Annotated in this window: 62 protein-coding genes, 1 pseudogene and 1 riboswitch (2 of these 64 cut by a window edge); of the genes and pseudogenes, 43 read left to right on the top strand and 20 right to left on the bottom strand. The window is 71.4% G+C overall.

What is annotated here, in order from left to right; genetic code table 11:
* The 16 genes and pseudogenes from ACZ6TI_RS38330 to ACZ6TI_RS38405 form a co-directional block, all read left to right on the top strand.
* A protein-coding gene (locus ACZ6TI_RS38330; RefSeq protein ID WP_465350153.1) for a quinone-dependent dihydroorotate dehydrogenase crosses the window boundary here: on the top strand, positions 1-478 show its 3' end. Its footprint begins 551 nt before the window's first position; the window shows 478 of its 1,029 coding nt (coding positions 552-1,029); its start codon lies beyond the left edge, outside the window; it ends in the stop codon at positions 476-478.
* Between the two features lie 410 nt (positions 479-888).
* Positions 889-2,127, top strand: a complete 1,239-nt coding sequence (locus ACZ6TI_RS38335) for an adenosylmethionine--8-amino-7-oxononanoate transaminase (RefSeq protein WP_465350273.1) — start codon at positions 889-891, stop codon at positions 2,125-2,127.
* 18 nt (positions 2,128-2,145) lie between these two features.
* Positions 2,146-2,982 (top strand): orotidine-5'-phosphate decarboxylase, encoded by an 837-nt coding sequence (gene pyrF / locus ACZ6TI_RS38340; RefSeq protein WP_465350154.1) that lies wholly within the window; start codon positions 2,146-2,148, stop codon positions 2,980-2,982.
* Between the two features lie 185 nt (positions 2,983-3,167).
* On the top strand, positions 3,168-3,485 hold the full coding sequence (gene mihF / locus ACZ6TI_RS38345; RefSeq protein ID WP_285684834.1) for an integration host factor, actinobacterial type: 318 nt from the start codon (positions 3,168-3,170) through the stop codon (positions 3,483-3,485).
* A 32-nt stretch (positions 3,486-3,517) separates the two neighbouring features.
* Complete coding sequence (gene gmk / locus ACZ6TI_RS38350; protein ID WP_465350155.1) at positions 3,518-4,117, top strand: guanylate kinase; 600 nt, start codon at positions 3,518-3,520, stop codon at positions 4,115-4,117.
* 13 nt (positions 4,118-4,130) lie between these two features.
* Positions 4,131-4,394, top strand: a complete 264-nt coding sequence (gene rpoZ / locus ACZ6TI_RS38355) for a DNA-directed RNA polymerase subunit omega (RefSeq protein WP_015623990.1) — start codon at positions 4,131-4,133, stop codon at positions 4,392-4,394.
* A gap of 70 nt (positions 4,395-4,464) precedes the next feature.
* On the top strand, positions 4,465-5,667 hold the full coding sequence (gene coaBC, locus ACZ6TI_RS38360; RefSeq protein WP_465350156.1) for a bifunctional phosphopantothenoylcysteine decarboxylase/phosphopantothenate--cysteine ligase CoaBC: 1,203 nt from the start codon (positions 4,465-4,467) through the stop codon (positions 5,665-5,667).
* A gap of 65 nt (positions 5,668-5,732) precedes the next feature.
* The gene (gene metK, locus ACZ6TI_RS38365; protein WP_465350157.1) at positions 5,733-6,923 is read left to right on the top strand and encodes a methionine adenosyltransferase; all 1,191 of its coding nucleotides are present in this window, start codon (positions 5,733-5,735) and stop codon (positions 6,921-6,923) included.
* 328 nt (positions 6,924-7,251) lie between these two features.
* Positions 7,252-7,653, top strand: a pseudogene (locus ACZ6TI_RS38370) (primosomal protein N' family DNA-binding protein); the annotation flags it as partial.
* Between the two features lie 504 nt (positions 7,654-8,157).
* Positions 8,158-10,059: a primosome assembly protein PriA gene (locus ACZ6TI_RS38375; RefSeq protein WP_465350274.1), complete on the top strand. Its 1,902-nt coding sequence runs from the start codon at positions 8,158-8,160 to the stop codon at positions 10,057-10,059.
* Between the two features lie 32 nt (positions 10,060-10,091).
* A complete protein-coding gene (locus tag ACZ6TI_RS38380; RefSeq protein ID WP_465350158.1) occupies positions 10,092-11,582 on the top strand; it encodes a cytochrome P450 in 1,491 nt (496 codons plus the stop codon).
* Positions 11,583-11,724: 142 nt separating this feature from the next.
* A complete protein-coding gene (gene def / locus ACZ6TI_RS38385; RefSeq protein ID WP_465350159.1) occupies positions 11,725-12,282 on the top strand; it encodes a peptide deformylase in 558 nt (185 codons plus the stop codon).
* A 2-nt stretch (positions 12,283-12,284) separates the two neighbouring features.
* Positions 12,285-13,211 carry a methionyl-tRNA formyltransferase gene (fmt, locus tag ACZ6TI_RS38390; protein WP_465350160.1) on the top strand — a complete coding sequence of 309 codons (927 nt, stop codon included), beginning with the start codon at positions 12,285-12,287 and terminating at the stop codon, positions 13,209-13,211.
* Complete coding sequence (locus ACZ6TI_RS38395) at positions 13,208-14,695, top strand: RsmB/NOP family class I SAM-dependent RNA methyltransferase (RefSeq protein WP_465350161.1); 1,488 nt, start codon at positions 13,208-13,210, stop codon at positions 14,693-14,695. Before fmt ends, ACZ6TI_RS38395 begins: the two co-directional genes overlap by 4 nt.
* Before the next feature lie 44 nt (positions 14,696-14,739).
* Positions 14,740-15,378 (top strand): sulfotransferase family protein, encoded by a 639-nt coding sequence (locus ACZ6TI_RS38400; protein WP_465350162.1) that lies wholly within the window; start codon positions 14,740-14,742, stop codon positions 15,376-15,378.
* An 89-nt stretch (positions 15,379-15,467) separates the two neighbouring features.
* Entirely contained in the window at positions 15,468-16,526 is a 1,059-nt protein-coding gene (locus ACZ6TI_RS38405; RefSeq protein ID WP_465350163.1) for a hypothetical protein, read from the top strand.
* 3 nt (positions 16,527-16,529) lie between these two features.
* On the opposite strand, the gene ACZ6TI_RS38410 is transcribed toward ACZ6TI_RS38405, so the two are convergent.
* Positions 16,530-17,396, bottom strand: a complete 867-nt coding sequence (locus ACZ6TI_RS38410; protein WP_465350164.1) for a septum formation family protein — start codon at positions 17,394-17,396, stop codon at positions 16,530-16,532.
* A gap of 102 nt (positions 17,397-17,498) precedes the next feature.
* Here ACZ6TI_RS38410 and rpe point away from each other — a divergent pair, with 102 nt between their 5' ends.
* From rpe to ACZ6TI_RS38450, 8 genes are all read left to right on the top strand, one after another.
* Entirely contained in the window at positions 17,499-18,188 is a 690-nt protein-coding gene (gene rpe, locus ACZ6TI_RS38415) for a ribulose-phosphate 3-epimerase (RefSeq protein WP_465350165.1), read from the top strand.
* Entirely contained in the window at positions 18,185-19,195 is a 1,011-nt protein-coding gene (locus ACZ6TI_RS38420) for a GGDEF domain-containing response regulator (RefSeq protein WP_465350166.1), read from the top strand. The genes rpe and ACZ6TI_RS38420 overlap by 4 nt, the downstream gene beginning before the upstream one ends.
* Before the next feature lie 61 nt (positions 19,196-19,256).
* Positions 19,257-19,429: riboswitch (FMN riboswitch) on the top strand.
* A 135-nt stretch (positions 19,430-19,564) separates the two neighbouring features.
* Positions 19,565-20,725, top strand: coding sequence for a bifunctional diaminohydroxyphosphoribosylaminopyrimidine deaminase/5-amino-6-(5-phosphoribosylamino)uracil reductase RibD (gene ribD / locus ACZ6TI_RS38425; RefSeq protein WP_465350167.1), 1,161 nt, complete (start codon positions 19,565-19,567; stop codon positions 20,723-20,725).
* Complete coding sequence (locus ACZ6TI_RS38430; RefSeq protein ID WP_465350168.1) at positions 20,725-21,342, top strand: riboflavin synthase; 618 nt, start codon at positions 20,725-20,727, stop codon at positions 21,340-21,342. The genes ribD and ACZ6TI_RS38430 overlap by 1 nt, the downstream gene beginning before the upstream one ends.
* Positions 21,332-22,537: a bifunctional 3,4-dihydroxy-2-butanone-4-phosphate synthase/GTP cyclohydrolase II gene (locus ACZ6TI_RS38435; protein ID WP_465350169.1), complete on the top strand. Its 1,206-nt coding sequence runs from the start codon at positions 21,332-21,334 to the stop codon at positions 22,535-22,537. Before ACZ6TI_RS38430 ends, ACZ6TI_RS38435 begins: the two co-directional genes overlap by 11 nt.
* 204 nt (positions 22,538-22,741) lie before the next feature.
* Positions 22,742-23,122 carry a MerR family transcriptional regulator gene (locus ACZ6TI_RS38440; RefSeq protein ID WP_465350170.1) on the top strand — a complete coding sequence of 127 codons (381 nt, stop codon included), beginning with the start codon at positions 22,742-22,744 and terminating at the stop codon, positions 23,120-23,122.
* 19 nt (positions 23,123-23,141) lie between these two features.
* A complete protein-coding gene (ribH, locus tag ACZ6TI_RS38445; RefSeq protein ID WP_465350171.1) occupies positions 23,142-23,615 on the top strand; it encodes a 6,7-dimethyl-8-ribityllumazine synthase in 474 nt (157 codons plus the stop codon).
* 4 nt (positions 23,616-23,619) lie between these two features.
* Complete coding sequence (locus ACZ6TI_RS38450) at positions 23,620-24,591, top strand: ketopantoate reductase family protein (RefSeq protein WP_465350172.1); 972 nt, start codon at positions 23,620-23,622, stop codon at positions 24,589-24,591.
* Here the strand turns inward: ACZ6TI_RS38450 and ACZ6TI_RS38455 are convergent.
* Genes ACZ6TI_RS38455 through ACZ6TI_RS38465 form a run of 3 tightly spaced genes read right to left on the bottom strand, consistent with a single transcriptional unit; the run spans position 24,588 to position 27,033 of the window.
* Positions 24,588-25,328, bottom strand: coding sequence for an amino acid ABC transporter ATP-binding protein (locus ACZ6TI_RS38455; RefSeq protein WP_465350173.1), 741 nt, complete (start codon positions 25,326-25,328; stop codon positions 24,588-24,590). The two genes, ACZ6TI_RS38450 and ACZ6TI_RS38455, sit on opposite strands and share 4 nt — an antisense overlap.
* Entirely contained in the window at positions 25,328-26,155 is an 828-nt protein-coding gene (locus ACZ6TI_RS38460; protein WP_465350275.1) for an amino acid ABC transporter permease, read from the bottom strand. Before ACZ6TI_RS38460 ends, ACZ6TI_RS38455 begins: the two co-directional genes overlap by 1 nt.
* A 2-nt stretch (positions 26,156-26,157) precedes the next feature.
* A complete protein-coding gene (locus tag ACZ6TI_RS38465) occupies positions 26,158-27,033 on the bottom strand; it encodes an ABC transporter substrate-binding protein (RefSeq protein WP_465350174.1) in 876 nt (291 codons plus the stop codon).
* Positions 27,034-27,111: 78 nt separating this feature from the next.
* Here ACZ6TI_RS38465 and ACZ6TI_RS38470 point away from each other — a divergent pair, with 78 nt between their 5' ends.
* From ACZ6TI_RS38470 to pheT, 12 genes are all read left to right on the top strand, one after another.
* Positions 27,112-27,375, top strand: coding sequence for a phosphoribosyl-ATP diphosphatase (locus tag ACZ6TI_RS38470; RefSeq protein WP_465350175.1), 264 nt, complete (start codon positions 27,112-27,114; stop codon positions 27,373-27,375).
* Positions 27,376-27,417: 42 nt separating this feature from the next.
* Positions 27,418-28,260: an ATP phosphoribosyltransferase gene (hisG, locus tag ACZ6TI_RS38475; RefSeq protein ID WP_465350176.1), complete on the top strand. Its 843-nt coding sequence runs from the start codon at positions 27,418-27,420 to the stop codon at positions 28,258-28,260.
* Positions 28,257-28,700 (top strand): PH domain-containing protein, encoded by a 444-nt coding sequence (locus ACZ6TI_RS38480; protein ID WP_465350177.1) that lies wholly within the window; start codon positions 28,257-28,259, stop codon positions 28,698-28,700. The genes hisG and ACZ6TI_RS38480 overlap by 4 nt, the downstream gene beginning before the upstream one ends.
* Before the next feature lie 336 nt (positions 28,701-29,036).
* Positions 29,037-29,657: a translation initiation factor IF-3 gene (gene infC / locus ACZ6TI_RS38485; protein ID WP_465350178.1), complete on the top strand. Its 621-nt coding sequence runs from the start codon at positions 29,037-29,039 to the stop codon at positions 29,655-29,657.
* A 43-nt stretch (positions 29,658-29,700) separates the two neighbouring features.
* Complete coding sequence (gene rpmI / locus ACZ6TI_RS38490) at positions 29,701-29,895, top strand: 50S ribosomal protein L35 (RefSeq protein ID WP_465350179.1); 195 nt, start codon at positions 29,701-29,703, stop codon at positions 29,893-29,895.
* A 37-nt stretch (positions 29,896-29,932) separates the two neighbouring features.
* A complete protein-coding gene (rplT, locus tag ACZ6TI_RS38495; RefSeq protein WP_465350180.1) occupies positions 29,933-30,325 on the top strand; it encodes a 50S ribosomal protein L20 in 393 nt (130 codons plus the stop codon).
* A gap of 4 nt (positions 30,326-30,329) precedes the next feature.
* Positions 30,330-31,136, top strand: a complete 807-nt coding sequence (locus tag ACZ6TI_RS38500; RefSeq protein ID WP_465350181.1) for a TrmH family RNA methyltransferase — start codon at positions 30,330-30,332, stop codon at positions 31,134-31,136.
* Positions 31,136-32,533, top strand: a complete 1,398-nt coding sequence (locus tag ACZ6TI_RS38505) for an alcohol dehydrogenase catalytic domain-containing protein (RefSeq protein ID WP_465350182.1) — start codon at positions 31,136-31,138, stop codon at positions 32,531-32,533. Before ACZ6TI_RS38500 ends, ACZ6TI_RS38505 begins: the two co-directional genes overlap by 1 nt.
* A 29-nt stretch (positions 32,534-32,562) precedes the next feature.
* On the top strand, positions 32,563-32,964 hold the full coding sequence (locus ACZ6TI_RS38510; protein WP_465350183.1) for a hypothetical protein: 402 nt from the start codon (positions 32,563-32,565) through the stop codon (positions 32,962-32,964).
* Between the two features lie 21 nt (positions 32,965-32,985).
* A complete protein-coding gene (locus ACZ6TI_RS38515; protein ID WP_465350184.1) occupies positions 32,986-34,098 on the top strand; it encodes a winged helix DNA-binding domain-containing protein in 1,113 nt (370 codons plus the stop codon).
* A gap of 301 nt (positions 34,099-34,399) precedes the next feature.
* Positions 34,400-35,461, top strand: coding sequence for a phenylalanine--tRNA ligase subunit alpha (locus ACZ6TI_RS38520; protein WP_465350185.1), 1,062 nt, complete (start codon positions 34,400-34,402; stop codon positions 35,459-35,461).
* 4 nt (positions 35,462-35,465) lie between these two features.
* Positions 35,466-37,937, top strand: coding sequence for a phenylalanine--tRNA ligase subunit beta (gene pheT, locus ACZ6TI_RS38525; RefSeq protein ID WP_465350186.1), 2,472 nt, complete (start codon positions 35,466-35,468; stop codon positions 37,935-37,937).
* Between the two features lie 264 nt (positions 37,938-38,201).
* Here pheT and ACZ6TI_RS38530 read toward each other — a convergent pair whose 3' ends face one another.
* Positions 38,202-38,855 (bottom strand): Tat pathway signal sequence domain protein, encoded by a 654-nt coding sequence (locus ACZ6TI_RS38530; protein ID WP_465350187.1) that lies wholly within the window; start codon positions 38,853-38,855, stop codon positions 38,202-38,204.
* 193 nt (positions 38,856-39,048) lie between these two features.
* Between ACZ6TI_RS38530 and ACZ6TI_RS38535 the strand changes: the two genes are divergently transcribed.
* Together ACZ6TI_RS38535 and ACZ6TI_RS38540 are read left to right on the top strand one after the other, a co-directional pair.
* Positions 39,049-39,705 (top strand): DUF6230 family protein, encoded by a 657-nt coding sequence (locus ACZ6TI_RS38535; RefSeq protein ID WP_465350188.1) that lies wholly within the window; start codon positions 39,049-39,051, stop codon positions 39,703-39,705.
* Between the two features lie 2 nt (positions 39,706-39,707).
* Entirely contained in the window at positions 39,708-40,154 is a 447-nt protein-coding gene (locus tag ACZ6TI_RS38540) for a DUF6114 domain-containing protein (RefSeq protein WP_465350189.1), read from the top strand.
* Here the strand turns inward: ACZ6TI_RS38540 and ACZ6TI_RS38545 are convergent.
* The 6 genes from ACZ6TI_RS38545 to ACZ6TI_RS38570 are packed head-to-tail and all read right to left on the bottom strand — an operon-like array spanning position 40,042 to position 42,711.
* The gene (locus ACZ6TI_RS38545) at positions 40,042-40,602 is read right to left on the bottom strand and encodes a VanZ family protein (protein ID WP_465350190.1); all 561 of its coding nucleotides are present in this window, start codon (positions 40,600-40,602) and stop codon (positions 40,042-40,044) included. The genes ACZ6TI_RS38540 and ACZ6TI_RS38545 overlap by 113 nt on opposite strands.
* A 29-nt stretch (positions 40,603-40,631) precedes the next feature.
* Positions 40,632-41,243, bottom strand: coding sequence for an AAA family ATPase (locus tag ACZ6TI_RS38550; protein WP_465350191.1), 612 nt, complete (start codon positions 41,241-41,243; stop codon positions 40,632-40,634).
* Positions 41,240-41,545 (bottom strand): ribosomal protein L7/L12, encoded by a 306-nt coding sequence (locus ACZ6TI_RS38555; RefSeq protein WP_465350192.1) that lies wholly within the window; start codon positions 41,543-41,545, stop codon positions 41,240-41,242. The genes ACZ6TI_RS38550 and ACZ6TI_RS38555 overlap by 4 nt, the downstream gene beginning before the upstream one ends.
* 52 nt (positions 41,546-41,597) lie before the next feature.
* Positions 41,598-41,951 (bottom strand): hypothetical protein, encoded by a 354-nt coding sequence (locus ACZ6TI_RS38560; protein ID WP_465350193.1) that lies wholly within the window; start codon positions 41,949-41,951, stop codon positions 41,598-41,600.
* Complete coding sequence (locus ACZ6TI_RS38565; RefSeq protein ID WP_465350194.1) at positions 41,948-42,418, bottom strand: mycothiol transferase; 471 nt, start codon at positions 42,416-42,418, stop codon at positions 41,948-41,950. Before ACZ6TI_RS38565 ends, ACZ6TI_RS38560 begins: the two co-directional genes overlap by 4 nt.
* A complete protein-coding gene (locus ACZ6TI_RS38570) occupies positions 42,415-42,711 on the bottom strand; it encodes a putative quinol monooxygenase (protein ID WP_465350195.1) in 297 nt (98 codons plus the stop codon). The genes ACZ6TI_RS38565 and ACZ6TI_RS38570 overlap by 4 nt, the downstream gene beginning before the upstream one ends.
* Positions 42,712-42,768: 57 nt before the next feature.
* Between ACZ6TI_RS38570 and ACZ6TI_RS38575 the strand changes: the two genes are divergently transcribed.
* Entirely contained in the window at positions 42,769-43,437 is a 669-nt protein-coding gene (locus ACZ6TI_RS38575) for an SDR family oxidoreductase (protein ID WP_465350196.1), read from the top strand.
* A 19-nt stretch (positions 43,438-43,456) separates the two neighbouring features.
* Here the strand turns inward: ACZ6TI_RS38575 and ACZ6TI_RS38580 are convergent, their stop codons facing one another.
* Both ACZ6TI_RS38580 and ACZ6TI_RS38585 read right to left on the bottom strand, forming a co-directional pair.
* Positions 43,457-44,872 (bottom strand): M20/M25/M40 family metallo-hydrolase, encoded by a 1,416-nt coding sequence (locus tag ACZ6TI_RS38580; protein ID WP_465350197.1) that lies wholly within the window; start codon positions 44,870-44,872, stop codon positions 43,457-43,459.
* Between the two features lie 72 nt (positions 44,873-44,944).
* Positions 44,945-45,607, bottom strand: a complete 663-nt coding sequence (locus tag ACZ6TI_RS38585) for a SanA/YdcF family protein (RefSeq protein ID WP_465350198.1) — start codon at positions 45,605-45,607, stop codon at positions 44,945-44,947.
* 78 nt (positions 45,608-45,685) lie between these two features.
* Between ACZ6TI_RS38585 and ACZ6TI_RS38590 the strand changes: the two genes are divergently transcribed.
* Positions 45,686-46,075 (top strand): GNAT family N-acetyltransferase, encoded by a 390-nt coding sequence (locus tag ACZ6TI_RS38590; protein WP_465350199.1) that lies wholly within the window; start codon positions 45,686-45,688, stop codon positions 46,073-46,075.
* Here ACZ6TI_RS38590 and ACZ6TI_RS38595 read toward each other — a convergent pair.
* The 4 genes from ACZ6TI_RS38595 to ACZ6TI_RS38610 all read right to left on the bottom strand — a co-directional run bounded on the left by ACZ6TI_RS38595 (position 46,035) and on the right by ACZ6TI_RS38610 (position 50,961).
* Positions 46,035-47,360 carry an ATP-dependent 6-phosphofructokinase gene (locus ACZ6TI_RS38595; protein ID WP_465350200.1) on the bottom strand — a complete coding sequence of 442 codons (1,326 nt, stop codon included), beginning with the start codon at positions 47,358-47,360 and terminating at the stop codon, positions 46,035-46,037. The two genes, ACZ6TI_RS38590 and ACZ6TI_RS38595, sit on opposite strands and share 41 nt — an antisense overlap.
* Before the next feature lie 24 nt (positions 47,361-47,384).
* A complete protein-coding gene (locus tag ACZ6TI_RS38600) occupies positions 47,385-48,359 on the bottom strand; it encodes a phosphotransferase (RefSeq protein WP_465350201.1) in 975 nt (324 codons plus the stop codon).
* A gap of 42 nt (positions 48,360-48,401) precedes the next feature.
* A complete protein-coding gene (locus ACZ6TI_RS38605) occupies positions 48,402-50,627 on the bottom strand; it encodes an exo-beta-d-1,3/1,6-glucosidase (protein WP_465350202.1) in 2,226 nt (741 codons plus the stop codon).
* 100 nt (positions 50,628-50,727) lie between these two features.
* Positions 50,728-50,961 (bottom strand): hypothetical protein, encoded by a 234-nt coding sequence (locus ACZ6TI_RS38610; protein ID WP_465350203.1) that lies wholly within the window; start codon positions 50,959-50,961, stop codon positions 50,728-50,730.
* 174 nt (positions 50,962-51,135) lie between these two features.
* Between ACZ6TI_RS38610 and ACZ6TI_RS38615 the strand changes: the two genes are divergently transcribed.
* The gene (locus tag ACZ6TI_RS38615; protein ID WP_465350204.1) at positions 51,136-51,858 is read left to right on the top strand and encodes a GAP family protein; all 723 of its coding nucleotides are present in this window, start codon (positions 51,136-51,138) and stop codon (positions 51,856-51,858) included.
* On the opposite strand, the gene ACZ6TI_RS38620 is transcribed toward ACZ6TI_RS38615, so the two are convergent.
* Genes ACZ6TI_RS38620 through ACZ6TI_RS38630 form a run of 3 tightly spaced genes read right to left on the bottom strand, consistent with a single transcriptional unit; the run spans position 51,839 to position 53,569 of the window.
* The gene (locus ACZ6TI_RS38620; protein ID WP_465350276.1) at positions 51,839-52,192 is read right to left on the bottom strand and encodes a pentapeptide repeat-containing protein; all 354 of its coding nucleotides are present in this window, start codon (positions 52,190-52,192) and stop codon (positions 51,839-51,841) included. The genes ACZ6TI_RS38615 and ACZ6TI_RS38620 overlap by 20 nt on opposite strands.
* Positions 52,129-52,809 (bottom strand): hypothetical protein, encoded by a 681-nt coding sequence (locus tag ACZ6TI_RS38625; protein WP_465350279.1) that lies wholly within the window; start codon positions 52,807-52,809, stop codon positions 52,129-52,131. Before ACZ6TI_RS38625 ends, ACZ6TI_RS38620 begins: the two co-directional genes overlap by 64 nt.
* Before the next feature lie 46 nt (positions 52,810-52,855).
* Positions 52,856-53,569: a bleomycin resistance protein gene (locus ACZ6TI_RS38630; protein WP_465350205.1), complete on the bottom strand. Its 714-nt coding sequence runs from the start codon at positions 53,567-53,569 to the stop codon at positions 52,856-52,858.
* 74 nt (positions 53,570-53,643) lie between these two features.
* On the opposite strand from ACZ6TI_RS38630, the gene manD reads away from it, so the two are divergent.
* Both manD and argC read left to right on the top strand, forming a co-directional pair.
* Complete coding sequence (gene manD / locus ACZ6TI_RS38635; RefSeq protein WP_465350206.1) at positions 53,644-54,861, top strand: D-mannonate dehydratase ManD; 1,218 nt, start codon at positions 53,644-53,646, stop codon at positions 54,859-54,861.
* A gap of 42 nt (positions 54,862-54,903) precedes the next feature.
* Positions 54,904-54,929, top strand: the 5' end (the start) of a protein-coding gene (gene argC, locus ACZ6TI_RS38640; protein WP_465350207.1) for an N-acetyl-gamma-glutamyl-phosphate reductase. 976 nt of this gene lie beyond the right edge of the window; 26 of the gene's 1,002 nt are visible here — the first part of the coding sequence; its start codon is at positions 54,904-54,906; its stop codon lies beyond the right edge, outside the window.

Genomic DNA, 54,929 nt, shown 5'->3' on the forward strand with positions numbered 1-54,929 from the left:
GCCGGGCCTGCGCACCCTGCAGGACAAGACCGCGCTCGGCTCGCTGCTGGGTGCGCTGGTCGGCAAGACACCGGTACTGGTCAAGATCGCTCCCGACCTGACCGAACCGGCCATCGCGGAGCTGCTCGAGGTCTGCGTCACCTACGGCGCGGCCGGCGTGATCGCGACGAACACCACGCTGGCGCGCGATGGCCTGGCCGCGGCCGACCAGCCGCGAGCATCCGAGGCCGGCGGCCTGTCCGGGCGCCCGCTCACCGACCGGGCGCGCAAGGTGGTGCACTTCGTGCACGAGGAGACCGGGGGAGCGCTACCGATCATCGGCGTAGGCGGCATCCTGGACGCGGACGACGCGGCCCGCCTGTTCGACGCGGGAGCGTCCCTGGTCCAGCTCTACACCGGCTTCGTCTACCGGGGACCGGCCCTGGTGCGAGAGATCGCCCGCGCACACAGCCCGGCCCCGGCGCAGGAACGCCGATGACCACCCGCCCGACCCCGGCCCCCGGCCCGGTGCCGGGCAGCGAAGCAATCCCGTCATCCCCAACCGCCACCAACGGCACAGCATCCACCCCGGCCTCAGGCCCGACCTCAGCCCCAGGTCCGGCGTCGCCGCCTGGCCCGGCGTCGGCTCCTGGCGCGGCTTCGGTTCCTGGCGCGGCTTCGGTTCCTGGCCCGACCTCAGCCTCAGGTCCGGCGTCGCCTCCTGGCCCGACTTCGGACTCTGGCCGGACTTCGACCTCTGGTCCGACCGCGTCCTTCGGACCGACAGGGGCCTCCGGCCCGGCTGCACCATCTGGTCCGGCCTTGATTCGTGTGCCGGGCTCGGACCCGGCCGCCGGGCAAGCTCGCGGGACGGCCCTCGGGGCCGGCCCGATCCACGATGTCGGGCGGCTGTTGGATCTTGATCGGGCTCATGTCTGGCATCCCTACGGGCCGATGCCGGGGCGCACCGAGCCCTATGTCGTGGAGAGCGCCGAAGGGGTGCGCCTTCGGCTGGCCGATGGCCGGGAGCTGGTCGACGGGATGTCGTCCTGGTGGGCGGCCATCCACGGCTACCGGCATCCGGTGCTCGATGCCGCCCTCGCCGATCAGGCGTCTCGGATGAGTCATGTGATGTTCGGAGGGCTCACCCACGCGCCGGCCGTGGAGCTTGCCGCTCGGCTGGTCGACATCACGCCGGACGGGCTCGAGCACGTCTTTCTCTGTGACTCCGGGTCGGTCGGGGTCGAGGTCGCCATCAAGATGGCGCTGCAGGCGCGGCCCGGGCGGCGGCGGCTCGCCACCTGGCGCGGCGGCTATCACGGCGATACCTTCCATCCGATGAGCGTCTGCGACCCGGTCGGCGGCATGCATTCGCTGTGGACGGGGGTGCTTCCCGTGCAGGTCTTCGCCGGGGCGCCGCCGGCCGACTTTGACGAGGCATATGCCGCGGAGCTGGTCGAAACCATCGAGCGGCATGCCGATGAGCTGGCCGCGGTGATTGTCGAACCGGTCGTTCAGGGGGCCGGCGGGATGCGGTTTCATCATCCGGCATACCTGCGGGTGCTGCGGGACGTCACCCGTGAGCGGGACATTCTGCTGATTTTCGACGAGATCGCGACGGGCTTCGGGCGTACCGGATCGATGTTTGCCTCTGACCTGGCGGGGGTGGCACCGGACATCTTGTGTCTCGGGAAGGCCCTCACCGGCGGCTATCTGTCGCTTGCCGCGACGCTCTGCACCCCGGCGGTGGCCCACGCGATCTCCGCCGGGCCGGGCGGCGGGCTGGCGCACGGCCCGACATTCATGGGCAACCCGCTCGCCTGCGCGGTCGCCAACGCGTCTCTAAGCCTGCTTATCGGTGGCGAATGGGCATCCGCGACACAGCGCATCGAAACGGCACTCCGACGCGGCCTGGAGCCTCTCAGAGGCGCGGCCGGGGTCGCTGACGTCCGGGTCCTCGGCGCGATCGGCGTGGTCCAGCTCGATCACGACGTCGACGTGCCCGGGGCGACCGCCGCGGCGGTGGACGCGGGCGTGTGGCTGCGTCCGTTCCGCGACCTGATCTACACCATGCCGCCCTTCGTCACGGACGACGCCGACGTCGCCCGCATTACCAGGGGCATCGCCGCGGCAGTGTCCGCGACCTGACAGCAAGAGGGAGAAACGATGGCAACGGAGACCTTCGGCGCGCGTCTGCGGGGGGTCGTCGCGGAGCGCGGGCCGCTCTGTGTCGGCATCGATCCGCACAGTTCCCTGCTGGCTTCCTGGGGCCTGCCGGACACCGTCGCCGGCCTGGAGCGCTTTGCTTTCACGGTGGTCGAAGCACTGTCTGATCAGGTCGCCGTGTTCAAGCCGCAGTCCGCGTTTTTCGAGAGATTTGGGTCACGTGGCATCGGCGTTCTTGAGTCAATTATCCGACAGTCACGAGAAGCCGGAGTGATCAACCTCCTCGACGTGAAGCGCGGCGACATCGGTTCGACGATGGCCGCGTACGCAAGCGCTTACCTCGATCCATCGAGCCCGATGAGTGTCGACGCGATTACTCTCAGTCCCTATCTCGGAGTCGGCTCGTTGCGCCCCGCGTTCGACGCCGCGGCCGCGCACGGCGCCGGCGTCTTCGTCCTGGCGCTGACGTCCAACCCGGAGGGACCGGTCGTCCAGCATGCCGTCACAGCGGACGGCCGCACCGTCGCGCAGACCGTGATCGACGAGATTTCCCAGCTCAACGCGGGTGCGGATCCTCTAGGGAGCTTCGGCCTGGTGGTCGGCGCGACCATTGGCGACACCGGTCACGACATGTCCAAGCTGAACGGTCCGCTGCTCGCGCCGGGCCTCGGGGCGCAGGGTGGGACCCCTGATCAGCTCCGGACGATCTTCGGCGAAAGTCTGCAAAACGTGCTGCCCTCGTACTCACGCGAGGTCCTCTCCGCAGGCCCGGACATCACCGCGTTGCGGGCCGCCGCGCAGCGTGCGGCCGATGCCTGTCGCGCCGCGCTCGGGTGAAACGGCCTGCTTACCAGGCCGGGGCCAAGGTGATCGAGGGGTACCCCCACGTTGCCGAAACGGCCATTGACCGCTAGTTTTCCGACTCGCCAGGAACCACATGCCCCTTTGGTTCCCTGGCACACCACGTTTCACAGATGCGCCGGTATTGACTGCCAGCGCGATAGGGACACTGAGGAGAACTGGTGCCGCTCCCGTCACTGACCCCCGAGCAGCGTGCCGCAGCGCTGGAGAAGGCTGCGGAGATTCGCAAGGCCCGGGCCGAGCTGAAGGATCAGCTCAAGTCTGGCAAGACCACCCTCGCCGCCGTTCTGGACCGGGCCGAAGGCGATGACGTCGTCGGCAAGCTGAAGGTCTCGGCCGTGCTGCAGGCGCTGCCGGGCATCGGCAAGATCCGAGCCACGCAGATCATGGAGAAGCTCAAGATCGCGGACAGCCGTCGTCTGCGCGGTCTGGGCGAGCAGCAGCGTAAGGCCCTCCTGGGGGAGTTCGCTGCGAACTGACTCGTCGGCTCGTGTAGGAATGAGCCGTGAGCATGGATGACGACGCGCGCCCGGCAGCACGCCTCACCGTCCTGTCCGGCCCCTCCGGGGTCGGCAAGGACAGCGTGATCGAGCTGATCCGGGCGCGCTCGCCATGGATCAAGCTGTCGGTGTCGGTCACGACGCGAAAGAAACGTGACTACGAAACCGACGGAGAGCATTACCACTTCGTCAGCCGGGCCGAGTTCCAGCGTTTGATCGACGGGGGACAACTGCTCGAGTGGGCGGAATTCGCGGGGAATCTGTACGGCACGCCCCGCGCGCAGGTTGAGGGCTGGCTCGCACAGGGCCGGCCCGTTCTTTTGAAGATCGATTTGCAGGGCGCCCGTCAGGTGCGCGCCACCATGGCCGATGCGCAGCTCGTCTTCCTGGCCCCGCCCAGCGTCGAGGAACTCAAGCGCCGCCTGGTCGGCCGGGGCACCGACGACGAGGAGACCATCCGCCGCCGCCTCGCGCACGCCGACGAGGAATTGGCGGCGGAAAAGGAATTCGATCGGACAGTTGTCAACGACTTCGTCGAACGCGCCGCAGACGAGCTGGTAGGCTTACTCGGTTCGTCTTACCTGACCCCAGCACAGGCGCCGGAACATTAAGGATCTTTGACTCGTGGGAACCATCGCAAACCCCGAAGGAATCACCAACCCGCCGATCGACGAGCTCCTCGACAAGACCTCGTCGAAGTACTCGCTGGTGATCTTCGCGGCCAAGCGCGCCCGTCAGGTCAACGCTTACTACAGCCAGCTCGGTGAGGGCCTGCTGGAGTATGTCGGGCCCCTGGTCGAGACCACCCCGCAGGAAAAGCCGCTGTCGATCGCGATGCGCGAGATCAACGCCGGGCTGCTGACCGCCGAGGCGACCGACAACCCCTGATCTTCGCAAGTAATCTGGTCCCGCGTCCCGCATTGTGGACGCGGGGCCGTTTGTTATGGGGGCGTTAGTTGTGACCGAGGTGATACTGGGCGTTTCCGGTGGCATCGCCGCGTACAAAGCCTGTGAGCTGCTGCGGCTGTTCACCGAGTCGGGCCACGGCGTGCGCGTCGTGCCCACCGCGGCGGCCCTGCACTTCATCGGCGCGCCCACCTGGGCCGCGCTCTCCGGCCGGCCGGTCACCACCGAGGTCTGGGACGACGCCCACGAGGTGCCGCACGTGCGGCTCGGCCGGCACGCCGACCTGGTCGTGGTCGCGCCCGCCACCGCCGACCTGATCGCCAAGGCGGCCCACGGCATCGCCGACGACCTGCTGACGAACACCCTGCTCACGGCCACCTGCCCGATCGTCTGGGCGCCCGCCATGCACACCGAGATGTGGGAGAACGACGCCACCCGCACCAACGTGGCCACCCTGCGCGCCCGCGGCCACCTGGTGATCGAGCCCGCGGTCGGCCGGCTGACCGGCGCGGACACCGGCAAGGGCCGGCTGCCCGATCCGGCCGAGATCTTCGAGATCGCCCGTCGCGCCCTCGCCGGGCGCGGGCCCGACCTGGCCGGACGGCACGTGGTGGTCACCGCGGGCGGCACGCGCGAGCCCCTCGACCCGGTGCGCTTTCTGGGAAACCGATCTTCCGGCAAGCAGGGGTACGCGCTGGCGCGCACCGCCGTGGCCAGAGGGGCGCGCGTCACACTGATCGCGGCGAACGTCACACTGCCCGATCCGGCGGGCGTTGATCTTGTTCGCGTGGGCACCACGGAGGAGCTGCGCAAGGCCACGCTGGAGGCCGCCGCGGGTGCTGACGTGGTGGTGATGGCGGCGGCGCCCGCTGATTTCCGGCCCGCCACGGCAGCCGTACAGAAGATCAAAAAAACGGACGACGGGACCGTGCCGACCCTGGAACTGGTCGTCAACCCGGACATCGCCGCCGAGCTGGGTGCGGGCAAGCGCGCAGGTCAGGTGCTGGTGGCGTTCGCCGCGGAGACGCATGACGCGATCCACAACGCGAAGGGCAAGCTGACCCGGAAACGTGCGGACCTGATCGTCGTTAACGAAGTGGGTGTCGACCGGGTCTTCGGCTCGGACGCGAACACCGTCACCATCCTGGGCGCGGACGGCGCGAGCACGCAGCTCGGTGAGCTGCCGAAGGACGAGGTCGCCGACGCGGTCTGGGACGAGGTCGTGAAACGGCTGGTCGACGGCGGGACGGCATGACACCCGACGCGCGGCGGTGACTACACTTCCGCGGAACAAGTTAGTCGACGAATCTGAGGAGCACCGTGGCACGCCGCCTGTTCACCTCCGAGTCGGTCACGGAAGGCCACCCGGACAAGATCGCTGACCAGATCAGCGACGGCATTCTCGACGCACTGCTGGCGCAGGACCCGCGCAGCCGCGTCGCGGTCGAAACGCTGATCACCACCGGCCAGGTGCACGTCGCCGGCGAGGTGACCACGCAGGCGTATGCGGACATTCCCAGCATCGTGCGCGAAACCATTCTTGGCATCGGCTACGACTCGTCCAAGAAGGGCTTCGACGGCGCGAGCTGCGGCGTCAGCGTCTCGATCGGCGCGCAGTCGCCGGACATCGCGCAGGGCGTGGACAGCGCCGTCGAGCTGCGCGAGGGCAACTCGGAGCACGTGCTCGACGCCCAGGGCGCCGGTGACCAGGGCATGATGTTCGGCTTCGCCTGCTCGGAGACCCCCGAGCTGATGCCGCTGCCGATCGCGCTCGCGCACCGCCTGGCCCGGCGGCTCTCCACGACCCGCAAGGACGGCACCATCCCGTACCTGCGGCCGGACGGCAAGACCCAGGTCACCATCGAGTACGACGGACTGCGTCCCGTGCGGCTCAACACGGTCGTCGTGTCCTCGCAGCACGCCGCGGACATCTCGCTCGAGTCGCTGCTCACGCCCGACGTCCGCGAGCACGTGATCGCCCCCGAGCTGGAGGGCCTCGGCCTCGACACCGACGGCTACCGCCTGCTCGTCAACCCGACCGGACGCTTCGAGATCGGCGGCCCGATGGGCGACGCCGGCCTCACCGGCCGCAAGATCATTGTTGACACCTATGGCGGATACGCCCGGCACGGTGGCGGCGCGTTCTCCGGCAAGGACCCGTCCAAGGTGGACCGGTCGGCCGCCTATGCGATGCGGTGGGTGGCCAAGAACGTGGTCGCGGCCGGGCTCGCCGAGCGGTGCGAGACCCAGGTCGCGTACGCGATCGGCAAGGCCCACCCGGTCAGCCTGTTCGTGGAGACCTTCGGCACCGAGAACGTGCCGGTCGAGCGCATCGAGAAGGCGATCAACGACGTCTTCGACCTGCGTCCCGCGGCGATCATCCGCGACCTCGACCTGATGCGCCCGATCTACCAGCAGACGGCGGCCTACGGGCACTTCGGCCGCGAGCTGCCGGACCTGCTCTGGGAGAGCACGGACCGCGCGCAGGACCTGAAGAACGCCGCTGCCTAGTTCAGCCGACGAGAGGGGCGCTTCCGTGGAGGCGCCCCTTTTCGCTGTCCCCGATGCGGCCGGTCGTGGTTCGGCCGGTCGTGGTTCGGCCGGTTCTGGTTCGGCCGGTTCTGGTTCGGCCGGTTCTGGTTCGGCCGGTTCTGGTTCGGCCGGTTCTGGTTCGGCCGGTTCTGGTTCTGCCCGGTCCGGTTTTGTCAGCGGCGTCACATCGGGGCCGATCGTGGCCGGGCCGGAAACTGTCGTAGCCGGCGCGAAGAATAAGCGCGTGACCAAGGACGGGCGGGCTCAGCGGGCGGCGGCGGCACGGCTGCCGGTGGCGCGGGTCTGCGTGGATGTGCCGCTGGCTCATCTGGATCGTCCGTTCGATTATCTGGTGGCCGAGGCCGACGACGTGGCGGCGCAGCCCGGGGTGCGGGTCAAGGTGCGCTTCGCCGGGCAGTTGGTGGGCGGGTTCCTGCTGGAGCGGGCCGAGTCGTCACCGCACGAGGGAAAGCTGGCGTTCCTCGACAAGGTGGTGTCGGCCGAGCGGGTGCTCGATCCGGAGGTGGCGCGGCTGGCCCGGGCGATTGCCGATCGCTATGCGGGCAATCTCTGCGACGTCCTGCGCCTGGCTGTCCCGCCTCGCCACGCCCGCGTCGAGTCGCAGCGCGGGCCGGAGGCTGGGACCGTTTCGGAGCCGGCCGGCGAGCCCGGCCCACCGCCGGATGAGGGTGGCGGCGCCGAGTCGGACTTGGCGCGGAGCGGGGCCGTGGTGGGCGAGCCCGGCCCACCGCCGGATGAGGGTGGCGGCGCCGAGCCGGACTTGGCGCGGAGCGGGGCCGTGATGGGCGAGCCCGGCCTACCGCCGGATGAGGGTGGCGGCGCCGAGTCGGACTTGGCGCGGAGCGGGGCCGTGATGGGCGAGCCCGGCCCGCGGCCGGCCGCTGCCGTCTCTGGCGAGTCCGGTTCTGCGCAGCTCAGAGGCGATGGCCGTGGGATTCGTTCGGTGCCGGCTGAGGCCGTCGGCTTACGGCCGACGGTCGTGACCCGGGTGGTCGTGACCGGACCAGGCGGGGCCGAGGCAGGCATGGTCGAGGCAGGCATGGTCGAGGCAGGCATGGTCGATGCACCCCGAGCCGAAGTCGGCAATGCCCGGGCGGGCGGGGCTGGGGCAGGCAGGGCCGGGCTTGATCAAGTGCGGGACGGTTCCGGTTCCGCGCAGGGTGACACTGATCCCGCCCAGGTTGGTTCCGCACTGGCGAAGCCTGATGCCGCCCCGGGTGGGTCTGTGCCGGGTGGGTCTGTGCCGGGTGGTTCCGTGCCGGGTGGGTCTGTGCCGGGTGGGTCTGTGCCGGGTGGGTCTGTGCCGGGTGGTTCCGTCCAGGGTGGGACCGTCCAGGTCGAGCCCGTGCAAGGTGGGCCTGATCTCGCTCAGGGTGGGCCTGTGCACGGTGGGTCTGGTGCCGCGCAGGTTGGACCTGGATCGGGTGGGTCTCGGCCCGCTCAGGCTGGTTCTGCGCGGGGTGTGCCGGGCGCCGGGGTCAGCGCGGGACCGTCCGGCGACGGTCGAGCTGGGGAGTCGCCTGCTCTGATCGGGGTGGAGGAGGCCGCTACCAACCCCGAGGGGTGGGGCGCCTATGCGGCCGGGGGGTCGTTCTTGCGGGCGCTTGCCGATGGGCGGGCGGCTCGCGGGGTGTGGTCGGCGTTGCCGGGAGAGAACTGGCCGGCTCGGATCGCGGAGGCCTGTGCGGCTGTCGTGCGGGCCGGGCGCGGTGCCGTCGTGCTGGTCGCGGACGCGCGGGACCTCGAACGGGTGGATCGGGCGCTCGAAGTCACCCTTGGGCCGGGGCGGCATGTCGCGCTGAACGCCGCGGCCGGGCCGTCCGAACGCTACCGGCGCTTTCTCGCCGCCAGCCGGCATCAGGTGTCCGTGGTCGTGGGGACGCGGGCGGCGATGTTCGCGCCGGTGCCCGAGCTCGGGCTCGTGGTGATCTGGGACGACGGGGACGATCTTTATGCCGAGCAGCGGGCGCCCTATCCGCATGCCCGCGAGGTGCTGCTCACCCGGGCTCAGCTCGCCGGGTGCGCGGCGCTGCTGGGCGGGTTCGCCCGCACGGGTGAGGCTCAGCTCCTGCTCGAGACCGGGTGGGCGCGGGAGATCGTCGCCGACCGTGACGTGGTGCGGCGGCGGATGCCGCGGATCCAGCCGACCGGGGACGACCCGCAGCTGGCCCGCGACCCGGGTGCGGCCACCGCGCGGCTGCCCAGCCTCGCGTGGCAGGCGGCCCGATCAGCGCTGCAGGCCGGGGCGCCGGTGCTGGTGCAGGTGCCGCGCCGGGGTTATGTGCCGTCCACCGCTTGCGCCGACTGCCGCACGCCGGCCCGGTGCCCGCACTGCTCCGGGCCGTTGGAGCTGGCCGGCGCCCGGGACGTGCCGGCCTGCCGGTGGTGCGGGAGGGCGTCGGCGGGATATGCCTGCCCGGCGTGTGGCGGGCGGCGGTTGCGGGCCTCGGTGACCGGGGCGCGGCGCACCGCCGAGGAGCTGGGGCGGGCGTTCCCGGGTGCGACCGTGCGAACCTCCGGCCGCGACGAGGTGCTCGGTCTGGTGCCGGACGAGGCGACGGTCGTGGTGTCGACGCCGGGCGCCGAGCCGGTGGCCGAGGGTGGCTATGGCGCGGTGCTGCTGCTCGACACCTGGGCGCTGCTGACCCGGTCCGATCTGCGGGCCGGCGAGGAGGCGATGCGGCGGTGGTACAACGCCGCGGCGCTGGCGCGGCCGGACGGATCGGTGATCGTGGTGGCGGACGGTTCGCTGGTGTCGGTGCAGGCGTTGCTGCGCTGGGATGCGGGCTGGTTCGCGGCGCGGGAGCTGGGCGAGCGGCGTGAGCTGCGGTTCCCGCCGGCCGCCCGGATGGCCGACGTCACCGGGTCGGCCGCTGCGGTGGCCGAGCTGCTCGCTGCGGCGCGGCTGCCCGAGGGCACCGAACTGCTCGGACCGGTGCCGGCGCCGGACGACCAGGAACGCATGCTGTTGCGGGTCGCGCGCGGGCGCGCGGCCGAACTGGCGCACGCGTTGCACGAGGCGTCCGCGATGCGCAGCGCCCGCAAAGCCGCCCAGGCCGTCCGCATCCAGGTCGACCCCGCCACACTGTTTTAGGACTGCGCATGATCAACCAGCACAATGGATCGATGGATGTCGCGACCGCTGTCTCGTCCCTGCTCTCGCCACGGCCGGAGAACGACCCCTACGCGGCCTACGACGTGTTGCGTGCGCAGGGTCCGGTGCTGCGGGTCGGCAAACGGTTCCTGGTGACCGGATACGCGGCCGCCGACGCGATCCTGCGCGACCCGAAGTTCGTCGCGTTCGACTCGGGGCTGCTGGACGCGCAGTTCGAGGGATGGCGGAGCAACCGGGCCGTGTCGCTCTTCGCCGACTCGATGCTGCGCCAGAACCCGCCCAACCACACCCGCATGCGCCGCCTCGCCTCGGGCGTCTTCACCGCCCGCCGGGTGAGCGCCCTGCGCGAGGTGATCACAGACCAGGTCGACGAGGTCCTCGACGAGTTCACCACCGCGGCCCGGCTCAACCACGGCGGGCCCGGGGGCGCGGATGCCCGGCTTGGGTCGATAGACGGCGGGCGTCCCGAGGACGGCGGTGCCGGGCGCGGGCCGAATGGCGGACGTCCCGAGGGTCGGGGTGCCGGGCGCGGGCCGGATGGTCGGCGTCCCGAGAGTGAGGGCGGCGGGCTCGGGCCGGATGACCGGCGTTCCGGAGGCGCGGATGCCTGGTCCGGGCCGGCGGACGGCGGAGGACCCGCCGGTGGGCCGGCCGGAGACGGGCCTGGCCGGGCCGGCGGTGGGCTGGTCGACGTGATCGGTGAGCTGGCCTACCCGTTGCCGATCGCGGTGATCTGTGCGCTGCTGGGGGTGCCGGCCGAGGACCGGGGGCAGTTCCGGCGGCTGGCCGAGGCGCTGACCGCGGTGCTCGAGGTGCGCTTCGACGAGGAGCAGGCCCGGGTGGCACACGCGGCGGCGCGGGAGCTCGAGGCGTACTTCGACGCGCTGATCTCGCTCCGGCGGGCCGAGCCGCGCGACGACCTGGTGACCGCCCTGGCCGCGGCGCACGACGCGGGCGGCGACCGGCTCACCGGCGACGAGCTGATGGGCAACCTCGCACTGCTGCTGGTGGCCGGCTTCGAGACCACCACCAACCTGCTCGGCAACGGCCTGGTGCTGTTGCTCGACCACCCGGAGCAGGCCAAACGACTGGCCGCCGAACCGGAGCGGGCGGCCGCCTGCGTCGAGGAGATCCTCCGGATGGAGTCGCCGGTGCAGCTGACCGAGCGGTTCGCGTCGGTGGACACCGCCGTCGGCGGCGTGCCGGTGCCGGCCGGCTCCGAGATGATCCTGCTGCTGGGCGCGGCCAACCGGGATCCCGCACGGTTTCCGCAGCCCGGCGTGTTCGACCCGGACCGCGCGGACAACTCGCCACTGTCGTTCGGCGCGGGCGTGCACTACTGCCTGGGCGCGCCCCTGGCCCGCCTGGAAGCGCAGATCGCGCTGCCCGCGCTGCTGCGCCGCTTCCCGGAGATGCGCCTGGCCGGCCGCCCCGAGCGGCGAGCCAGGCTCACCCTGCGCGGATGGGCGGCCATCCCGGTCCACCTCACCCCAGAAGGCTAGGTCCCGGGGGACAGGCGTCGCCGGGTCGCGGCGCTGCCGGTCCGGGGTGGCTCTGGGGAGGTCCGTAGACTGGGCGCCGAACGTGATCGCCGGGTCGTTGGGTGGCCCGGAGAACTGAAGCCCCAGGCAGGAGCATGACCGCGTGACCGTCCAGCCCATCCGTCTCTTCGGCGACCCGGTGTTGCGCACCGCGGCCGATGCGGTCGTTGATTTTGACAAGGAACTGCGCTCTCTGGTCAAGGACCTGGTCGAGACGATGCAGGACGAGGGCGGCGCCGGGCTGGCCGCGCCGCAGCTCGGGGTGGGTCTGCGGGTGTTCGCCTTCGACATCGACGACGTCGTGGGGCACATCGTCAATCCCGTCCTGAGCTTCCCGGACGACGAGGAGCAGGACGGCCCGGAGGGCTGCCTCTCCATCCCGGGGATCTACGTCGACACCAAGCGCCGGCAGAACGTGGTCGCCGCCGGCTTCAACGAGCACGGCGACCCGATCCAGGTGATCGGCACCGGCCTGATGGCCCGCTGCGTGCAGCACGAGACCGACCACCTCGACGGGGTGCTGTTCCTGGACCGCCTCGACGCCGCCGCCCGCAAGGACGCGATGAAGCAGATCAGAGAAGCAGACTGGTACGACGCGGCCCGCCCGCCGATCCTCAAGGAGAGCCCGCACGGCCGGGGCATCTTCGGGCTGGGGCGCTGAGCATGCGTCTCGTCTTCGCCGGCACCCCCGCCGTCACCCTGCCCGCCCTGGACGCGCTCGCCGCGTCCGGCCACGAACTGCTCGCCGTGGTGACCCGCCCGGACGCCCCGGCCGGCCGCGGTCGCCGCCTGGTCCGCTCGCCGGCCGGCGCCTGGGCCGACGAGCGCGGCATCGAGGTGCTCACCCCGCAGCGCCTCCGCGAGCCCGAGTTTCAGGAGCGGCTGCGCGCCCTCGCCCCGGACTGCGTGCCGGTGGTGGCCTACGGCGCCCTGGTGCCGCCCAGCGCCCTGGAGATCCCGAAACACGGCTGGGTGAACCTGCACTTCTCGCTGCTGCCCGCCTGGCGCGGCGCGGCCCCGGTGCAGCACGCCGTCCTGCACGGCGACGAGGTCACCGGCGCGAGCGTCTTCGAGCTCGAGGCGGGGCTCGACACCGGGCCGGTCTACGGCACCCTGACCGAGCACATCCGGCCCGCCGACACCTCCGGCGACCTGCTGGAACGGCTCGCCACCGAGGGCGCCGGCCTGCTGGTGGCGGTGCTCGACGCGATCGAGCAGGGCACCGCGCGGGCGCACCCGCAGCCGGCCGACGGCATCAGCCTGGCGCCGAAGCTGACCGTGGACGACGCCCGGGTGCGCTGGAGCGATCCGGCGTTCGGGGTGGACCGGCGTATCCGGGCCTGCACGCCGGCACCGGGCGCGTGGACCACCCTGCGTGGCGACCGGCTCAAGCTGGGCCCGGTGCGCGCGGTGGCCAACGCCGGCCGGCTGCGGCCCGGTGAGCTGCTGGTCGAGCGCACACAGGTGCTGGCCGGCACGGCCACCACGCCGGTGGCGCTGGGCGAGGTGCGGGCCGCCGGTAAGAAACCCATGTCAGCCGCGGATTGGGCCCGCGGGCTCCGCATCGAGCCCGGGGAGTCGTTCGAGTGACGGATCACAAAGCGGACCGCCCGCACGGATCGGGACGTCCGCGCCGGCCCGCCGGCCCGGGTCAGGGCCGGGGAGACGGGCGCGATGCCCGTTCGGGGCGTGGTCCGCGCGCCGGTCGCCCGCCGTCGGATCCGGCGCGGCAGGCGGCATACGAGGCGATCGCGGCGGTGCATCGCGATGACGCGTACGCGAATCTGGTCCTGTCGGAGATCCTGCGAGAGATGCGGCTGCATGGGCGGGATGCGGCGTTCGCGACCGAACTGACCTACGGCACGTTGCGGGCGCTCGGAACCCTCGACCTGATCATCGGGTCGGCCGCCGGTCGCGAGGTGTCCCGGATCGACCCACCGGCCCGCGACGCGCTGCGGCTGGGCGCCTACCAGCTGCTCTACACCAGGGTGCCGGCGCACGCCGCGGTGAACCAGACCGTCGACCTGGTGCGCTCGGTGGCGCCGGGGGCGTCCGGCTTCGCAAACGCGGTGATGCGCGAGATCTCCGAGAACGGCGACCTGGACGCCTGGCAGACGAAGCTGGCGCCGGCCTACGAGGAAGATCCGATCGGCAACCTGTCGGTGCTGCACAACCATCCGCAGTGGATCATCCGGGCGTTCAGTGAGGCGCTCGGCGGCGACCTCGAGGACACCGCCCGGCTGCTGATCGAGGACAACCTGCCGGCCTCGGTGCACCTGTGCGCGCGGCCGGGCCGGGCCGACGCGGTGGAGCTGGCCGACGAGGTCGGTGGCACGCCGGGCGCGTTCTCGCCCTATGCGGTCTATCTGTCCGGCGGTTCGCCCGGCGAGCTGGCCGCCATCCACGACGGCCGCGCCCATGTGCAGGACGAGGGCTCGCAGCTGGTCGCGGCGGCGCTGCTGGCCGCGCCGGTGGAGGGCCGGGACACCCGCTGGCTCGACCTGTGCGCCGGGCCGGGCGGCAAGACCGGACTGATCGGTGCGATCGCCTCCGGCCGCGGCGCCGAGGTGACCGCGGTCGAGGTCGCCGAGCACCGCGCCCGGCTCGTCGAGCACGCCACCGAGGGCATGCCGGTGACCGTGCTGCCGACCGACGGGCGTGAGGTGGGCCGCGACCCCGACCTGCCGGAGGAGGGCTTCGACCGGGTGCTCGTGGACGCGCCCTGCACCGGGCTGGGCTCGCTGCGCCGCCGCCCGGAGTCGCGCTGGCGGCGCACGCCGGCCGACCTGCCGCCACTGACCAAGTTGCAGCGCGAGCTTCTGGTGGCGGCGCTGCGCGCGGTACGCGTCGGCGGCGTCGTGGCCTATGTCACATGCTCGCCGCACATGGTCGAGACTCAGGTGACCGTGACCGAGGCATCCCGTCGCAGCGGCGTCGAGGTGGACTTCGTGGACGCCCGGCCCCTGCTGCCGCCGGGGATGCCGCATCTCGGCAACGGCCCGACCGTGCAACTGTGGCCGCACCGGCACGGCACCGACGCGATGTTCCTGGCGGTGCTGCGCCGCACCACGTGAAAGTTCACCTTTTCGATCCATGAACTCTGGGTACGGTGACATTCATGGATGTCATTGGCGCAGGTTTCGGACGGACGGGCACCCTCAGCCTCAAGGCGGCCCTGGAGCAGCTGGGCTTCGGCCCCTGTGCGCACATGGTTCCCATGATCCAGGACCCGGAGCGAGCGGAGCTGTTCACGCGCGCGGCCGAGGGCGAGGCGGGCTGTCTCGACGCGGCCCTCGACGGCTACCGGTCCACGGTGGACTGGCCGGGCACCTTCTTCTGGCAGCAGTTGGTGGAGCAGCACCCGGACGCCAAGGTGGTGCTGAGCGTCCGCGACCCGCAGAAGTGGTACGAGAGCGCCCACTCCACCATCTTCCAGGCCGCCACCGCGGCGATGTCCGACCCGGACGGACCGCCGCACCTGAGGCCGTTCGTCGCGATGGTGCGCGCGACCGTGTGGGACGGCACCTTCAAGGGCCGGTTCGCCGACCGTGACTTCGCGATCGGCGTGTTCGAGGAGCACAACGAGGCGGTGCGTCGCGCGGTGCCGGCCGAGCGCCTGCTCGAGTTCGAGGTGAAGCAGGGCTGGGGCCCGCTCTGCGAGTTCCTCGGCGTGCCGGCGCCGGAGACCGACTTCCCGCGGCTGAACGACGCGCAGTCCTTCCACGACCAGGCTGCCGAGCGGCACGCGCCGCGCTGATTCGGGCGCGATCCACTTCCTTCCGCCGCGCCGGTGGAGCGAGGACAGTCCCCTGCATGCGGACGACGAGGTCCGCAGGGGAGTTTGCCATGTCCGGATCAAGGCTCAGATGGATCGTCGCCACCCTGACAACCGCCCTGCTCGTGGTGGGCGCGCCCGCGCCGGCCCGGGCCGCCGTGGGACAACTCGACACCGTGCCGCTGCCCACTCTGGGTGGCAACGGCCGGGCGCAGGACATCAACGATCGCGGGGTGGTGGTCGGATCCGCGAGCACCGCCGGCGAGCGGCACCTCATGCTCTGGCGGCCCGGCCGGCCCGCGCTCGACCTCGGCCCCGGCAACCCGGTCGCCATCAACAACCACGACGACCTGCTCGTGGACGGCCAGCTCACGCACCCCACGCGGGACGTGACCCTGATCGGCCTCAACGACCGGGGCCAGATCATCGGCAGCCTCCGGGGCAGTGACGGCGGGCCGGACACGGTGTTCCGGTGGCAGGACGGCCGCTTCACCGAGCTGGCCGGGCCGACCGGCACGACCGGCTTCGCGATCGATATCAACGAGCGCGGCGAGGTGCTCGGCATGCTGATCGACCGGGACTACTCCCGCAGCCGAGGCGTGGTCTGGAGCCGCGGCGTCCGAACCATCTTCGGTGGCGGCGTCGACTTCACCCCGCACGCGATCAACGAGCGCGGCGACGTGGTGGGGGAGGGTGTGGTCGGTGATCCGCCGGTGCTGCATCCGTTCGTCTGGCGCAACGGCCGGTTGACCGACCTGATGGCCGGCCGGCCCGGGGAGAGCGGCACGGCCACCGACCTCAATGACGCGGGGGACATCGTCGGATCCGTGGCGAACCGCCCGACGCTGTGGCGTGGCGGCCGCGCGATCGATGTCGGCCCGCCCGGATACGGCGGGGAGGCGAAGGTCGTCAACGAGCGCGGGCAGGTCGGTGGCGTCGTCGGCCGGGCCACCTCCGACGAGGACCGCGAGGTGCGCGCTTTCCGCTGGGCGGCCGGGCAGGTGTCGATCTCGGCATCCTCCGACCCCGACGGGTCGATCTCGATCGCCGGGATGGACCGGCGCGGCCGGATGGCCGGCACGGTGACCGACGGCGCGGCCGGGCACGAGGTGCCGGTGCGCTGGCGCTGACCGTCAGGCGTAGTGGATGGGCAGCTTGCCCTCGCCGACGTTGCGGTAGGAGCCGCGCATCGGCTCCTCCGCCAGCCACAAGAAGCACTGCACCGACCGGATGCCGGCCTCCCACTCACCACGGCTCGGCGCGAAGGCGAGCCAGCCGGCCCGGTACTGCAGGTTTTCGTCGTCCGGCACGCCGGTGTAGTCGGCGATGGTCGAGCGGCAGCCGGCCGCCATCCGGGGGTCGCCCTCGAGCTTGTCGAGGGCGACCTCGGGCGCCCGCCACAGGCCGGTGAACTCGGCGCGGTGGTCCTTGTCGCAGGCGACCGCGACCATGTTGCGCACCGAACCGCTCTCGACCTCGGGGTTGAAGCAGCGCAGCCGCAGCGGCGCGGCGCCGGTCAGCGCCCCGCTCAGGCTGCCGTCGCGGCTCAGCACCCGGTCGGTGCCGGGGTCGACCTCGGCCAGGTCGCAGCGGAACCAGCGGGCGCCGGCCGCCCAGCCCTGCGCGCCGGGCAGCACCGGCTGCAGCCGCATCCGTCCGCTGCGCCACTCGGCGCCGGTGAACGAGTCGGCCCGCTTCGAGCACTCGGCGGCCGCCGCCTTTCGCGCGGCCGTCGTGTCGGTGGTGGTGGCGGGCAGGTCGCCGACGAAGAACGCCTCGGCGACGTGCCGCTCGGCGCAGTCGAAGGGCGCATAGCCGGTCAGCGACGCGGCCGGCTCGAGCTTGTCGAAGCATCCGCTCGCGGCCGGCCGGAACGACGCCGCGGCCGGTGGGAGCTGCCACTCGTCGGTCAGATCGCCGTCGATCCCATAGGGCAGGCTGCCGCAGCCCGCGACCGCTCCGACCAGCGCGAGGAGGACCGCCAGCGTCAATCGGCGCACCGCGGACCTCCCAGCCTCGAGGGGAATTTGCGGGTATCAGTATCGCGGTCCGACGCACCGGACGGCAGCCCGGGTGGGCGTCGCAGGTTCTACACTTCGACCGTGGAACCGACGCCGATCACCGGGACGATTATCGCGCCGAGCATCCTGGCCGCGGACTTCGCCCACCTGGCCGACCAGGTCCGCGCCATCGAGGGCGCGGCCGACTGGGTGCACGTGGACGTGATGGACAACCATTTCGTCCCTAATCTGACGATCGGCCTGCCGGTGGTGCAGAGCCTGCGCAAGGCGACCGACATCCCGTTCGACGTGCATCTGATGATCACCGATCCGGAGCGCTGGGCGCCGGGTTACGCGGAGGCGGGCGCGCACAACGTCACGTTCCACGCGGAGGCCTGCGACAACCCGGCGGCGCTGGCCAAGACGCTGCGCGCGGCCGGATCCAAGGCCGGCCTGGCGATCGACCGGGACACCCCGGTGGAGCCCTATCTGGAGCTGCTTCCCTATGTGGACACGCTCCTGATCATGACGATCAAGGCCGGTTTCGGCGGCCAGAAGTTCCTGCCCGAGATGCTGCAGAAGGTGCGCGATGTGCGCCGCCGGATCACCGCGAAAGACCTGCAGGTGCGGCTCGAGGTGGACGGCGGCATCGCGGCCGACACGATCGAGCAGGCGGCCGAGGCGGGAGCCGACGCGTTCGTGGCGGGCACCGCGGTCTACGGCGCGGCGGACCCGGCCGAGGCGATCCGCAAGTTGCGCGCGCAGGCCGAGCGGGTCGGGGCGCGGGCATGAGCACCGGCGTGGTGCGGCAGGACGACGACATCGTCCGCGAGCCGGCCGAGCGGCCGGACATCATCATGGTGGTCGACGACGACGACGACATCGCGGGCTTCGTCGCGTTCAACCTCAAGGTGCACGGCTTCGACGTGGTCCGGGCGCGGGACGGCCAGGAAGCCCTGGACATGATGGAGAAGACCCGGCCCGACCTGGCCGTGATCGACTGGATGATGCCGACCATGGACGGCGTCGAGCTCACCCGCCGGCTGCGCGCCGAACCGCTGACCAGCGCGCTCCCGGTGATCATGCTGACCGCCAAGGCGCTGACCGTGGACAAGGTCGTGGGCCTCACCGCGGGCGTCGACGACTACCTGGTCAAGCCGTTCGACACCGCCGAGCTGATCGCCCGGGTCTCCTCCACGCTGCGCCGCAACAAGGAGTTCCGCGAGGTCTCGCCGCTGACCGGGCTGCCCGGCAACGCCCGGGTGCGGCGCGAGATCGTGGACCGGATGCGGGCCGGCGGCGACTACTCGGTGGGCTACATCGACATCGACCGTTTCAAGAGCGTCAACGACGTCTACGGGTTCGACCGCGGCGACGAGTTCATCACCGCGCTGGCCCGCAGCCTGCACCGCGCGGTGGCCACGTCGGGTCGCCCGCCGGTGTTCCTCGGCCACATCGGCGGCGACGACTTCGTCTTCGTCTGCACCCCCGACCAGGTGCTGCCGCTGACCAAGCGCGCGGTCGAGGACTTCGAAAACTCCGCCGACCAGCTGTACGACCCGGAGGACGCCGGCCGCGGTTACATCGAGGTCCCCGACCGCCGTGGCAACAAGCAGCGCGCCGCCCTGGTGACGCTCTCCATCGGGGTCGCCGAGTCGCGCACCGGCGGCCGCCGCTTCAACGACCCGCGGGTGGTGGTGGCGGTGGCCAGCGAGATGAAAAAGGTCGCCAAGAGCCAGCCGGGGTCATATGTGGCGATCGACCGGCGCAAGAGTGATCTCGACGACGACGAGATGTGACCTGGCTGACCTGGTGGGTGGCAACCGCGGGTTTTAGTGCTTAACTTCTGAGTGACCCACCACGCGCTGGCGGGACTCGGTGAAATTCCGAACCGGCGGTGATCCTCCGCGAGAGCGAAGGTAAGCCCGCGACCCGGACGTCGAGCACGATGACGGACGGTGGACCTGGTGAGACTCCAGGGCCGACGGTGATCGCTAAATGGCGGTCGACAGTCCGGATGGGAGACAGCGCGCGGGAGCAGGCTCGGCACGCCATGAATGGCAGGGTCGGGCAGGGGTTCGGCGACGCCGTACCCCATTTGTCTGCTTTCGTGTCTTGATCCCTCTTCCTCAGCGCGTGACCGTGCCGCGTTGGAAGAGGGGAAGCCGATGGTTTCCGAGGACGAGGCGATGCGCCGCGCGATCGCGCTGGCCGCCCGCGGAGCCTCCACCGCCAGTCCCAATCCCCTGGTGGGCTGCGTCCTGCTCAGCCCGACCGGCGAGATCGTCGGCGAGGGCTACCACCACCGGGCCGGCGGGCCGCACGCCGAGATCGTCGCGCTGCGCGAGGCCGGCGACCGGGCCCGCGGCGCCACCTGCCTGGTCAGCCTGGAGCCCTGCAACCACACCGGCCGCACCGGCCCCTGCGCCCAGGCGCTGATCCAGGCCGGGGTGCGCCGGGTGGTGATCGCGGTCGACGACCCGACCCGGCTGGCCCGCGGGGGCACGGCGACCATGCGCGCGGCGGGCCTCGAGGTGGTCTCCGGGGTCGAGCGCGAGGCCGCCGAGCAGGGCAACACCGCCTGGCTGACCGCGGTGCGCCGGGGCCGGCCCTATCTGACCTGGAAGTTCGCCGCGACCCTGGACGGGCGCTCGGCGGCGGCCGACGGCACCAGCAAGTGGATCACGTCGCCGGAGGCGCGGGCCGACGTGCACGTGCTGCGCGGCTCGATGGACGCGATCATCGCCGGGGTGGGCACGGTGCTCGCCGACGACCCGGAGCTGACCGTGCGCCACGCCAAGGAAAGCCGGGCCGACGAAAGCCGGGCCGACGAAAGCCGGGCCGACGAAAGCCGGGCCGACGAAAGCCGGGCCGACGAAAGCCGGGCCGACGAAAGCCGGGCTGGAGATAACCGGGCCGAGGGGAATCAACCGCTGCGGGTGATCGTGGACTCGTCCGGGCGCACCCCGGAGCAGGCCCGCGTGCGCGGCGCCGAGGCGCCCACCTGGATCGCGACGGCGGCCGAGGTCGGCCGTGGCCCGGACGGCCGCACCGACCTCAGCGCGCTGATGACCACGCTCTTCGACCGCGGTGTCCGCACCGCGCTGCTCGAGGGCGGCCCGACGCTGGCCGGGGCGTTCCTGGCGGCCGGCCTGGTCGACCGGGTGGTCGGTTATGTCGCGCCCAAGCTGCTCGGGGACGGTCGCAACGCGCTGGCCGCGGCCGGTGTCACCACCATCGGCGAGGCGATCGACCTCGACCTGACCGACGTCACGCGGATCGGGCACGATCTGCGCTTCACCGCCACCCTCCGGCAGAAGGAGTCCTGATGTTCACCGGCATCGTCGAGGAACTGGGCGAGGTCACCTATCTCGCCGACGCGGGCGGCGACTCGGCCGTCCTGGCCGTCCGAGGGCCGCTGGTCACGACGGACGCGCGGCACGGCGACTCGATCTCGGTCAACGGCGTCTGCCTGACCGTGATCGACAACGTGGACGGCGTGTTCACCGCCGACGTGATGGGCGAGACGCTGCGGCGCTCCTCGCTCGGCGTCCTCACCACCGGCAGCCCGGTCAACCTGGAACGCGCCGCCACGGTCGGCTCGCGGCTGGGCGGTCACCTGGTGCAGGGCCACGTCGACGGGGTCGCGAAGATCATCGCCCGCGAGCCCGCGGACGACTGGGAGGTGTTGCGCTTCTCGCTGCCGTCCGGCCTCGCCCGATACGTGGTGGAGAAGGGCTCGATCACGGTGGACGGCGTCTCGCTGACCGTGATGGCGGTCGACGACGACTCGTTCTCGGTGGGGCTGATCCCCACCACTCTGAAGCTGACTGTGCTGGGCGCTAAGGCCGTCGGCGACCCGGTCAACCTCGAGGTCGACGTGATCGCCAAGTACGTGGAGAAGATGCTGGGCTGGGCCAACTCAGGAGGCGAGAATGCTGGATGACATCGAACGCGCGATCAAGGACATCGCCGCCGGCCGAGCGGTGATCGTGGTGGACGACGAGGACCGCGAGAACGAGGGCGACCTGATCTTCGCGGCCGAGAAGGCCACGCCGGAGCTGGTCGCGTTCATGCGCCGCTACACCTCGGGCTACATCTGCGCCCCGATCACCGAGGCCGAGGCGGACCGGCTCGACCTGCCGCCGCAGTACCACACCAACCAGGACCGGCGGGGGACCGCGTACACGGTGACGGTGGACGCGCGGGAGAACATCGGCACCGGCATCTCGGCGGCCGACCGGGCGCACACCATCCGGCTGCTGTCCGACCCGGCCACCAAGCCGTCCGACCTGTCCCGGCCCGGCCACGTGGTGCCGCTGCGCGCCAAGGCCGGCGGGGTGCTGCGCCGACCCGGGCACACCGAGGCGGCGATCGACCTGGCCGAGCTCGCCGGGCTGCGGCCGGCCGGGGTGCTCTGCGAGATGGTCAACGACGACGGCACCATGATGCGGCTGCCCGATTTGGAGGCGTTCGCCGCCGAGCACGACGTCGCGCTGATCAGCATCGCCGAGTTGATCACCTACCGGCGGCATCACGAGCAGCAGGTCGAGCGGGTGGTCGAGACCCGGCTGCCGACCGAGCACGGCGAGTTCACCGCGGTCGGCTACCGCGCGCTGGTGGACGGCGGCGAGCACATCGCACTGGTCTTCGGTGAGCTCGGCGACGGCGAGGACGTGCTGGTCCGGGTGCACTCGGAGTGCCTGACCGGGGACGTCTTCGGCTCGGTGCGCTGCGACTGCGGCCCGCAGCTGGACGCCGCCCTCGAGCGGGTGGCGGCGGCCGGCCGCGGGGTGGTGCTCTACATGCGCGGTCACGAGGGCCGGGGGATCGGGCTGCTGCACAAGCTGCAGGCCTACCAGCTGCAGGACCGCGGGCTGGACACCGTCGACGCCAACCTCGAGCTGGGCCTGCCGGCCGACGCCCGGGACTACGGCACCGGCGCCCAGGTCCTCTATGACCTGGGCATCCGTTCGATGCGTCTGCTGACCAACAACCCGGACAAGCGGGCCGGGCTGGAAGGCTACGGCCTGACCGTGACCGGCCGCGAGGCCTTGCCGGTCCGCCTGCACCCGGAGAACGTGCGATACCTGCGGACCAAGCGGGACCGGATGGGTCACCTGTTCGAAGCGCTGGGCTGATGCAGTTGATAGAAGTCGCGCGGGTCGCCGGCCAGGGACGCCTCGACGTGGGCGCTCCACTCGTCGGCGACCACCTCGGCTCGGTTGTCGAAGAGGCGGGCGAACTCGCGGCCCAGGCCACGGTTGGCGCCGGTGATGAGTGCGGTTGTCGTCGTGCGGCTACGCTAAACCTGACGTTGACGTCAGAGGCAAGGGAAGATTCGCATGCGGATAGGTGAGCTGGCCGACAGGGCCGGCGTGAGCGTCCGGGCCCTGCGCTACTACGAGGAGCAGCAACTGCTCGGCTCCGAGCGGTCGGAGAGCGGCCAGCGGCGTTATCCGGAGGCGGCGGTCGACCGGGTCAGGCTGATCCAGCAGCTCTATGCGGCCGGGCTGGCCAGCAAGACCATCCTGTCGTTCATGCCGTGCCTGCTGACCGGTGTGAGCACGCCGGAGACGATGGCCCGGCTGGCCGAGGAGCGCGACCGCATCAACCAGCAGATCGCCGGCCTGGAAGACACCCGGGACCGGCTCGACGCGGTGATCGCGGCCGCGGAAATGTGTGGAATCCCCGACGCCGAGAGTGCGCCGGGCGCAGGATTATGACTCTGACTAGGGGGCGTTAATGGCCGGCTTCGGTGACCCGCACATGGAGACCGTCGACGCGGCCGGGCTGCGGCTCGGCATCGTCGGCTCGCGCTGGCACAGCAGCCTCGTCGACCACATGGTCGAGCGGGCGCAGGAGGCCGCCAAGGCGTGCGGCGTGGACGACGTCATCGTGACCCGGGTGGCCGGATCGGTCGAGCTGCCCGTGGTGGCGCAGGCCCTGGCCAAGCGGTGCGACGCGGTGGTCGCGCTGGGCGTGGTGATCCGCGGTGAGACGGCGCACTTCGAATATGTCTGCGACGCGGTCACCGCCGGGCTGACCCGGGTGGCGCTCGATGAACAGACCCCGGTCGCGCACGGCGTGCTGACCGTGCAGTCGCTGGGCCAGGCGAACGACCGGGCCGGCCTGGAGGACTCGATCGAGGACAAGGGCTGGCAGGCGACCGTCGCGGTGCTGGACGCGGCCCTGGCCATTCGCAACCTGCCCGCTTAAGAGGGTGCCGGACGTCTGTGTGGTGGGGGCGGGCGCGGTCGGTGGCGTGATCGGCGCGCGCCTGGCGCTGGCCGGGTTGTCCGTGTCCGTGCTCGCCCGCGACGAGACGCTGGCTGCCCTGCGTACCCGTGGGTGGGTGGTGAGTGCGGGCGACGGCGAACCGCAGGTCGCTCCGGTGGCCTCGGCCAGTGACCACGCCGCGGATCTGGGGCCGCAGCGGGTGGTGATCCTGGCGGTGAAGGCGCACCACCTGCCCGCGCTCGCGCCGCGCCTGGCGCCGCTGCTCACGCCGGAGACCGTGCTGGTGCCGGCGCTGAACGGCGTGCCGTGGTGGTTCTTCCACGACTTCGGCGGCGGGCTGGCCGGCATCCGGCTGAACGCGGTGGACCCCGGCGGCGTGGTCTCCGAGGCGCTGCCGTCGGCGCAGGTCATCGGCTGTGTCGTGCACCTCGCCGCGCGCACCCTGCGGCCGGGCCACGCGCTGCACACCGGCGGCAACGAGCTGATCCTCGGCGAACCCTCCGGCGCGACCTCGGCGCGGCTGACGGCGGTCGCGGAACTGCTGCGCGGCGGCGGCTTCACGGTGACTGAGTCGGCGTCGATCCAGCGGGACGTCTGGTACAAGCTCTGGGGCAACATGACGATGAACCCGATCTCCGCGCTGGCCGGCGTCACCGCGGACCGGATTCTCGACGACCCGCTGGTGAACGCGTTCGTGCGGCGGGTAATGACCGAGGCGGCGGAGATCGGCGCGCGGATCGGCTGCCCGATCACCCAGACCATCGACGACCGGATGGCGATCACCCGTGCGCTGGGGGCGTTCAAGACCTCGATGCTGCAGGACGCCGAGGCCGGTCGCACGATCGAGCTGGACGCGCTGGTCACCGCGGTCGCGGAGATCGCCGGGCTGGTCGGTGTCGCGACGCCGAACCTGGAGACGCTGCTCGGCCTGACCCGGTTGGCCTTTCCGCCCTAGAGTCGGCCGGCCTCGATGATCCGGGCCAGGAACTGCCTGGTCCGCGCCTCGACCGGGTCGCCCAGCACCTGCGCCGGCGGCCCGGACTCGATCACCCGGCCGCCGTCCAGGAACGCCACCCGATCGGCCACCTGTTTGGCGAAGCCCATCTCGTGGGTGGCCAGCACCATCGTCATGCCCTCCGCCTTGAGGTCGCGGATCATGCTGAGCACCTCGCCGACCAGTTCCGGGTCGAGCGCCGAGGTGACCTCGTCGAGCAGCAGCAGCCGGGGGCCGTTGACCAGCGCCCGGACGATCGCGACGCGCTGCTGCTGGCCGCCGGAGAGCCGATCGGGATAGCTGTCCGATTTGTCCGCGAGGCCGACTCGGGTGAGCCAGTCCATCGCCTGATCTTTCGCGCTTTTGATCTCCCGGCGATGCACCCGGGTCGGCGCGAGGGTGATGTTCTGGAGCACTGTCATGTGCGGGAAAAGGTTGTAAGACTGGAAGACCATGCCGATCTTGCGGCGGACCAGATCGGCGTTGACCCGCGGATCGGTGATGTCCTCGCCGTCCAGCCGGATCACGCCGTCGTCCACCTCGGTGAGGAGGTTGACGCAACGCAGCAGTGTGGACTTGCCCGAGCCGGACGCGCCGATCAGCGCCACGACCTCGTGCTCGTCGACGGCAAGATCGACACCGTCCAGCACGGTCGCCGGGCCGAAGACCTTCCGGACATTCTCCACACCCAGCACCATCAGGCGCCCGCGTTCTGCCGCCGGGCGGCGCGCATCGTGACCCAGTCGGTGACCGCGATCAGCGGCAGCGCGAGCAGCACGAAGAGCACGGCGGCCACGATGTACGGCGTGTAGTTGAACGTCTCGGCGGTGGAGATCTGAGCCGCCCGGACCGCGTCGATCGGCCCGGCCAGTGACACCAGGCCGACGTCCTTCTGCAGCGCCACGGTGTCGTTGAGCAGCGGCGGCGCCACCCGGCGCACCGCCTGCGGCAGCACCACGTGGCGCATCGTCTGCCGATAGGTCAAACCGAGCGACCGGGCCGCCGCCAGCTGGCTGGGGTGCACCGACTCGATGCCGGCCCGGAACACCTCGGCCAGGTACGCGCCATAGGTCACCACCAGCGCCGCCCCGCCCAGCACCAGGACGCCCGGCGTGCCCTGCAGCCGGAGCCCCGGGATGCCGAACGCGAACAGGTAGATCACGATGATCAGCGGCACACCGCGGAACGCATAGGTGTAGAGCGTCGCCATCGCCCGCACCGGAAAGAAGTACGGACCCCGCAGCGTGCGCAGCACCGCGATGAACAGGCCCAGCCCGAGCGCCAGCACCGCGCAGACCAGCAGCAGCCGGACGTTCAGCCAGAGCCCGTCGAGCACCGCGGGCAGCGCGTCGACCGCCTGCTGCCGGTCGAAGAACGACTCCCGCACCCGGTCCCACCCGGGCGAGCCGGTGACGCCGACCACGAGCAGCGTCCCGAGAACCGCGGTGGACACCGCCGCCAGCACCACCGAGCGGATCGCGCGCTTACGCCGGTACGCGATCCGCTCCCGCTGCAGGTCGCTGATCGTCACTGCAGTTCGGGCGCCCCGGCCGTGCCCGCCAGCCAGGTCTTCTCCAGCACCGCGAGGGTGCCGTCCTGGCGCAGTTCGTCGACCGCGTCCTTGACGCAGTCGGTCAGCGCGGAGTCCTTGTCCAGCACCAGCCCGAACTGCTCGGGCACGCCGACCTGCGGCAGCTGGCCGACGATCACGCCGTTGTCCAGCTCGGCGCCGGTCATGTAGAACGCCGTCGGCAGGTCCACCACGAGCCCGTCGACCAGGCCGTTCTGCAGCGCCTTCTTGGCGTCGTCGTTGCTGTTGAACACCTGCGCCTGGGTGCTCGGCTTGATCAGCTCGTTGATCGCCTGCAGGCTCGTCGTGCCCACCTGGGCGCCGAGCTTGGCCTCCTTGAGCGAGGCGATCGTGGTGCTGCCGTCGATCTTGCTGCCCTTGGTGGTGATCACCGTCTGCCGCACCAGGTAGTACGCCGACGAGAAGTCCACCGCCTGCTTGCGCTCCGGCGTGATGGAGAACTGGTTGATGTCGAAGTCGTACGCCTTCGGGCCGGGCGCGATGGCGTTGTTGAACGGCACCTGGGTCCAGACCACGTTGGCGGCCGGGTAGCCCAGCCGCTCGGCCACGTTGTAGGCCACCGCGGACTCGAAGCCCTTGCCGTTGTTCGGCTTGTTGTCACTGAACCACGGCTCGTACGCCGGGTTGTCGGTGCCGATCGTGAGCTTCCCGGCGACCTTGGTGGGGAGCACGCCGGCCGGGCAGGGGTCGGCCGAGGCGGAGGGAGAGGGGCCGGCGCCGGGGCTGCCCTCGTCGACCGGGGCGCAGGCGCTGAGCGCGGCGAGCATGACGGCCGCGCACCCCAGCGCGGCGAAGGTGTTTCTCCTGACCATGACGGGCAGCCTAGGGCACGTCACAAGGGGTGGGGCCGTCCGTCGCCATCATGTGATGAGCTGGAACAATCGGCTCCCGTGAAGACGTTCGAAGAGCTGTTCGCCGAGCTGCAGGCCAAGGCCGCGGCGCGTGACCCGGGCTCGTCCACGGTCGCCGCGCTGGACCGTGGCGTGCACTTCATCGGCAAGAAGGTGGTCGAGGAGGCGGCGGAGTCCTGGATGGCCGCCGAGCACGAGGGCCCGGAGCGCGCCGCCGAGGAGATCTCCCAGCTGCTCTACCAGGCCCAGGTGCTGATGATCGCCACCGGGCTCGAGCTGAAGGACGTCTACCGACATCTGTGACCTGACCTTTTTGTCCGCACACAAAGAGACCAGGAGTCACTGATGCTGCGCATCGCCATCCCGAACAAGGGCACCCTGTCCGCACCGGCGTCGCAGATGCTGCGCGACGCCGGTTACCGCCAGCGCACCGACCCGAAAGACCTGATCTGCCGCGACGAGGCGAACGACGTCGAGTTCTTCTATCTGCGGCCCCGCGACATCGCGACCTATGTCGGCACCGGTGATCTCGATCTCGGCATCACCGGCCGCGACCTGCTGGTGGACTCCGGCGTGCCGGCCACCGAGCTGCTCGACCTGCGGTTCGGCGGGGCGACCTTCCGCTGGGCGGCGCCGTCCGGGTCGATCGACTCGGCGGACGCCATCGCCGGGCGGCGGATCGCCACCGCGTACCCGGGGGTGGTCGAGCGTTATCTCGCCGAGCAGGGCATCACCGCCGAGGTGGTGCGGCTCGACGGCGCGGTGGAGAACGCCGTGCGGCTCGGCGTCGCCGACCTGATCGCCGACGTGGTGGAGACCGGCGCCACGCTGCGCCAGGCCGGGCTGACCACGCTGGGCGAGCCGCTGCTGCGCTCGTCGGCCATCCTGATCGGCCCGCGGGAGGACGTCGCCGAGCGCGCCGGCCAGCTGATCCGGCGGTTGCAGGGCGTGCTGGTCGCCCGCAGCTTCGTGATGCTGGCCTACGACGTGCGCACCGACCTGCTGGAGAAGGCGTCCGCGCTGACTCCCGGGATCGAGTCGCCGACCGTGTCGCCGCTGCACCGGGAGGGCTGGGTCGCGGTGCAGGCGATGGTCCAGCGCGAGGCGGTGCACCGGGTGATGGACGAGCTGTACGACCTGGGCGCCCGCGCCATCCTGGTCACCGACATCTCGAATTGCCGGCTGTGAGCGCCACCGTGTCCTACCGCCCGCGCCGGGTCCGCTGGGTCGCCGGCCTCGCCGCCGCCGCGGTCGTGGTGCTGTTCACCGGTCTCAGCTTCGGCCTGCACGGCAGCACCGGCGACGGCTTCGGCACCTTCCAGCGCGGCGACCAGGCCGCCATGATCGGGCTGGGCATCCTGATCGGCCTCGGCATCCTGGCCTTCACCCGGCCGCGGGTGACGGCCGGCCCGGAGAGCGTCAAGATCCGCAACGTGATCGGCGGATACGAACTGCCGTGGTCGGTGGTGCGGGCGGTGCGATTCGACCGGAACTCACCGTGGGCGTCGCTCGAGCTGCACGACGACGAGACGGTGCCGATCCACGCGTTGCAGGCGGCCGACAAGGCCTACGCGGTGGAGGGCGTTCGCGCACTCCGGGCCCTTCATTCGGCGGCCGCGAACGCCTGATAGGATAGCCAGCAGTCGACCACGTCCGCGCTCTTCCAGCATCATCGGGGGCGCAGACGCGAAAGAGGAGCCCGCTGGTTCCCACCCGTGCTGATTCACAGCTTCGGGTCCGGTCAACCGCTCTGGAATATTCCAGTGGCGGTGTGCGTCTCCTATGGGGCGCCGATGACCGGTCGAGCGGGCCCTGGCATATGCCGGGGCCTTCTGCTTTCCTCGTCGCCCGCAGTCTTGGGTGACGCGGGGCCGACCGACATTGGCAGTGCCGTCAACACAGATCGTGGCGACGGCGTTACAAGATTCCCGTTCTGAGGAGGCCCCATCAGCGTCGAACCACGCGTGAACGAGCAGATCCGGGCGAGAGAGGTCCGACTGGTCGGTCCTGAGGGTGAGCAGGTGGGCATCGTCCCGCTCGAGCGTGCCCTGCAGCTGGCCGCGGACGTCGATCTGGATCTGGTCGAGGTGGCACCGATGGCTCGTCCGCCGGTGTGCAAGCTCATGGACTTCGGCAAGTTCAAGTACGAGTCGGCACTCAAGGCGCGCGAAGCACGGCGCAACCAGCAACAGACCGTCATCAAGGAAATGAAGCTGCGGCCGAAGATCGACCCGCACGATTACGAGACCAAAAAGGGTCACGTCATCCGGTTCCTCAAGGCGGGCGACAAGGTCAAGGTCACGATCATGTTCCGTGGTCGTGAGCAGAGCCGCCCCGAGCTGGGCTTCCGGCTTCTCCGCCGGCTCAGCGAGGAGATCTCTGAGCTGGGCTTCGTCGAGGCCAGTCCCAAGCAGGACGGCCGCAACATGATCATGGTGTTGGCACCGCACCGGGCCACGAAGGTGGCCGCGGCAACCGCTTCGGCGGCCGCCGCGCACAGTCGCGCGAACGTCCGCGAGCCCCGCGAGGGCGATGTGGTCGAGGCCGCACCGGCCGCGACCACGGCCGACACCACCGCAGAGTAGAGATCTCCCCGGCCCCCGGGGAGCACGGAAAGAGGCGTTCGAAGTGCCGAAGATGAAGAGCCACACCGGCATGGGCAAGCGGGTGCGGGTCACCGGCAGCGGCAAGATCGTCCGCGAGAAGGCCGGAAAGCGCCACCTGCTCGAGGGCAAGTCGTCCCACGTGACACGTCGGATGACTGGCACCGTTGTGGTGGCCAAGGCCGACACCAAGCGAGTTAAGAAGATGCTCGGCCGCTGACGCGCGCCAGACCCGTTTTCCTGTGAGGAGTCGATAGATGGCACGCGTCAAGCGGGCTGTGAACGCCCAGAAGAAGCGTCGCACGTTGCTCGAGAGCGCCAGTGGTTACCGTGGGCAGCGCTCACGGCTGTACCGCAAGGCCAAGGAGCAGATGCTGCACTCGATGCAGTACGCATACCGCGACCGGCGGGACCGCAAGGGCGATTTCCGCCAGCTGTGGATCACCCGGATCAACGCCGCGTCGCGCGCGAACGGCATGACCTACAACCGCCTGATCCAGGGCCTGCGCCTGGCCGGCGTCGAAGTGGACCGCAAGATCCTCGCCGACATGGCGGTCAACGACGCGGCGTCCTTCGCCGCGATCGTGGAGATCGCGCGGGCCGCGGTGGCGGCCGAGGGCACCGGCGGCGCTGCCGCCCAGGCTGCCTGATCACGTGACTGAGGCGCCCTTCGTTGACGGAGGGCGCCTTTTCACGCCCCGGACCCCGCGGATCGTCGCGGCCCGTCGCCTGCAGCGCCGGCGCGACCGCGACCAGACCGGCCGATTCCTCGCCGAGGGCCCCCAGGCCGTCGCGGCCGCACTCTCCGCGGGGGTCGTTCTCGAGCTTTTCGGTACGGACACAGCACTCGACCGTCACCCCGAGCTGGCGACGGCCGCGCCCGAGGTGTCGCCGGTGACCGAGGAAGCGCTGTCGGCACTCTCCGAGACCGTGCACCCGCAGGGTCTCGTGGCAGTGTGCACGCAGGTCGACGTGCCGCTGTCCATGCTGGTGGAGCGCCGGCTGGTGGCGGTGCTCGCGGACATCCGCGACCCGGGCAACGCGGGCACGATCCTGCGCACCGCCGACGCCGCGGGCGCCGGGGGAGTGGTGTTCGCCGGCGAGGCCGTGGATCCGTACAACGGCAAGTGCGTGCGGGCGTCCGCCGGGTCACTGTTCACCGTGGACGTCGCCCGGCAGCGCGACCCGCTGGCCGTCGTGTCGGCGCTGCGTGACGCCGGCGTGTGGGTGCTCGCCGCGACCGGCTACGGCGACGTGAGCCTCGACGAACTCAGCGACGACGGCGCGCTCTCGGTGCCGACCGCGTGGTTGTTCGGCTCGGAGGCGCACGGCCTCTCCGACGAGTTGCTCGAGGCCGCCGACGCCCGGGTGCGGGTGCCGATCTACGGCGGCGCGGAGAGCCTCAACCTGGCCGCCGCCGCCGCGGTGTGCCTCTATGCCTCGGCGCGTGGCCAGCGCTGATGCGCGCGGTCCTCTATGCGCAGCCCGGCGATCCGCCGACCCTGATGGACGTCCCGGCGCCGTCCTGCCCGCCGGACGGCGCGATCATCGACGTGCGCGCCACCGGCGTCTGCCGCTCGGACTGGCACGCCTGGCGCGGCCACGACCCGGTGCCGCTGCCGCACATCCCCGGCCACGAGTTTGCCGGAGTCGTCGCCGCGGTCGGCCCGGCGGTCCGCTCCTTCGCGATCGGCGACCGAGTGACCAGCCCGTTCGTGAACGGCTGCGGACGGTGCTCGTTCTGCCTCGCCGGCGACGCCCAGGTCTGCCCGGACCAGACCCAGCCCGGCTTCACCCATCCCGGCTCGTTCGCCGACCTGGTCGCGGTGCGCGCCGCCGACACCAACCTGGTGCGCCTGCCGGACACTCTCGACTTCGTCCCGGCGGCGGCCCTGGGCTGCCGCTTCGCCACCGCCTTCCGGGCCCTGACCGCGCACGCCCGGCTGGCGGAGGGGGAGTCGCTGGCGGTCTTCGGGTGCGGCGGCGTCGGCCTGTCGGCGGTCATGATCGGCGCGGCGCTGGGCGCCCATGTGATCGCGGTCGACCCGTCGCCCGCGGCCCGCGATCGGGCCCTCGCCCTGGGCGCCGCCACGGCCGTCGAGCCGCCCTTTGCTCTGCTTCCCGAGAGGAAGCACCCACTCCCTCCGGAAACCGCCGGTGGTGGTGCGCCCCCTCCGAGGGCCACCGACGGCGGCGCGCTCCCTGAGAGGGAGCAGAGCAAAGCCTTGGGGGACAGCGCGTTCCCTGCAGGGACGACCGATGCTGGCGTGCTTCCTCTGGGGAAGCAGAGCAAAGCGTTGGGGGACGGTGGGTTTCCTGCGGAGGCCTCCGAGAGTGGTGCACTTCGGACGGGAGCGACCGATGGTGGCGCGCTTCCTCTGAGGGAGCAGAGCAAGGCGTTGGGAGACGGTGGGATACCTGCGGAGGCCGCGGAGGGTGGTGCGCTTCGTGCGGGGGCGACCGATGCTGGCGTGCTTCCTCTGGGGAAGCAGAGCAAAGCGTTCGGGGACGGCGTCGATGTGGCAGTCGATGCGGTGGGGTCGGCGGCGACCGCGGAGGCGGCGGTGCGGAGCCTGCGGCGGCGTGGGCGGCACGTGCAGGTCGGCCTGATGCTGGGCGACGACGCCCGGGCCGCGCTGCCGTGGGATCTGGTGGTGGCGCGCGAATTGCAGGTGTTCGGGTCGCATGGGATGGCGGCCGCCGATTATCCGGCGATGCTGGCGATGGTCGCGGACGGCCGGCTGCGCCCGGACCTGCTGGTCGGCTCGATCATCGGTCTCGATGAGGCCGGAGCGGCGCTGATGGCCATGGACGAGCCGTCGCCCCCGGCGGCGGGGATCGTCGTCGTCGCCCTCTGACGCTCGACGTGGTGATCCACACTGGTGCGGTGCGGAGTTCGCGATGGGCCGGGGTGCCCCGGCACGTGCGCGTGATGGTGGCGGTAGCGGTTCTGGTCTTCGCATACGGCACGGCCGTGCATCTGGTCCAGTTGCTTCGCGGGGGGCTCGACCCCTATCCGTCGATGCCGGGCTGGCTCGGCGTCTACTTCGTCTCGCTGACGGTGCTGGATCCGGTCGCGGCGATTCTGCTGGGATTGCGCCGCCGGGCCGGACTGGTGCTGGGTTGCGTGGTCCTGGTGACCGACGCTCTGGCCAACGCCTATGCGAACTATGTCGTGGACCGGGCCGGCGGCATCACGCCCGGTCGCATCGGGCAGGCGGTGATCGCGGTGCTCGCGGTCGCACTCGTGCTGGCCGCGCCGCGGATGGCGCCGTCGATGCGGAGATGAGCCTCGTGGTAAACCGGCTGGGTGACGGAACGCGGGCCGGAGATCGGCGGGCAGCAGGCGCTGGCGTGGCGGCTGCGGCGGCACGGGCTGGTCGACCGGCCGGCGACCGGTGCCGCCGCCGACGTGGCCGGGCGGGTGTGTGGGCTGCATGCCCAGGTGATGGGGTCGGCCGAGCTGAGTGTGCTGGCGCGGGTCGAGCAGGTGCCGCGCACCGCGGTCGCCGATGCGTTGTGGCGTGACCGCAGCCTGGTGAAGATGTGGGCCGCCCGCGGCACGCTGCACCTGCTGCCGGCCGCCGAGCTGGGCATGTGGCTCGGTGCGCTGGGCACGATGCGCAAGTTCGGCAACCACGGCAGCCCGGAGATCGAGCGGATCTGCGCGGCGGTGGGTCCGGCGTTGCGGGGTCGCGTTCTCGACCGGAACGAGCTGGCGGCCGAGGTCGAGCGGTCCACCGGGTCGGCGGAGCTGGGCGGCTGGGTGCGTTCCAGCTGGGGCTCGGACCTCAAGGCGGCTTCCTTTCGCGGCCTGCTCTGCTTCGCCGCGCCGGCCGGCGGCGTCGCCCGGTTCACCGCGCCGGACAGCTGGATCCGCGGGATCGACCGATCCGCGACCGCCGCGGAGTCGCTGCGGGCGATGACCCGGCGCTTCCTGGAGGCCTACGCCCCGGCCACCGAGGAGTCCATCGCCCGCTGGTGGGTCGGCCCGCCCCGGGTCTCGGTGGGCCGGAGCCTGCTCCGCTCGCTCGGCGACGAGGCCGTGCCGGTGACCTTCGCCGGCCGCACGGCCTGGGTGCTCGACGCCGATCTGGCGGACATGCGCGCAGCGACCGCCGCGCCGTCCGGCACGCTGCTGCCCGCCTTCGACCCGTGGGTCCTCGCGATGGCCCGCGACGAGCCCTTCATCGCCCTGCGGCACCTGCCGGAGATCTTCCGCCCGGCCGGCCGCGTCGCCCCCACGGTCCTGGTCGACGGGCGCATCGCCGGCCGCTGGACCCACCGGGTCGACAAGGGCGAGGTGCACCTCGCGGTCATCCCGTTCGAGCCCCTCGCCAAGCAAACCCGGGTCGCTCTCACCGCAGAGGCCGAGCGGATCGCCGGGCACCTCGCGAAGCCACTCCGGCTGAGCGGGGTCTGACCATTCACGCACCCCGCAGAGCCAGACCCAGTGCCCACGAAAGTGCCCTGCGTCAAGCGGCCGGTGCCCGCGTGAGCGACGGTCCGTCAGTCCGACGGACCTGGGACATCCAGAATTTGAACTTGCCCTGCGCGGTAAGCTGGCGACGTGGCGATGGAGAGTCGAATGTTTACCCGGCCCGCTGGTTGCGGGCGCCGGGTCTGACCTCTCGCGCGATCCCCTGACCGGTGGGCTGCGGCCCTGCCGTGCGTCCGTACACTCACCACTTGGTTCATCCGGTTTGAGGGAGTTCGACGGCGTCATGTCTTACCGCAACGATCCATACGATCCGAAGCAGGCCGCCCTGCTCGCCCCCGAGGCGCTGGCGGCCGCCGTCGCCGACGCAGAAAAGGCCTTCGGCGCGGCCGAAGATCTCGATGCGCTCGGCGGGCTGAAGCCGGCGCATCTGGGTGACCGTTCGCCCGTCTCGCTGGCCCGGCGGGAGATCGGCTCGCTGCCGCCCGCCGCCAAGTCCGACGCCGGCAAGCGCGTCAACGAGGCCCGGCAGTCCATCCAGGGCGCCTTCGACCAGCGGCTCGCCGAGCTGGAGCTGGAACGCGCCGCCCGGGTGCTGGTCGAGGAGCGCGTCGACGTCACGCTGCCCTGGGACCGGCGGCCGCGAGGCGCCCGGCACCCGCTGACCACGCTGATGGAGCACATGTCCGACCTGTTCGTCGGGATGGGCTACGAGATCGTCGAGGGTCCCGAGCTGGAGCTCGAATGGGTGAACTTCGACGCGCTCAACATCGGGCCGGACAACGCGGTGCGCGGGTCGATGGACACGTTCTACGTCGACCTGCCGGGCCTGGTCATGCGCACGCACACGTCGCCGGGGCAGGTGCGCAGCATGCTCACCCGGCAGCCGCCGATCTATGTGGTCAGCCCGGGGCGGGCCTACCGCTCGGACGAGCTGGACGCGACGCACAGCCCGGTGTTCCACCAGATCGAGGGCCTGGTCGTGGACGAGGGCATCACGATGGCGCACCTGCGCGGGACGCTCGACCACTTCGCGCGGGCGATGTTCGGGCCGGAGGCGAAGACCCGCTGGCGGCCGCACTACTTCCCGTTCACCGAGCCGTCCGGGGAGTTCGACGTGTGGTTCGAGCAGCACCGCGACGGCCCGCGCTGGGTCGAGTGGGGTGGCTGCGGCATGGTCAACCCGCGGGTGTTGATCGCCTGTGGCATCGACCCGGATCGATATTCGGGCTTCGCGTTCGGGATGGGCGTGGAGCGCACGCTGATGTTCCGCAACGGGGTCAGCGACATGCGCGACATGGTCGAGGGCGACACCCGGTTCACCCGTACGTTCGGCATGGAGGTCTGACGCGATGAAGACGTCACTGTCGTGGCTTCGTGATTATGTGGAGCTGCCGGCCTCGTTGACCGCCGCAGAGCTGGACGAGACGCTCACCAACCTGGGCATGGAGGTCGAGTCGGTCGTCGACCAGGCGGCCACGGTCAAGGGTGATCTGGTGGTCGGGCGGGTGCTCGAGATCGAGGAGCTGACCGGGTTCAAGAAGCCGATCCGGTTCTGCCGGGTCGACGTCGGCAACCCCGAGCCGCAGGAGATCGTCTGTGGCGCCCAGAACTTCGCGGTCGGCGACCTGGTCGCGGTGATCCTGCCGGGTGGCGAGCTGCCCGGCGGTTTCCAGATCGGTGCGCGCAAGACCTATGGGCGCAACTCCAACGGCATGATCTGCTCGGTGCGCGAGCTGGGCATCGGCGACGATCACGCCGGCATCCTGGTGCTGCCCGCCGGCGTCGCCGCGCCGGGCGGTGACGCGCGCCCGGTGGTGGGGCTCGACGACGTGCTGGTCGAGGTCGAGATCACCCCCGACCGCGGGTACGAGATGAGCCTGCGCGGCATGGCGCGAGAGCTGTCCTATGCCTACGGGTCGGCGTACACCGACCCGGCGCTCGTGGCTGCCCCCGGCGCCACCGACGAGCCTCCGGTCGAGCTGCGCATCGACGACGTCGTGGGCTGCGACCGGTTCGCCGCGCGCGTGGTCCGGGGCATCGACCCGAATGCGCAGTCGCCGGTGTGGATGCAGCAGCGGCTGATCGCGGGCGGCGTCCGGGCCATCTCGCTGCCGGTGGACATCACCAACTACCTGATGCTCGAACTCGGCCAGCCGATGCACGTCTTCGACCTGAGCCGGCTGCGTGGTGGCCTGGTCGTGCGCCGGGCCACGCCGGGGGAGAAGCTGACCACCCTGGACGGTGTCGCGCGGGTGCTCGACGCCGAGGACATGGTGATCTGCGACGACTCCGGGCCGATCTCGCTGGCCGCGGTGATGGGCGGCGAGACCTCGGACTGGCAGCCGGGCACGGTGGACGTGCTGCTCGAGGCCGCGCACTGGGACCCGGTCATGGTCGGCCGCACCGCCCGGCGGCACAAGCTGTTCAGCGAGGCGGCCAAGCGCTGGGAGCGCGGCGTCGACCCGCAGCTGCCGCTGGTCGCGTTGCAGCGGGCGGTGGAACTTCTGGTCGAGCACGCCGGTGGCACGGCGGACGAGCGCGTGCTGGACATCGATCACGTGGTGCCGCCGGCGCCGATCGCGCTCGACCCGGCGCTGCCCGCGGCGCGGATCGGCCTGGCCTACACACCGGACGAGGTGGCGACCCACCTGGTCCGCGTCGGCTGCACGGTGTCCGGCACCTGGGAGGTCACCCCGCCGTCCTGGCGGCCCGACCTGATCGACCCCGCCGATCTGGTGGAGGAGGTGGCGCGGCTGGGCGGCTACAACGAGATCCCGAGCGTGCTGCCGCCGGCGCCCGGCGGCGGCGGGCTGACCCGCACCCAGCAGCGTCGTCGTTCGGTCGGCCGCGCGCTGGCCGAGAACGGCTACGTCGAGGTGCTGTCCTACCCGTTCGTCGCACCCTCGGCGCACGACTCGTTCGGGCTGGCCGCGGACGACGAGCGGCGCAGCGCGGTGCGGCTGACCAACCCGCTGTCCGAGGAGGAGCCGCAGCTGCGCACGTCGCTGCTGCCGCCGCTGCTCGCCACGCTCCGGCGCAACCTCGGCCGGGGCCTGCGGGACCTGGCGCTCTTCGAGCTGGGCTCGGTCTTCCAGCCCGGTGCGGTGGACACCGCGCCGCCGGTGCTGAGCGTGGACCGGCGGCCGGACGACGCGGAGTGGGTCGCGGCGAACGCCATCGTGCCGGCCCAGCCGTGGCACGTCGGCACCGTGCTGACCGGCGATTTCGACCCGGCCGGCTGGTGGGGCGCCGGGCGCGCGGCCACCTGGGCGGACGCGGTCGAATCCGCGCGGATCACGCTGTCCGCCGCGGGCATCGCCGCTTCGCGGATCACGGTGCGCGCGGCCGAGCGCGCGCCCTGGCATCCGGGCCGGTGCGCGGCGGTGCTGGTGGACGACCAGGTCGTCGGGCACGCGGGCGAGCTGCACCCGGGCGTGCTGTCCGCGCTCGAGCTGCCCAAGGGTGTGGCGGCGATGGAGCTCGACCTCGACGCCGTGCCGCTGCCGCCGGTGGTGGAGGCGGTGGCGCTGTCGACGTACCCGCCGGCGTTGATCGACGTGGCGCTGGTGGTGCCGTCGTCGGTGCCGGCCGCCGCGGTGGAGGCGGCGCTGACCTCCGGTGCGGGCTCGCTGCTCGAGTCGGTCCGGCTCTTCGACGTGTACGAGTCGGCGTCGCTGGGCGAGGGGCTGCGGTCGCTGGCGTACAAGCTGACGTTCCGGGCGCCGGATCGCACGCTGACCGTCGAGGAGGCGGTCGCCGCGCGGGATGCGGCGGTGGCGTCGGCGGCGTCGAGCACGGGCGCGGTGCTGCGCGGAGCCTAGGCTGATCGGCCGTCACTCTTCGGGGTGACGGCCGAACTCCTGATCTTCTGAACCGTTCGTAGCCGCACCACCCCTCGTGCCAAGGCCCGCCCACGCCTGATCGCCGCCGCCGTCTGCACGCTGGCCGGCGTGGGAGTGTGGGCGGTCGCGCCCGCGATGTCGGTCATCTCGGCGCTCGCCCGATAACCCCAGGGCCCCTCAGCTTCTTAGTGGTAGCTCAGCCGTGCACCCGGGGTTTGGATGCACGGCTGAGCTACCACTGTGTCAGTTGGTGTAGACGATCGGGCTGCCCTCGACCGACGTGTCCAGCACCGGTGCGTAGGTCGCGGTGAAGAAGCCGCTGCTCGGGCAGGTGATCGGGCCGGACGACTTGGTGAACGGCTGGTCGGTGAACGTGATCGAGTTGTCCGCGTTGGACGCCGTGCCGGTGATCGAGCCGTTGACCGCGATGTAGACGCAGGTGACCGAGCCGAGGATCGTGCCGAGGCTCAGCGTGGTCTTGATCGGCGCGGCCTCGGTGCCGGCGACCGTGACGGCGCCGGTCGTGCCGTCCACCTTGGTGTCGAACGGGGTGTTGTTCACCGTCACGCTGTTCACCCGGGTGACCCCGAAGATGTTCGACGTGCAGATGGCGAACGTGTGCGCCGTGGTGGACTCGGTGGCCACGCCGGGCGCGACCGGGTTGTCCACCACCGTGGTGGTGAAGGCCGACTCGGCGCACGTGATGCCGGTCGTGCCGCCGGACGCGGTGGCGAAGTCGGCGGTGGTGCCGGCCGCCACCGACGCGGTCAGCACGTCGCCGACCGTGACGTTGGGGCCGCCGGCGCTTTCGGTGGTGAGGACGTTGATCTCGGCCGGGGCGGGGGTTCCGATCAGTGCGGCGGACAGGCCTGCGACGACGGCGAGGATTGCGCGCATGACTGTTTCTCCTCAGTCAGGAGTGGTGAGCCGTTGGGGGACTCCGGACGGTTTATAGACCCGCCGCCGACAGAGCGTCAATATTTCCGGCACGTAACATCGCGCGACTTGCACAGGCTTGTCCGACCGCTTGACCCGGACCGTACCGAGCGGTAACTTCGGCCCTTCGGCATAGACGTGAACCGATCTCGTGATGCCCGGCGCGGCCGGGTTGATGAGGGGGAATGCGATGTCTGCAATGGAGCCCGGCGTGCGCTGGAAGCGGTTCGGCGGCATGTTGGCGATCACCACGGCGATCACCGGAGTGCTCGTCGCGCTCACCGCTCAAGGCGTGATGGCCGCGAATTTCTCGATCTCCGGCATGCCTTTCACGGTCACCGCGACGCATTTGCACGGCGACGGATTCGAGCAATTCGCAACGATCGATTACATGATCGAGGACAGTCCGAACGAGGGCGACACCGGCGGTCAGGTGGTGGTCATCGTCTCGGCCATCGACAAGGCCGAACTGACCCGGTTGTGCCAGAGTGTCGCGCTCGGCGGCATGCACCTCAAGATCACCGCGGGCGACGCGAACACCCCGGTGCGCGCGGACAGCCTGGTCGTCGATTCGGAGCTGATCGGCGGCGACACCGACTTCCGGAACATCAACATCGGCCAGGACGCGAGCACCCTCGACAGGGTGCGCGACCGCACCAACGGCGGCACGATCAAGGGCGGCGAAGGTGTCTTCAGCCAGCAGGCCGACACCATCGACATCGAGAACCTGCGGCAGACCAACTACGCCACGACGGCCTCCCGGTTCACCCTGCCGCACCTGCGGATGACCTTCACCGACGACGGCTGCTGACCATGGCCACCACGCACTGGCTGCGTGGCCGCCCGTTCTGGGGCGGCCTGCTGGTCACGCTGGCCGGCGCCGAGATCCTGGTGACGGTGCGGGCGCCGCTGCCGGTGATCCTGCACGTCGGCATGCAGGGCGTGGCGGGATACCTGGTGCCGATGGTCCTGCTGCTCTGCGGCCTGCTGCTGATCTTCCATCCGGACCAGCGCGTCTTCTATTCACTGGTGGCGGCCGGTCTCACGGTGACGTCGTGGTTCACCTCGAACCTCGGTGGGTTCGTGCTGGGCATCGTGCTCGGGCTGGTCGGCAGCGCGCTGGCCTTCGCCTGGACCCCGCACAAGGTCAGGGCCGAGCCGCGGCGGGTTGCGGACGATCCGGATCCGGCGACGCCGGTGCCGGGCCACGCCACCAGCGACGAGACGCCAGCGCGGCCAGCCCCGCACCGGCCGCGTTGATCAGCACATCGTCCACCGAGGACACCCGGTCCAGCTGCAGCACGAACTGCGCGGTCTCGACCACGATCGAGCAGACCGCCCCGAGCGCGAGGACCCGCGGGACCGAAGCCAGCGCCGGGAATCGGATCGGGGCGAAGAACCCCAGCGCCGCGAACACCAGCAGGTTGCCGACGATCTGGCCGGTCGCGCTGACCGGCCCCTCGGCGAGGATCTCCAGCAGATCCCGCAACGGCACCAGCTGCACCCGGCCCTCGTCGCCCGGCAGCAGGATCATCCACACCCACGGCACCGTGCCATAGACCATGCCGACCTCGGCGATCGCCCGCCGCCACCCGCCGCGACGGCGGGCCAGAGCCCACACCGCCAGCGCCGCCAACGGCAGCGCGAGCACCGTCAGGAACACCACGCCGGTGAACGTGCCGAACCAGAAATGCCAGCCCCCGGTCATGACCGCGGAGTCTAGTGAGACCCGTCCAGTCAGAGCCGCAGCACGGCCGCGACCCGATCGGTCAGCGCGTCGACCGGAGTGCCGGGAGCGATCTCGATGGCCGGCACGCCCAGGCGGGCGGTCTCGGCGGTCAGGTGCTCGGTGAACATGCGGTCGCGTTCGAGCATGTTCGCCAGGGCCCGCGGGGGATCGCTGGTGCGGTCCGGGATCTGCCAGGTGGTGCCGCGGCTCGCATAGGCCGCGGTGCGGAACTCGGGCGCCGGCAGCAGCCACACCGCCCGGTCGCTGAGCGGCGCGACCAGGTGCGGCAGCAGCCGGAAGCCCTCCACGACGACACCGCCGGGCATGTCCAGCAGATCCTCGACGATCAGGTCGAAGCCCTCGCCGAGGTACCAGTGGAAGGTCTCCAGCATCGTCCGCGGCGACCGGGTCACCCACCGCTCGTCCATGTCCATCGCCATGAACGCGTGCAGGTGGGGGCTGTCCGCCGCGGTCGTCCGCCCGGCGTGGTCGCGCATCGCGTCGTCGGTGCTGAAATATCTCAGCCCGTGCCGCTCGGCCAGCCGGCGGGCGATCGTCGACTTCCCGGCGCCGGGCGCTCCGCCGATCCAGCAGACGTGCGCCAGACGCGGATCGGTCATCCCAGCCCGCGCTCGGCGGCGATCCGGTCCACGGCGGCCTTGGCCTCGGCCAGCCCGAGCCCGGTGCGCTCGCGATAGACCTTGATCGCCTGGATCTTCTGGCCCATCTGCAGGTAGTGCACGACGTCGGGCTCGTCGAGCGCGGGCTCCACGATGCCGAGATGCTTGATGATCAGGTCGAGCTTGCGCTCGACGACCGCCAGCCGGGCGAGACCGGGGTCCGGTTTCTTGCGCCCGCTGAACAGAATCATCGCGAACCCGACTCCGGCCAGGCCGCACGCGACCGCGATCAACAAATCCATGCGGACCATCAAACCAGCCGCCGCCCGGGGACGGTGCCCGGTTTCCGTGGCCTCAGTCGGCCAGGCGGTCGGCGTGGGCGCGCTCGTCCGGGCGGACCTCGCTGCGGGCGGAGGACTGCAGGGTCCACCTGGCCGGGCCGCGCGGGCCGGTGAACGTGCCCGCGGCCAGGGCGGACTCGATGCGGGAACGGGCCTCCGGCTCGTCGGACGGAACCGCGGCGAACAGGATGCGCACGCTCACCCGCTCACCGTCCCGGGTGGCGCTGGTGTGATGCGCGGCGAGCGGGCACGGCGGCTCGTGCTCCCAGTGGCCGCAGAGTGCCACGGTGACCGCGCCGCCCGGTCCCGCCGAGTCCTGGTCCGCGGCCATCGTCACGGTCGCGTCGTGCGCATAGGTGGCTCTCATTCGCCGACCCGCCCGTCGAGCAGTTCCCGGACCGCGTCGGCGTGACCCGCGTGCCGGGCCGTCTCGTTGATCAGGTGCAACAGGACGAAGCGCAGGTCGGTGCCGTGGCCGTACCCGGTGGGGGTGGACAGGTCGTTGATCTTGCGGACCGTCGCGTCGGTCGCCTCGGCGCGTTCCCGGTAGGCCCGGACCGCGTCCGCGATCGACAGGTCCGGTGGGTCGTATTCGTCGTCCGGCTTGTCCACCTCACGGCCGAGCATCTCGCGGTCGATCCAGCGCGCCTCCACCCCGGTCAGGTGGTTCACGATGCCGACCAGCGGGAGCAGCTTGCCGTCCGGCCGCCAGCGGGCCTGGTCGTCGGTGAGGTCCGCGGCCTTGAACAGCACCGCGCCGCGCAGATAGCCGAGCCAGCGCAGGGACAGCTCGAGCTCGTCGGCGAGGCCGTCCGGGAACGGCGGCCGGCTCACGGGAGCCCGCCCAGCACGGTCGTCTCCGCGCTGGTGAACTCGCCGGTCAGCATCGGCATCGCGGTCGCGATCGCGGCCCGGGTCGCCTCCAACTGGAGGGACGCGTCGTGGCTCTCCTTGCTGTCCCAGACCTCGTAGACCTGGATCAGGTCGGGGTCGTCCGCCGGCACGCTGACCGAATAGACCGAGCAGCCGGCGGCACGCAGCCCGTCGACGCCCGAGGTCAGGATCTCGACCACGTTGTCGCGCTTGCCGGGGACCGTGCGCATGGTGCCCAAATAGCCGTAAGCCATCCGATCACGGTAGCGCTTCCGCCGATGAGTTCCGGGCGGCACGGGAGTCCTACCCGCATGACTGAACTGAACGGCACCACCGCGGTCGTCACGGGGGCGAGCCGCGGCTTCGGGCGTGCCATCGCGGACGCGCTCTCCGATGCGGGTGCGTCCGTGGTGGGCGTCTCGCGTACCCAAGGACTCGATGCCACCGACCCGGCCGTCGCGGCCCGCATCCTGGCCGAGCACCTGCCGAAGGTCCTGGTGCTCAATGCCGGCGCCATCCCGGCGATGGGCCCGATCGACGATCTGAGCTGGGCGGATTTCAGCCGCAACTGGGAGGTGGACACCCGGCACGTCTTCGAGTGGGTGCGCGCCGCTCTCAAGCTGCCCCTCGCGCCGGGCTCCCGGATCATCGTCATGTCCAGCGGCGCGGCGATCAGCGGATCCCCGGTCGGCGGCGGTTACGCGGGCGCCAAGGCCACGATCAAATTCATTTCCGGGTACGCGCAGGACGAGTCCGACCGGCGCGGCCTCGGCCTGCTCTGCACCGCGATCCTGCCCCGGCTCAGCCCGACCACGACGCTGGGCGAGGCGGGCGCCGCGGCCTATGCGGCCCGGCAGGGCATCGACCTGCCGGAGTTCCTGGCCAAGCTCGGGCCGTCGATCACTCCGGAGTCGATGGGCCGCCAGGTGCTCGACCTGATCCGGCAGCCGGCGCCGGACCCGACCTTCGAACCCGCCTAGGGTCTGTTTTGAACAAACCCTAGGACGACGGTGTCGGGGCCGCGACCGGGCTGCGATGCCCGTTGCGGTCCACGGCGCGCACGCCGAACTGCACGTTGTCCTTGGAGATGTCGACAGTGGCGGAGGTGACCAGCCCGACCAGCGCGCCGTGCGTCCACTCCGGGTCGGTGGTCTCGCGCCACACCACCTCGTAGCCCGCCAGGTCGGCCTCGCCGCCGGCCTGCCAGCGCAGCGTCGTCGCGTTGGTGAGCTGGGTGGTGTCGATGACCACGCCGCGTGGGGTGGACGGCGCCTGGGCCAGCGACCACAGCACCGCCGCATTCACCCGGGCCACCCGCGCGATGTAGAAGAAGTCGCAGAACTCGGGCAGGTCGCCGAACTGCACGCCGCCTTCGACCCGCACGTCCTGGTGCTGCAGCCGGAAGTTCTCCCGCGGCTCGGTGAAGCGGGCCGCCGGGTAACCGCGGCGCAGGAACGACACGTGGTCGCTGCCGCGCAGGTAACGATCGCGGCGCCAGACCACCCGGATCTTCATGCCGGTCTCCGGGTTTTCCGCCACGTCGCGGGCGAACCGGCCGAGCTGGCGGGACGGCCCGTCGTTTTCCCCGCCGGTCGACTGGCGCACGGCGGCCTGGGCGGGCGTCTCCGAGGTGGGCACGCCCTCGACGAAGAGCCGGACCATCCGATTCGCCGGCGGGGTGCCGTCGTGCGCGTCGCCGCTGCCGACGATGTCGTTGCTGAACATCGCCTGGATGTCGGTGCCGGCGTCGCGGTAGGCCTGGGCCATGTGGTCGGAGCCGTAGAGGCCCTGCTCCTCGCCGGCCACCGCGGCGAACACGATCGTCGCCTCGGTGCGCCGGGTGGCCATGATGCGCGCCATCTCCATCACCGCGGCCACGCCGGAGGCGTCGTCGTCGGCACCGGGGGCGTCCGCTGTCGCGTTCATCACGTCGGTCACGCGGGAGTCGTAGTGACCGGTCACCACATAGACCCGGCCGGGATCGGTGGTGCCACGCAGCGTGGCGATCACGTTGGTGATCGTGGTCGGCACCGGCACTCTCGGTGACACCGGCTGCACGAACGACTGCAGCTCGACCGTCATCCGGCCGCCGGAGGCCTCCGCATATGACTGCATCTGCTCGTGGATCCAGTCGCGGGCCGCGCCGATGCCGCGCATCGGGTCGTCCTGCGTGGACAGTGTGTGCCGGGTGCCGAACGCGGCCAGCCGGCGCACGATGCGCTCGATCCGGCGCGGGTCGATCTCGCGCAGCACGGTCTTGAGCTCACGGTCCGGCGCCTGCGGCCGCAGGCGGGTGCGGGGGGACGCGGTCGCGGCGGCCCCGCCGAGCGGGGCGGCACCGGCCGACGTGCTGAACAGGGGCGCCGCGACGGCTGCCGCGGCGCCGGCGGAGAGGAAGGCTCGCCGGTCTGCCATACCGGACACTTTGGTCCACCGGGGACGAGTTGTCTACGGTCATCTATGTCAGATGATGCATACCGAGTGCATTCAGCGCAGGGCGTCGTCGACGCTCGTCTCGCGGTCGCCGAGGAAGATCGGGTCGCGGCCGGACACGGTGTCCGTCACGGCCTTCACGACGGCCATCCGCTCGCGTCCGGAGCTGGAGAGCCAGGGCTGGGTGTAGACCCGCGCGGTGTCGTCGCCGACACCGTCCGTGTCGATCCCGAGGTGACGGCAGAGCGCGACGGCCCGCTCGATGTGATAGCTCTGCGTGACGATGACGGCCTTGCGGACGCCGAAGATCTCCCGCGCCCGCGCGCAGGTGTCATAGGTGTCGAAGCCGGCATGGTCGAGCGCCACCCGGGAGGCCGGGACGCCCCGCGAGACCAGCCACTGAAACATGCCGCCCGGCTCGTTGTACGTCCACTCGGCGTGGTCGCCGGACACCAGGATGGCCTTGACCTGCCCGGACTCGTACAGGCGGCGGGCGATCTCGAGGCGGGCGGCGAGGAAGGGGGACGGGACGTCCCCGGCGTACACCTCGGCGCCGAGCACGATCGCGACCGGCGCGGCGGGCGCGTCCGCCAGGTCGTGCACGTGCCCGGCGGACGCCGCCTTCACCCAGAACGCCCCGGCGGCCATCGTCAGCACTGCGGCCGCGGTCGCGAGCGCCCCCGATACGACCAGCCGCCGGAACCATCGCTTGAACACGCCGCCGAGGCTGCCATCCGGCGACGACCACGCCGGACCGGAAAGCGGGGGGCGGCACGAATTGGGTAGACAGGACCCGTGCTGGACCAGGATCCCCTCATCGTCTGGGCGCACCAGAACGGCGCGCGCACCTTCCGAACGGCGGACGCGGTCGCGGTCGCCGCGCCCGATCTGTCCCGGCGCGACCGGCTGGTGCTGGCCGGCGAACCGGACGCAGTGACCCGCCTGGTGGCCGCCGAGGCGTGGTCCGTACCCGGGATCGGGTTTGTCGCCGGGGTGGCCACCCATCCGGCCGCACGAGGCGGCGCCCTGGCCACCGCGCTCTGCGCGTTCGTGACCAACGACCTGCTGCGCGCGCACGATCGGGTGGCGCTGTTCGCGGATTACTGGAACGAGGCGGCCGTGCGGACCTACCGGCGGCTCGGCTTCACGCTGCGGCCACTCGGCGTGGGACGGCGAACTCGGTAGGTTGGCCGGTCGCCTCGAGGACCGACATCCACAGGTCGCCCTCGGGGTCCACCTGGTTGCGGGAGGCCACCGCCAGCGGGATCGGCACGTGCACGAAGCGGCCGCGCCAGCTGCCCACCACCAGCTCGGTGCGCCCGGCCATCGCCGCGTGCACGGCCGCCTGGGCCAGCCGCAGGCAGTAGACGCTGTCGTACGGGTTGGCGGGGACGCTGCGGATCACGTACGAGGGGTCGATGTATTTGAGGTTGACCTCCTGCCCGGCGCCGGCGAAGTCGTCCAGGATCCGGGCGCGGAGGTAGACCCCGAAGTCGCCCAGCCGGCGGTTGCCGGAGGCGTCGGTGCCGGCCATCCGCACATGCTCCTGGCCGGCGCCCTCGGCGACCACCACCAGCGCGTGCCCGCGGGTGACCACCCGGTCGCGCAGGTGCGGCAGGAACCCGTCCAGCGAGAACGGCACCTCGGGGATCAGCACGTAGTCGGCGTCGCTGTTGGCCAGCGCGGCATAGCAGGCGATGAACCCGCAGTGCCGGCCCATCAGCTGCACCAGGCCGATCCCGCCGGGCTGCGCGGTGGCCTCGGTGTGCGCCGCCCGGATCGACTCGGTGGCCTTCGAGAACGCGGTCTGGAAGCCGAAGCTGTGCCCGATGAACGGGATGTCGTTGTCGATCGTCTTCGGCACCCCGACCACGGCGATCCGGCGCTCCCGGGCGGCGATCGCCTGACTGATCCGGGCCGCGCCGCGCATCGAGCCGTCGCCGCCGATCACGAACAGGATGTTGACGCCGAGCTGATCGAGCGTGTCGACGATCTCCTCGGGGTCCTGGTTGCCGCGCGAGGTGCCGAGGATCGTGCCGCCGTGCTCGTTGATGTATTCCACGCTGGCCGGGGTCAGCTCGACCACGCTGCGCGCGTGCCGGGGGACCAGGCCCTGATAGCCGTTGCGGAAGCCGAGGATCCGGGTCACGCCATATTGTCTGGTCAGGGTCAGCACCAGGCCGCGGATCACGTCGTTCAGCCCGGGGCAGAGGCCGCCGCAGGTGACGATGCCGACCCGGATCTTGGAGGGGTCGAAATAGATCCGCCGGCGCGGGCCGCCCGGTTCGAAGGACGGCAGCTCGGTGCCCGCCCGGGCGTGCTGCAGGGCCAGGGTGTCGTCGAGCAGCACCCGGTCGGTCTCGTCCACGTAGTGCTCGGTCGTGCCCTGCCGGGCCACGAGCGCACCGAGCGGCGACTCGATGCGGCAGTCGCCGAGCGTCCGGACCCGCAGCTGCGCCGCCTCCACCATGAGGCGGAGCGTAGGCGGCGTGCGTTACGACGAGATTCCGCCGACCAGCCGCTCGAGGATCGCCCAGCTCGAATCGTCGTCCTCGTCACCGGTGTGCGGTCCGCGGAAACGGGCCACCGAGACCGCGAGATCGGCCCGGTCCCACCACTGCCGATAGGTCTCGATGGTGGCCGGCCGCATGCTGGTGCCGGTCGCGTTCTCATAGGCCAGGGCCATCTCCTCGCCGAGCATCCACAGGTCGCGCTCCGGCGGCGCGACCAGCGCGGTGTCCCAGTCGATCAGCCGCCAGCCGTCGGCCGTGCGCATCGAGTTGCCCGGGTGCGGCTCGCCGTGGGTGAGCACGTCGCGGTCGCGCCCGACCGCCGCGGCCATCCGGTCGTAGTCCGCGAACCAGGCGGTGAGCCGGCCCGCGTTCTCGGTGAGCAGGGCGGCGGTGCGCGCGGCGTAGGGTCCGTCGCCGGCGGCCGGCTCGCCGGCCAGGCCGGCCTCGACCGCGTCGCGGTTCGGCACCGCGAGGTCGTCCACACCGGCCAGGGCACGCACGGTGGGTGGTGCGGCGTGCACCCGCAAGATCATGTCGAGTACGGCCGGACGATGCGTCCCGTCCGCCCATTCCTGCCAGCCGAAACTCTGGCCCTCGACATGCGGGTAGAGCGCCGCCGTCCAGGCCTCGCCGACCCGGGCGACGGTGCTGCCACCGGCCGTCGGCACCGGCGCCACCACGAACCGGTCGCCGCTGTCACGCAAGGCCCGCGCGGTGTTCAGCGCCCGGGCGAGCCGGGCGTGGACCGCGTCCAGCGGCTCGGTCTCGACGAGCCGCTTGATCCGCAGGTCGTCCACGGTCACGAACCAGCGGCCGCCGGCCGGGTCGGTGGCCAGCCAGTGATGGCTGCCGAAGCCGACCGGGGCGTACTTCAGCTCCGCGACCGCCACGCCCCACTCCCGGGTGAGGGCGGCGTCCAGCGCGTTCTCGTCGAAGTCCTCGGGCAGGCTCTGCACGCGGCCGATTCTGTCAGGCCACCGGCCCGCGGTCGCGTTCGTTCACGGCTTAATCGTGAACGGCGCTTTCAGCAGGTCACGCGAGTTGGGGCCGACGCGCAGCTCGAAGGCGCCCGGCTCGACCACCCGGTCGCCGTCCGCGGTGACCAGCGTGCAGTCCACGGCCGGCAGGTCCAGCTCGACCGTGACCGTGGCGCCTGCCTCGACCACCACCTGCCGATAGGCCTTCAGCTCCTGGGTGGCCCAGGTGACGCTGGTGACCACGTCGTGCACATAGGCCTGCACGGTCTCCAGCGCCGGCCGGGCGCCGGTGTTGGTGAGCCGCACGGTGGCCCGCAGCAGGCCGTCGCGGGTGATCTCCGGCTCGGCGACGGCCAGGTCCGCGTAGTCCACAGTGGTGTAGCTGAGGCCCTCGCCGAAGACGAACTGCGGGTCCTGGGTGAGGTCCGCGTAGCGGCGGCCGTGCTGGCCGCGGATCTGGTTGTAGTAGACCGGCTGCTGGCCGACGTGCCGGGGCACCGAGAGCGGCAGCCGGCCGGACGGCTCGATCAGGCCCAGCACCAGCTCGGCGATCGCCCGGCCGCCCCGCATGCCGGGGTTGAACGCGAAGATCACCGCGGCCGCACTGAGCGCCGAGGGCGGCAGCACCAGCGGCTTGGAGGCGATCAGCACGACCACCATCGGGGTGCCGGTGGCGGCCACCGCGTCCAGCAGCGCGATCTGGCCGCCCTGCAGTTCGAGCGTGGCGGTCGAGCGGTTCTCGCCGGTGAGCGCGACGGTGTCGCCGACCACGACCACCGCGACGTCGGCGTTGCGGGCCTCGTCCACCGCGTCGGCCAGCTGTTGCGGGTCGACCGGCGCGCCCTGGGAGATCGGCGGGCGGGGCTGGCCGTCGGGGTAGGTCGCGCCGTCCGGGTCGGGCACCAGGTGCTCGATGTCGGCGCCCCGGGAGTATGTCACCTTTTCACCGGTCGCGCGGAAGCCGTCGAGGACCGTCTCGATCATCTCGCGGGGCTGGCCGTCCGGCATCCAGTCGACCTGACCGGAGTCGCCGGCCCAGTCGCCGAGCTGGGCGGACGGGTCGTCGGCGTTCGGGCCGAGCACGGAGATCCGGGTGTCCGGCGCGATCGGCAGCAGGCCGTCGTTGCGCAGCAGCACCAGCGAGCGGCGGGACACCTCGAGGTTGAGCTCGGTGTGCTCGGGGCTGCCGATCACCGCCGCCTGGCGGGTCGCGTCCGGTGCCCGCGGGTTCTCGAACAGGCCCAGGCGGAACTTCAGCCGCAGGATGCGGCGTACCGCCTCATCGATCTCGTCCTCCGTCAGGAGGCCGCGCGCGACCGCCTCCTGAGCCCCCTCGAAGACCGCGGGGGTGGTCATCATCAGGTCGTTGCCGGCCTTGATCGCCAGCGCGCTGGCCTGCGCGACGTCCGCGCAGACGCCCTGCTCCCAGACCATCCGGCCGACGTTGTCCCAGTCGGTGACCAGCGTGCCCGCGAAGCCCCACTCCTGCTTGAGCACGTCGTTGAGCAGCCAGCGGTTGGCGGTGATCGGCACGCCGTCCATCGACTGGTAGCCCAGCATGAACACCGCCACCCCCTCGCGGGCCACCCGCTCGAACGGCGGCAGGAACCAGGAGCGCAACTTGCGCCGGCTGATGTCGGCCTCGCTGGCGTCCCGGCCGCCCTGGGTCTCGGAGTAGCCGGCGAAGTGCTTGGCGGTGGCCAGGATCGCGGTCGGGTCGGTGAGGCCGCCGCCCTGGTAACCGCGGACCATCGCCGCGCCCAGCTCGCCGATCAGGAACGGGTCCTCGCCGAACGTCTCGTCGACCCGGCCCCAGCGCAGGTCGCGGGCGATGCACAGGACGGGGGAGAAGGTCCAGTGCACACCGGTCGCGGACACCTCGACCGCGGTCGTCCGGGCCATCCGCTCGATCAGCGCGGCGTCCCAGGTGGCGGCCATCGCGAGCTGGGTCGGGAAGATCGTCGCGCCGGGCCAGAACGAGTGCCCGTGGATGCAGTCCTCGGCGGTGATCAGCGGGATGCCCAGCCGGGTGCCGGCCGCCAGATCGATGGCCTCGAGCAGCCGCCGCGGCGAGGTGTGCAGGATCGACCCGGCCAGCTTGCCGGTGACGACCTCCTTGAGGTCACCACGAGAGTCGAGCTGCAGCATCTGCCCGACCTTCTCGGGCAGCGTCATCCGGGCCAGCAGATCCGCGACGCGCTCGTCGACGGACAGCGAGGGATCCCGATATGGGTCGTCAACGGGCACGAGGGGGTCCTCCGGGGACGGTCGGAAACGCGGCCGTTCCGCAGTGTGACAGCCTGGAACCGGTTCCGTCACCCTTGTGCGGTTCCGGAACCTACACGTGTCAGTGGTCTGGGTCACTCTCGTCGAGCGAGGGCACCTCGAAGCCGGCCGCGACCACCGCGTCCAGCCGCGCCGCGAGCGCCGCCTTCTCCTGCTCGACCAGATAGGCGTACTCCGCCTGGACACCGGGGTCGTCGTTGTCCTCGAGCCGGTCGAAGTAGCGCTGCGTCTCGCGGACCGCCCGCGCGTATTCGGCGGCGGCGTCCCGGACTGCGATGATCGTCTCGTCGGCCATGCCGCCGTTTCTACTCCTCACCTGGGCATCGCGCCATTCCGATGCTGGAACGTCGCGGTGGGTCCGTCCCGGCGATGCTTCGCCAACCGGGCGGATGATCTCGGCGCGCCCAGTCCATGGCCGCGCACCGGCATCCAGGCCGGAGTCCGATGTGGACGCAGTAGGGTGGGCGCGGTGGAATGGGGGACGCTGCTCTTTCTCGCCGGGCTGGCGCTGGTCGACAGCACCAGCGTCGGCACGCTCGTGATCCCGCTGTGGATGTTGCTCGATCCGGTCGTGCGGGTGCGGCAGTTCCTGGTCTATCTGGCCACCGTCGCCGGGTTCTATCTGATCGTGGGCATCGTGCTGACCGCCGGCGCGGGCGCGTTGCGGCTGCCCGGCGGCCGGGTCGTGCTGTGGATCCAGCTGGTGCTCGGCGTGCTGCTGTTCGTGGCCAGCTTCTGGTTCGACGGCAAGCGGGTGGCCCGGCGCCGCGCCCGCCGGGGCGGCCCGTCGCCGGCCGAGAAATGGCAGGCGCGGCTGGCCGCGGCCAAGGGCTCCTACCGCCTGACCGCGGGCCTGGGCCTGGTCGCCGCGGGCATCGAGGTGATGTCGATGCTGCCCTATCTGGCCGCGATCGGCGTGCTGACCGCGGCCGACGTCAGCGCGGTGGTCTGGTTGCCGGTGCTGGCGGCCTACGTGCTGGTGATGGTCCTGCCGGCGGTGCTGCTGCTCGGCCTCCGGCTGGCGCTGCACCGCCGGGTGGAGTCGTTCCTGCAGGTGCTGAGCGCCTGGGTGGCCCGGCACATGGACGGCGTGCTCGGCTGGGTGCTGGCCATCATCGGCTTCCTGCTGGCCCGTGACGCGGCCGCCAAGCTGAGCCTTTTCGGCGCAACCGTCATTGCCTGGACAGGTTGACTCGCCGGCAAGCCAGGGCGCTCAGGGCGTCCGCGGCCGGTGGCGCGACGCCGGCGGGCAGCCTCGTTCCGGCATTGACCTTGGCGCACTTGAGCTGATCGGTGGTGACCTCGGCGGTACGGAGATCGACTCCGATGAGGTTTGTCCTGGTCAAGTCGGCGTTGCGCAGATTGGTCCCGGCGAGACTGGCGCTCCCCAACTCCGCGTCGGCCAGGAAGGCGTTGGTGAGATCCGCGCCGCCGAGATCGGCCCGGGTGAGCCGAGCTCCCGTCAGGTTCGCACCGGAAAGGCCGGCTGCCCGGAATGAGGCGCCCGGGAGGCTCGCTCCGCGCAGATCGGCCGAGGTGAGGTCGGCTCCGTTGAAGAGGGCTTCGCCAAGCCCGAGGGACCCGCTGCGCACGTAAGACAGATCTGCCCCGGTGAGCATGGCGGAAGTGAAGTCGGCGCCGGGGGGATCTCGGCTGAGGCCGGCACCTCCCTGCGGCCCGCGTCGTCCGGTGTCGGCCGCGGCGCGTGGGTCCGGACGAACGCACTCAGGACCTCGATGACGGAGTCCTCTGCCTCCGGCGCGTCCCGCATCAGCGCTTCCAGCGCATAGATCCCGCCCAGGCGTACCCCGAGTTTGTCCTTGTCCTCCTGGCCGAGCTGGTCGATGGCCGCGACGAAGCGGTCGGCCCGCTGCCCCTCCAGGGCGAGATTCTGCTGCCGGCTGGTGGACTCGCGCTGCTGGTCCAACTGGTCGCGGTTGAAGCTGTTCGTCAGATAGAGACCGACCGCGACCAGCAGCACCGAGATCGCGCTGCCGGCCGAGGTGATGCGTTGCCACCGGTCGGTCCGGCCGGCCCGAGTCCGGCCTGGTCGCACCTTCGCGGTCGGCCGGCGGCCGAGCGGTGAGGGTGGATCGGACCACGCCGACCGGGCGGCGCGGAATCGGGCGAGCGGGCTGGGCATGACTCATTGGACATCGATCACCCGAATGAGGCGATCGGGCACAAGGTCAGGCCTCGGGCTCCGCGCGGGCGGCCGCGCGGTGTTCCAGGGCCTCGGCCAGCTCGGCGAGCTCGGCGCCGGTGTCGTCCAGCTCGCGGGCCCGGTCCAGGGCCTCGGCTGCGGTCGCCACGTCGTCCAGCACCAGGGCCAGCTCCGCGCGGTAGGCCAGCGCCTCCGCCATCACCGCCGCGTCCTCGTCCGGGGTCACCTCGGCCAGCGCGCCGTCCAGGATCTTCGCCGCCTGGGCGTGGTCGCCCTTCGAATCGGCCAGCACCACCGCGTTTTCCAGGGCCGTCGCCAGCCTGGTCGCCGGGCCGGGCGCGCGGCTCGGTCCCTTGGCGGTGATCCGGATCCAGTTGCCGCCCGGGTCCACCACGCTGAAGCCGGTCAGCCGGTCGCTGTTGCGCCGCACCCGCGGCCGGGTCATCCGGGGCAGACCCGAGACCAGGACTTTCCCGTACGCCGCGCGCATGCCGTCCGCGAACGCCCGGTGCAGCGACCCGATGTCGTCCACCAGCACCAGGCACGAGCCGTACGAGCTCTCCGGGTCGAAGTCGGGCATGCCGAAGAAGTGCAGGTGCAGGTCCTCCCGGCGGAGCGCCAGATAGGGGTTGGGCTGCTGCTGGCGATAGGTGCGGCGGAACCCCAGCGCCGCGTAGAAATCGGCGATCTCGTCGATGTCCGCGCACGGCAGCAGCGGAACGCTCACCTCGTTGGCCACCCCCCTTTCTACCGCGATGAGTGCCGATCCCCAGGCGGTTTACGGTGGACCGATCCCACCGGAGAGGCCCGCAAATGATCATCGAATCCGCTGAGGTCGTGGTGACCAGCCCCGATCGGAACTTCGTCACGCTCCGCGTCACCACCGACGAGGGCCTGGTCGGGCTGGGCGACGCCACGCTCAACGGCCGCGAGATGGCGGTGGTGGCCTATCTCGCCGAGCACGTCGCCCCGCTGCTGATCGGGCGGGACGCGCACCGGATCGAGGACACCTGGCAGTTCCTCTACCGGGGCGCGTACTGGCGCCGGGGCCCGGTCACGATGGCCGCCATCGCGGCGGTCGACGTGGCGCTGTGGGACCTCAAGGCGCAGAAGGCGGGGCTGCCGCTCTACCAGCTGCTCGGCGGCGCCTCGCGCACCGGTCTGCTGGCCTATGGCCACGCCAGCGGCGGCGACCTGCCGGAGCTGTTCGACTCGATCCGCCGGCTCCAGGGGGAGGGCTACCGCGCGATCCGGGTGCAGACCGGGGTGCCGGGGCTGAACCGCATCTACGGCATCGCGGCCGCCGCCGCGGACGAGCACTACGAGCCGGCCCAGCGCGTCGCTCTGCCCGCCGAGGAGGACTGGGACACCCGCTCATACCTGAACCACCTGCCCGGCGTCTTCGAGGCGGTGCGCGCCGAGTTCGGGCCGGACCTGCCGCTGCTGCACGACGTGCACCACCGGCTGACCCCGATGCAGGCGGCCCGGCTGGGCAAGGCGCTGGAGCCCTATGACCTGTTCTGGCTGGAGGACTGCACGCCGGCCGAGAACCAGGACGCGCTGCGCCTGGTGCGGCAGCACACCACCACACCGCTGGCGATCGGCGAGGTCTTCAACACGGTCTTCGACTACCAGACGCTGATCCGCGAGCAGCTGATCGATTACGTGCGCTCGGCGGTCACCCACACCGGCGGGATCAGCCACCTCAAGAAGATCCTGGAGTACGCCGCGCAGTATCAGATCAAGTCGGGCATCCACGGCCCGACCGACATCTCTCCGGTCGGCATGGCCGCGGCGCTGCACCTCGGGCTGGCGATCCACAACTTCGGCATCCAGGAATACATGAAGCACGGATCACTCACCGACGAGGTCTTCCAGCAGTCCTTCACGTTCCGGGACGGTCTGCTGCACCCCGGCGAGAACCCGGGTCTCGGGGTGCGCCTGGACACCGCCGCCGCCGGCAAATACCCGTATCAAACCGCCTACCTGCCGTTCAACCGATTGACGGACGGCACAGTGCACGACTGGTGACTCAGGTGCTAGGGTTCTCTGCATAGTCATGCGGAGGTCGGTATGGGCATCAGGGTCGCGGTCGCGGG

The organism is Actinoplanes sp. NPDC051388 (assembly GCF_055586225.1).

Bases quoted from the DNA above. Each gene is read 5' to 3' on its own strand.
- ACZ6TI_RS38465 (WP_465350174.1), bottom strand. From the start codon at position 27,033: ATGGTCAGGAGAAACACCTTCGCCGCGCTGGGGTGCGCGGCCGTCATG.
- pheT (WP_465350186.1), top strand. From the start codon at position 35,466: ATGAAGACGTCACTGTCGTGGCTTCGTGATTATGTGGAGCTGCCGGCC.
- ACZ6TI_RS38520 (WP_465350185.1), top strand. From the start codon at position 34,400: ATGTCTTACCGCAACGATCCATACGATCCGAAGCAGGCCGCCCTGCTC.
- ACZ6TI_RS38545 (WP_465350190.1), bottom strand. From the start codon at position 40,602: ATGACCGGGGGCTGGCATTTCTGGTTCGGCACGTTCACCGGCGTGGTG.
- ACZ6TI_RS38575 (WP_465350196.1), top strand. From the start codon at position 42,769: ATGACTGAACTGAACGGCACCACCGCGGTCGTCACGGGGGCGAGCCGC.
- manD (WP_465350206.1), top strand. From the start codon at position 53,644: ATGATCATCGAATCCGCTGAGGTCGTGGTGACCAGCCCCGATCGGAAC.
- gmk (WP_465350155.1), top strand. From the start codon at position 3,518: ATGGATGACGACGCGCGCCCGGCAGCACGCCTCACCGTCCTGTCCGGC.
- ACZ6TI_RS38455 (WP_465350173.1), bottom strand. From the start codon at position 25,328: ATGGTGCTGGGTGTGGAGAATGTCCGGAAGGTCTTCGGCCCGGCGACC.
- ACZ6TI_RS38530 (WP_465350187.1), bottom strand. From the start codon at position 38,855: ATGCGCGCAATCCTCGCCGTCGTCGCAGGCCTGTCCGCCGCACTGATC.
- ACZ6TI_RS38380 (WP_465350158.1), top strand. From the start codon at position 10,092: ATGGATGTCGCGACCGCTGTCTCGTCCCTGCTCTCGCCACGGCCGGAG.
- ribD (WP_465350167.1), top strand. From the start codon at position 19,565: ATGGTTTCCGAGGACGAGGCGATGCGCCGCGCGATCGCGCTGGCCGCC.
- ACZ6TI_RS38540 (WP_465350189.1), top strand. From the start codon at position 39,708: ATGGCCACCACGCACTGGCTGCGTGGCCGCCCGTTCTGGGGCGGCCTG.
- hisG (WP_465350176.1), top strand. From the start codon at position 27,418: ATGCTGCGCATCGCCATCCCGAACAAGGGCACCCTGTCCGCACCGGCG.
- pyrF (WP_465350154.1), top strand. From the start codon at position 2,146: ATGGCAACGGAGACCTTCGGCGCGCGTCTGCGGGGGGTCGTCGCGGAG.
- ACZ6TI_RS38580 (WP_465350197.1), bottom strand. From the start codon at position 44,872: ATGGCAGACCGGCGAGCCTTCCTCTCCGCCGGCGCCGCGGCAGCCGTC.
- ACZ6TI_RS38595 (WP_465350200.1), bottom strand. From the start codon at position 47,360: ATGGTGGAGGCGGCGCAGCTGCGGGTCCGGACGCTCGGCGACTGCCGC.
- ACZ6TI_RS38610 (WP_465350203.1), bottom strand. From the start codon at position 50,961: ATGGCCGACGAGACGATCATCGCAGTCCGGGACGCCGCCGCCGAATAC.
- ACZ6TI_RS38570 (WP_465350195.1), bottom strand. From the start codon at position 42,711: ATGGCTTACGGCTATTTGGGCACCATGCGCACGGTCCCCGGCAAGCGC.
- ACZ6TI_RS38625 (WP_465350279.1), bottom strand. From the start codon at position 52,809: ATGCCCAGCCCGCTCGCCCGATTCCGCGCCGCCCGGTCGGCGTGGTCC.
- ACZ6TI_RS38405 (WP_465350163.1), top strand. From the start codon at position 15,468: ATGTCCGGATCAAGGCTCAGATGGATCGTCGCCACCCTGACAACCGCC.
- ACZ6TI_RS38440 (WP_465350170.1), top strand. From the start codon at position 22,742: ATGCGGATAGGTGAGCTGGCCGACAGGGCCGGCGTGAGCGTCCGGGCC.
- ACZ6TI_RS38550 (WP_465350191.1), bottom strand. From the start codon at position 41,243: ATGACCGATCCGCGTCTGGCGCACGTCTGCTGGATCGGCGGAGCGCCC.
- ACZ6TI_RS38505 (WP_465350182.1), top strand. From the start codon at position 31,136: ATGCGCGCGGTCCTCTATGCGCAGCCCGGCGATCCGCCGACCCTGATG.
- ACZ6TI_RS38400 (WP_465350162.1), top strand. From the start codon at position 14,740: ATGGATGTCATTGGCGCAGGTTTCGGACGGACGGGCACCCTCAGCCTC.
- ACZ6TI_RS38435 (WP_465350169.1), top strand. From the start codon at position 21,332: ATGCTGGATGACATCGAACGCGCGATCAAGGACATCGCCGCCGGCCGA.
- ACZ6TI_RS38535 (WP_465350188.1), top strand. From the start codon at position 39,049: ATGCCCGGCGCGGCCGGGTTGATGAGGGGGAATGCGATGTCTGCAATG.
- ACZ6TI_RS38420 (WP_465350166.1), top strand. From the start codon at position 18,185: ATGAGCACCGGCGTGGTGCGGCAGGACGACGACATCGTCCGCGAGCCG.
- fmt (WP_465350160.1), top strand. From the start codon at position 12,285: ATGCGTCTCGTCTTCGCCGGCACCCCCGCCGTCACCCTGCCCGCCCTG.
- ribH (WP_465350171.1), top strand. From the start codon at position 23,142: ATGGCCGGCTTCGGTGACCCGCACATGGAGACCGTCGACGCGGCCGGG.
- ACZ6TI_RS38560 (WP_465350193.1), bottom strand. From the start codon at position 41,951: ATGAGAGCCACCTATGCGCACGACGCGACCGTGACGATGGCCGCGGAC.
- ACZ6TI_RS38430 (WP_465350168.1), top strand. From the start codon at position 20,725: ATGTTCACCGGCATCGTCGAGGAACTGGGCGAGGTCACCTATCTCGCC.
- ACZ6TI_RS38555 (WP_465350192.1), bottom strand. From the start codon at position 41,545: ATGGATTTGTTGATCGCGGTCGCGTGCGGCCTGGCCGGAGTCGGGTTC.
- rplT (WP_465350180.1), top strand. From the start codon at position 29,933: ATGGCACGCGTCAAGCGGGCTGTGAACGCCCAGAAGAAGCGTCGCACG.